The organism is Streptomyces sp. 150FB (assembly GCF_000818195.1).
GTDB lineage: Bacteria > Actinomycetota > Actinomycetes > Streptomycetales > Streptomycetaceae > Streptomyces.
The window spans coordinates 5,128,122-5,185,587 of the sequence record NZ_JTHL01000001.1; the positions used below are offsets into that span (position 1 = coordinate 5,128,122).

The 57,466-nt window shown below is 68.4% G+C and carries 47 protein-coding genes, 1 tRNA gene and 2 pseudogenes (1 of these 50 running past the window's edge); 20 read left to right on the plus strand and 30 right to left on the minus strand.

Going from position 1 to position 57,466, the window contains the following annotated elements:
* Nucleotides 1-192 precede the first annotated feature (192 nt).
* The 3 genes from QR77_RS21970 to ugpC all read right to left on the minus strand — a co-directional run bounded on the left by QR77_RS21970 (nt 193) and on the right by ugpC (nt 2,723).
* Nucleotides 193-915 (minus strand): nucleotidyltransferase family protein, encoded by a 723-nt coding sequence (locus tag QR77_RS21970; RefSeq protein ID WP_040023810.1) that lies wholly within the window; start codon nt 913-915, stop codon nt 193-195.
* 38 nt (nt 916-953) lie between these two features.
* Nucleotides 954-1,385: a hypothetical protein gene (locus QR77_RS21975; protein WP_040023813.1), complete on the minus strand. Its 432-nt coding sequence runs from the start codon at nt 1,383-1,385 to the stop codon at nt 954-956.
* 207 nt (nt 1,386-1,592) lie between these two features.
* On the minus strand, nt 1,593-2,723 hold the full coding sequence (ugpC, locus tag QR77_RS21980) for a sn-glycerol-3-phosphate ABC transporter ATP-binding protein UgpC (RefSeq protein WP_040023814.1): 1,131 nt from the start codon (nt 2,721-2,723) through the stop codon (nt 1,593-1,595).
* Between the two features lie 204 nt (nt 2,724-2,927).
* On the opposite strand from ugpC, the gene QR77_RS21985 reads away from it, so the two are divergent.
* Both QR77_RS21985 and QR77_RS48935 read left to right on the plus strand, forming a co-directional pair.
* Nucleotides 2,928-3,001 (plus strand) — tRNA-Thr (locus QR77_RS21985).
* A gap of 68 nt (nt 3,002-3,069) precedes the next feature.
* Nucleotides 3,070-3,250: pseudogene (locus tag QR77_RS48935) on the plus strand (mobilization protein); the annotation flags it as partial.
* A 335-nt stretch (nt 3,251-3,585) separates the two neighbouring features.
* Here QR77_RS48935 and QR77_RS21990 read toward each other — a convergent pair.
* The 5 genes from QR77_RS21990 to QR77_RS22010 all read right to left on the minus strand — a co-directional run bounded on the left by QR77_RS21990 (nt 3,586) and on the right by QR77_RS22010 (nt 7,095).
* A complete protein-coding gene (locus tag QR77_RS21990; RefSeq protein WP_040023815.1) occupies nt 3,586-4,167 on the minus strand; it encodes a class IV adenylate cyclase in 582 nt (193 codons plus the stop codon).
* An 8-nt stretch (nt 4,168-4,175) separates the two neighbouring features.
* Nucleotides 4,176-4,841 carry an SAM-dependent methyltransferase gene (locus QR77_RS21995; protein WP_040023816.1) on the minus strand — a complete coding sequence of 222 codons (666 nt, stop codon included), beginning with the start codon at nt 4,839-4,841 and terminating at the stop codon, nt 4,176-4,178.
* On the minus strand, nt 4,777-5,400 hold the full coding sequence (locus QR77_RS22000; RefSeq protein ID WP_173476332.1) for an AAA family ATPase: 624 nt from the start codon (nt 5,398-5,400) through the stop codon (nt 4,777-4,779). The genes QR77_RS21995 and QR77_RS22000 overlap by 65 nt, the downstream gene beginning before the upstream one ends.
* Nucleotides 5,393-6,295 carry a radical SAM protein gene (locus QR77_RS22005; RefSeq protein ID WP_040023817.1) on the minus strand — a complete coding sequence of 301 codons (903 nt, stop codon included), beginning with the start codon at nt 6,293-6,295 and terminating at the stop codon, nt 5,393-5,395. The genes QR77_RS22000 and QR77_RS22005 overlap by 8 nt, the downstream gene beginning before the upstream one ends.
* A gap of 107 nt (nt 6,296-6,402) precedes the next feature.
* A complete protein-coding gene (locus tag QR77_RS22010; RefSeq protein ID WP_040028433.1) occupies nt 6,403-7,095 on the minus strand; it encodes a haloacid dehalogenase-like hydrolase in 693 nt (230 codons plus the stop codon).
* 96 nt (nt 7,096-7,191) lie between these two features.
* On the opposite strand from QR77_RS22010, the gene QR77_RS22015 reads away from it, so the two are divergent.
* Together QR77_RS22015 and QR77_RS22020 are read left to right on the plus strand one after the other, a co-directional pair.
* Nucleotides 7,192-7,968 (plus strand): XRE family transcriptional regulator, encoded by a 777-nt coding sequence (locus tag QR77_RS22015; protein WP_173476333.1) that lies wholly within the window; start codon nt 7,192-7,194, stop codon nt 7,966-7,968.
* The gene (locus tag QR77_RS22020; protein ID WP_040023819.1) at nt 7,955-8,422 is read left to right on the plus strand and encodes an NUDIX domain-containing protein; all 468 of its coding nucleotides are present in this window, start codon (nt 7,955-7,957) and stop codon (nt 8,420-8,422) included. Before QR77_RS22015 ends, QR77_RS22020 begins: the two co-directional genes overlap by 14 nt.
* On the opposite strand, the pseudogene QR77_RS22025 reads toward QR77_RS22020, so the two are convergent.
* The 4 genes and pseudogenes from QR77_RS22025 to QR77_RS22040 all read right to left on the minus strand — a co-directional run bounded on the left by QR77_RS22025 (nt 8,410) and on the right by QR77_RS22040 (nt 16,408).
* Nucleotides 8,410-8,962, minus strand: a pseudogene (locus QR77_RS22025) (HD domain-containing protein). The gene QR77_RS22020 and the pseudogene QR77_RS22025 overlap by 13 nt on opposite strands.
* Before the next feature lie 391 nt (nt 8,963-9,353).
* The gene (locus QR77_RS22030; RefSeq protein WP_040023820.1) at nt 9,354-10,223 is read right to left on the minus strand and encodes a hypothetical protein; all 870 of its coding nucleotides are present in this window, start codon (nt 10,221-10,223) and stop codon (nt 9,354-9,356) included.
* On the minus strand, nt 10,220-15,466 hold the full coding sequence (locus tag QR77_RS43890) for a caspase family protein (RefSeq protein WP_078877002.1): 5,247 nt from the start codon (nt 15,464-15,466) through the stop codon (nt 10,220-10,222). The genes QR77_RS22030 and QR77_RS43890 overlap by 4 nt, the downstream gene beginning before the upstream one ends.
* A gap of 495 nt (nt 15,467-15,961) precedes the next feature.
* Nucleotides 15,962-16,408 carry an Lrp/AsnC family transcriptional regulator gene (locus QR77_RS22040; protein WP_040023822.1) on the minus strand — a complete coding sequence of 149 codons (447 nt, stop codon included), beginning with the start codon at nt 16,406-16,408 and terminating at the stop codon, nt 15,962-15,964.
* A gap of 143 nt (nt 16,409-16,551) precedes the next feature.
* Here QR77_RS22040 and QR77_RS22045 point away from each other — a divergent pair, with 143 nt between their 5' ends.
* The 5 genes from QR77_RS22045 to QR77_RS22065 all read left to right on the plus strand — a co-directional run bounded on the left by QR77_RS22045 (nt 16,552) and on the right by QR77_RS22065 (nt 24,575).
* Nucleotides 16,552-17,025: a rhodanese-like domain-containing protein gene (locus tag QR77_RS22045; protein WP_040023823.1), complete on the plus strand. Its 474-nt coding sequence runs from the start codon at nt 16,552-16,554 to the stop codon at nt 17,023-17,025.
* Between the two features lie 84 nt (nt 17,026-17,109).
* A complete protein-coding gene (locus QR77_RS22050) occupies nt 17,110-19,236 on the plus strand; it encodes a transglycosylase domain-containing protein (RefSeq protein ID WP_052488965.1) in 2,127 nt (708 codons plus the stop codon).
* 236 nt (nt 19,237-19,472) lie between these two features.
* Complete coding sequence (locus QR77_RS22055; protein ID WP_040023824.1) at nt 19,473-20,414, plus strand: ABC transporter ATP-binding protein; 942 nt, start codon at nt 19,473-19,475, stop codon at nt 20,412-20,414.
* The gene (locus tag QR77_RS22060; protein WP_040023826.1) at nt 20,411-21,811 is read left to right on the plus strand and encodes an ABC transporter permease; all 1,401 of its coding nucleotides are present in this window, start codon (nt 20,411-20,413) and stop codon (nt 21,809-21,811) included. The genes QR77_RS22055 and QR77_RS22060 overlap by 4 nt, the downstream gene beginning before the upstream one ends.
* A 4-nt stretch (nt 21,812-21,815) precedes the next feature.
* On the plus strand, nt 21,816-24,575 hold the full coding sequence (locus tag QR77_RS22065) for an alkaline phosphatase family protein (protein ID WP_040023827.1): 2,760 nt from the start codon (nt 21,816-21,818) through the stop codon (nt 24,573-24,575).
* A gap of 296 nt (nt 24,576-24,871) precedes the next feature.
* Here the strand turns inward: QR77_RS22065 and QR77_RS22070 are convergent, their stop codons facing one another.
* From QR77_RS22070 to QR77_RS22100, 7 genes are all read right to left on the minus strand, one after another.
* Nucleotides 24,872-25,624, minus strand: coding sequence for a VOC family protein (locus QR77_RS22070; RefSeq protein ID WP_040023828.1), 753 nt, complete (start codon nt 25,622-25,624; stop codon nt 24,872-24,874).
* Between the two features lie 134 nt (nt 25,625-25,758).
* The gene (locus tag QR77_RS22075; protein WP_040023829.1) at nt 25,759-26,685 is read right to left on the minus strand and encodes an alpha/beta hydrolase; all 927 of its coding nucleotides are present in this window, start codon (nt 26,683-26,685) and stop codon (nt 25,759-25,761) included.
* 50 nt (nt 26,686-26,735) lie between these two features.
* Nucleotides 26,736-27,203 carry a MarR family transcriptional regulator gene (locus QR77_RS22080; protein ID WP_040023831.1) on the minus strand — a complete coding sequence of 156 codons (468 nt, stop codon included), beginning with the start codon at nt 27,201-27,203 and terminating at the stop codon, nt 26,736-26,738.
* A 53-nt stretch (nt 27,204-27,256) separates the two neighbouring features.
* The gene (locus tag QR77_RS22085; protein ID WP_040023832.1) at nt 27,257-28,108 is read right to left on the minus strand and encodes an alpha/beta hydrolase; all 852 of its coding nucleotides are present in this window, start codon (nt 28,106-28,108) and stop codon (nt 27,257-27,259) included.
* Nucleotides 28,109-28,201: 93 nt separating this feature from the next.
* A complete protein-coding gene (locus tag QR77_RS22090) occupies nt 28,202-29,416 on the minus strand; it encodes an MFS transporter (RefSeq protein WP_040023834.1) in 1,215 nt (404 codons plus the stop codon).
* A 158-nt stretch (nt 29,417-29,574) separates the two neighbouring features.
* Nucleotides 29,575-30,309, minus strand: a complete 735-nt coding sequence (locus tag QR77_RS22095; RefSeq protein ID WP_040023836.1) for an SDR family oxidoreductase — start codon at nt 30,307-30,309, stop codon at nt 29,575-29,577.
* Nucleotides 30,310-30,693: 384 nt separating this feature from the next.
* Entirely contained in the window at nt 30,694-31,188 is a 495-nt protein-coding gene (locus QR77_RS22100) for a MarR family winged helix-turn-helix transcriptional regulator (RefSeq protein ID WP_052488966.1), read from the minus strand.
* Between the two features lie 123 nt (nt 31,189-31,311).
* On the opposite strand from QR77_RS22100, the gene QR77_RS43895 reads away from it, so the two are divergent.
* Nucleotides 31,312-33,522, plus strand: coding sequence for a SpoIIE family protein phosphatase (locus QR77_RS43895; RefSeq protein WP_236710766.1), 2,211 nt, complete (start codon nt 31,312-31,314; stop codon nt 33,520-33,522).
* On the opposite strand, the gene QR77_RS22110 is transcribed toward QR77_RS43895, so the two are convergent.
* Nucleotides 33,459-34,355: a helix-turn-helix transcriptional regulator gene (locus tag QR77_RS22110; protein WP_107068967.1), complete on the minus strand. Its 897-nt coding sequence runs from the start codon at nt 34,353-34,355 to the stop codon at nt 33,459-33,461. The genes QR77_RS43895 and QR77_RS22110 overlap by 64 nt on opposite strands.
* A gap of 153 nt (nt 34,356-34,508) precedes the next feature.
* Between QR77_RS22110 and QR77_RS22115 the strand changes: the two genes are divergently transcribed.
* Entirely contained in the window at nt 34,509-35,510 is a 1,002-nt protein-coding gene (locus QR77_RS22115; RefSeq protein ID WP_052489682.1) for an SDR family NAD(P)-dependent oxidoreductase, read from the plus strand.
* Between the two features lie 72 nt (nt 35,511-35,582).
* On the opposite strand, the gene QR77_RS22120 is transcribed toward QR77_RS22115, so the two are convergent.
* Entirely contained in the window at nt 35,583-36,485 is a 903-nt protein-coding gene (locus QR77_RS22120; protein WP_040023838.1) for a TIGR03619 family F420-dependent LLM class oxidoreductase, read from the minus strand.
* A gap of 284 nt (nt 36,486-36,769) precedes the next feature.
* Here QR77_RS22120 and QR77_RS22125 point away from each other — a divergent pair, with 284 nt between their 5' ends.
* On the plus strand, nt 36,770-37,930 hold the full coding sequence (locus tag QR77_RS22125) for a hypothetical protein (RefSeq protein WP_040023842.1): 1,161 nt from the start codon (nt 36,770-36,772) through the stop codon (nt 37,928-37,930).
* A 70-nt stretch (nt 37,931-38,000) separates the two neighbouring features.
* Here QR77_RS22125 and QR77_RS22130 read toward each other — a convergent pair whose 3' ends face one another.
* A complete protein-coding gene (locus QR77_RS22130; protein WP_040023843.1) occupies nt 38,001-38,873 on the minus strand; it encodes a haloalkane dehalogenase in 873 nt (290 codons plus the stop codon).
* A gap of 49 nt (nt 38,874-38,922) precedes the next feature.
* Complete coding sequence (locus tag QR77_RS22135) at nt 38,923-39,744, minus strand: NAD(P)H-binding protein (RefSeq protein WP_040023844.1); 822 nt, start codon at nt 39,742-39,744, stop codon at nt 38,923-38,925.
* A gap of 111 nt (nt 39,745-39,855) precedes the next feature.
* Between QR77_RS22135 and QR77_RS22140 the strand changes: the two genes are divergently transcribed.
* Nucleotides 39,856-40,455, plus strand: a complete 600-nt coding sequence (locus QR77_RS22140) for a TetR/AcrR family transcriptional regulator (protein WP_040023845.1) — start codon at nt 39,856-39,858, stop codon at nt 40,453-40,455.
* On the opposite strand, the gene QR77_RS22145 is transcribed toward QR77_RS22140, so the two are convergent.
* Complete coding sequence (locus tag QR77_RS22145) at nt 40,452-42,158, minus strand: hypothetical protein (protein ID WP_236710767.1); 1,707 nt, start codon at nt 42,156-42,158, stop codon at nt 40,452-40,454. The two genes, QR77_RS22140 and QR77_RS22145, sit on opposite strands and share 4 nt — an antisense overlap.
* Complete coding sequence (locus tag QR77_RS22150) at nt 42,155-43,972, minus strand: NAD(P)/FAD-dependent oxidoreductase (RefSeq protein WP_040023846.1); 1,818 nt, start codon at nt 43,970-43,972, stop codon at nt 42,155-42,157. Before QR77_RS22150 ends, QR77_RS22145 begins: the two co-directional genes overlap by 4 nt.
* A 132-nt stretch (nt 43,973-44,104) precedes the next feature.
* On the opposite strand from QR77_RS22150, the gene QR77_RS22155 reads away from it, so the two are divergent.
* The gene (locus QR77_RS22155; protein ID WP_040023847.1) at nt 44,105-44,692 is read left to right on the plus strand and encodes a TetR/AcrR family transcriptional regulator; all 588 of its coding nucleotides are present in this window, start codon (nt 44,105-44,107) and stop codon (nt 44,690-44,692) included.
* Nucleotides 44,693-44,727: 35 nt separating this feature from the next.
* Here the strand turns inward: QR77_RS22155 and QR77_RS22160 are convergent, their stop codons facing one another.
* Together QR77_RS22160 and QR77_RS22165 are read right to left on the minus strand one after the other, a co-directional pair.
* Nucleotides 44,728-45,588 (minus strand): ABC transporter permease, encoded by an 861-nt coding sequence (locus tag QR77_RS22160; protein WP_040023848.1) that lies wholly within the window; start codon nt 45,586-45,588, stop codon nt 44,728-44,730.
* A complete protein-coding gene (locus QR77_RS22165; RefSeq protein WP_040023849.1) occupies nt 45,585-46,505 on the minus strand; it encodes an ATP-binding cassette domain-containing protein in 921 nt (306 codons plus the stop codon). The genes QR77_RS22160 and QR77_RS22165 overlap by 4 nt, the downstream gene beginning before the upstream one ends.
* A 130-nt stretch (nt 46,506-46,635) precedes the next feature.
* Here QR77_RS22165 and QR77_RS22170 point away from each other — a divergent pair, with 130 nt between their 5' ends.
* The 4 genes from QR77_RS22170 to QR77_RS22185 all read left to right on the plus strand — a co-directional run bounded on the left by QR77_RS22170 (nt 46,636) and on the right by QR77_RS22185 (nt 50,395).
* Nucleotides 46,636-47,844, plus strand: a complete 1,209-nt coding sequence (locus QR77_RS22170; protein ID WP_078877006.1) for a sensor histidine kinase — start codon at nt 46,636-46,638, stop codon at nt 47,842-47,844.
* Between the two features lie 11 nt (nt 47,845-47,855).
* A complete protein-coding gene (locus tag QR77_RS22175; protein ID WP_040023851.1) occupies nt 47,856-48,542 on the plus strand; it encodes a response regulator transcription factor in 687 nt (228 codons plus the stop codon).
* A 326-nt stretch (nt 48,543-48,868) separates the two neighbouring features.
* Nucleotides 48,869-49,894: a hypothetical protein gene (locus QR77_RS48940; protein ID WP_063798065.1), complete on the plus strand. Its 1,026-nt coding sequence runs from the start codon at nt 48,869-48,871 to the stop codon at nt 49,892-49,894.
* Between the two features lie 102 nt (nt 49,895-49,996).
* On the plus strand, nt 49,997-50,395 hold the full coding sequence (locus QR77_RS22185; protein WP_040023852.1) for a DUF393 domain-containing protein: 399 nt from the start codon (nt 49,997-49,999) through the stop codon (nt 50,393-50,395).
* Here QR77_RS22185 and QR77_RS22190 read toward each other — a convergent pair.
* The 3 genes from QR77_RS22190 to QR77_RS22200 form a co-directional block, all read right to left on the minus strand.
* Nucleotides 50,384-51,544 carry an HTTM domain-containing protein gene (locus tag QR77_RS22190; RefSeq protein WP_078877008.1) on the minus strand — a complete coding sequence of 387 codons (1,161 nt, stop codon included), beginning with the start codon at nt 51,542-51,544 and terminating at the stop codon, nt 50,384-50,386. The two genes, QR77_RS22185 and QR77_RS22190, sit on opposite strands and share 12 nt — an antisense overlap.
* Nucleotides 51,534-52,088 (minus strand): DUF5819 family protein, encoded by a 555-nt coding sequence (locus tag QR77_RS22195; RefSeq protein ID WP_347359788.1) that lies wholly within the window; start codon nt 52,086-52,088, stop codon nt 51,534-51,536. The genes QR77_RS22190 and QR77_RS22195 overlap by 11 nt, the downstream gene beginning before the upstream one ends.
* Before the next feature lie 309 nt (nt 52,089-52,397).
* Entirely contained in the window at nt 52,398-53,738 is a 1,341-nt protein-coding gene (locus QR77_RS22200) for an ice-binding family protein (protein ID WP_236710769.1), read from the minus strand.
* Between the two features lie 465 nt (nt 53,739-54,203).
* On the opposite strand from QR77_RS22200, the gene QR77_RS22205 reads away from it, so the two are divergent.
* Together QR77_RS22205 and QR77_RS22210 are read left to right on the plus strand one after the other, a co-directional pair.
* Nucleotides 54,204-57,227 carry a hypothetical protein gene (locus QR77_RS22205; RefSeq protein WP_150130423.1) on the plus strand — a complete coding sequence of 1,008 codons (3,024 nt, stop codon included), beginning with the start codon at nt 54,204-54,206 and terminating at the stop codon, nt 57,225-57,227.
* 188 nt (nt 57,228-57,415) lie between these two features.
* On the plus strand, nt 57,416-57,466 hold the beginning of the coding sequence (locus tag QR77_RS22210) for a hypothetical protein (RefSeq protein ID WP_040023855.1). Its footprint extends 129 nt past the window's final position; only the first 51 of its 180 coding nucleotides appear in the window; its start codon is at nt 57,416-57,418; its stop codon lies off the right edge, out of view.

The following is a 57,466-nucleotide window of genomic DNA, read 5'->3' on the forward strand; positions in this document are numbered from 1 at the left end:
GGCGGCGACGGGGGAGGCGCGGCGACCGGCGGTGGCTCCTCGTCGGGCGGCGGAGCGCAGAACCCGATCGGTGGCCTGCTCGGCTGACGTACGGGGAGAGGGAGCGGGCCGGTCACCCTGGTGGGGTGACCGGCCCGCTCTGTCGCGCGTACACGCTGCTTTCGTGCTGGGTCCCAGGCCCGGCGGACCGGCCTACGAGCGCCCGACGCCGCCGGCCAGCTCCTTGGCGGCCTCCGTGAGGTCCTTGGCGGTGTCGATGGCGCGCCAGTACGCGCCCTGCGGCAGGGGGAACCCGGCCAGTATGCGTTCGCGCGCCAGGCGCGGGAACGTCGTACGTTCATGGTCGCCGCGGTCGGGCAGCATGCCGGCGAACGCGGCGGAGAACACGTACACCCCGGCGTTGATCAGATAAGGCGACGGCGGCGACTCGATGAAGTCGAGTACATGGCCGAACTCGTCGGTCTCGACGGCTCCCCACGGAATCCGTGGGCGGGCCAGCGCGAGCGTGGCGACAGCATCGCGCTCGGCGTGGAAGGCGGCCATCTCGCGGAGCGAGAACCGCGTCCAGATATCGCCGTTCGTGGCGTACCAGGGCTGCCCGGGGCCCGGCAGGTGCCCGGCGGCGTACTTGAGCCCGCCACCGCGCCCCAGGGGCTCTGTCTCCACCACGGTGGTGACCCGCAGCGGCAGGTCCGCCGACTCCAGCCACTCCTGGAGCACTTCGGCGAGATGACCGCACGAGATGACCACGTCGGTCACGCCCTCGGCGGCGAGCCAGGAAAGCTGATGGCCGATGATCGGGGTCCCCGTGCCGGGGATCTCGACCATCGGCTTCGGCCGGTCGTCGGTGTACGGGCGCAGCCGCGACCCCTGGCCACCCGCCAGGACCACGGCCTGCGTCGGATACGTATGCATGCCGGGAACGATAGGCGGGGCGGTCAGGGAGCTTGCGGTCAGCTCCCCGCGCTCTGCTGGGACACCCCGTACGCGAACGACGTGTCACACACGGGACGCGAGAACGACTGGGCGCGCGTGGGTCCGTAGTGCGCGACGGCCGCGCGGCCGAGGGAGCGCGCGATCGACATGCAGTGCTTGGCGAGCGACGGGCGGGCCTCGATCTCGCGCTGGAGGTGGGTCAGGGCGATCCCCGGGTCCTTCTCCTGGAGTTCCACCAGGAGCTTGTCGCGGAGAATGTCCTGCGGGGTACGGGACTTGGCCCGCACCGAGGCGGTGTCCGATGCGGTGTCCGAGGCGGTCAGTACGCGCGACTCGGAGTTGCTGGACGCCCACGGAACATTGGCGACCGCGAGGGTCCCGGAGAGCACCAGGACGACGGGCAGTACGAAGGCGAGAGTTCGGCCGATACGGCGGGCTGTGTGGGTCACGCAGGCGAGCGTAGCGGCCAGTGATGAATTGGCGACATTTAGTCACTCACTCGGGGGACGGTTCGATAGGTTTTTTCGAATTGCCTGTTGACGACACCTGACCGAAAGGACGTATATGCCGGGGTATTTGGCGGCATACGCAAACGGCCCCGCACCGGAGTGCGGGGCCGTGCGGACGAATTCACACCGCTGTGCGGTGCGGGCGCGTCAGGCGCGGTCGGTGAGACGCTCACCCGTCGAGGACGAGAAGACGTGCAGCTCGTCCGGGCGCGGCACGACGTGCAACTTGGTGCCCTTGTCCGGTACGGCACGGCCGTTGACGCGGACGACGAGTTCCTTGACCTCTTCGCCGACCTGGGCGGAGCCGTAGACGAATCCGTCGGCACCCAGCTCCTCGACGACATTGACGGTGACGGCCAGACCGGCGGGCGCGTCCTTCGTCAGCGTCTTGGCCTCGACCGACTCGGCGGCGAGGTCGAAGTGCTCGGGGCGGACGCCGACCGTGACGGTCTTGTCACCCTTCTCGGTGGCGGCGGCGAGCGCCTCACGCGAGACGGGGACGACGCTGTTGCCGAACTTCACACCACCGTCGGTGATCGGCACCTCGACCAGGTTCATGGCCGGCGAACCGATGAAGCCGGCGACGAACAGGTTCGCCGGGCGGTCGTACATGTTGCGCGGCGAGTCGACCTGCTGGAGCAGCCCGTCCTTGAGGACGGCGACGCGGTCACCCATGGTCATGGCCTCGACCTGGTCGTGGGTGACGTACACCGTGGTGATGCCGAGGCGGCGCTGGAGCGAGGCGATCTGCGTACGGGTGGAGACACGGAGCTTGGCGTCGAGGTTCGACAGCGGCTCGTCCATGAGGAACACCTGCGGCTCACGCACAATGGCGCGCCCCATCGCGACACGCTGACGCTGACCACCGGAGAGCGCCTTGGGCTTGCGGTCCAGGTACTCGCTGAGGTCGAGGATCTTGGCGGCCTCTTCGACCTTCTTGCGGATCTCCGCCTTGTTCACACCGGCGATCTTGAGCGCGAAGCCCATGTTGTCGGCGACGGACATGTGCGGGTACAGCGCGTAGTTCTGGAACACCATGGCGATGTCCCGGTCCTTCGGCGGCAGGTGCGTGACGTCACGCTCACCGATACGGATGGAACCACCGTTGACGTCCTCGAGACCCGCGAGCATGCGCAGGGAGGTCGACTTGCCACAGCCGGAAGGACCGACAAGAACGAGGAACTCGCCGTCGGCGACGTCCAGCTCGAGCTGATCCACGGCGGGCTTGGTGGAACCCGGGTAGACCCGAGTCGCCTTGTCGAACGAGACAGTAGCCATGCTGATGTGTCCCCTCACCGGCAGGAACGTGCCGGACGATCCGAGTAAAGGAATGGATCCACCGCCGAAGGCGGAAGATGGGTCTAGTCCACCTGGGTGAACTGGAGGTGACGCTACCCCGCGATCCGGGATCTGTCAGCACTCCGCCCCCACCAAAATCCGTCCAGCACCCCGCCCGAACCCGGTTACACTTCTTGCGCGCGCGCCTCCTTAGCTCAGTTGGCCAGAGCAACGCACTTGTAATGCGTAGGTCGTCGGTTCGAATCCGACAGGGGGCTCCGGGAAAGGCCAGGTCAGACGTTGTCTGATCTGGCCTTTTCGCTCGCTCGGGGAATGGTGCGGTGACCGTGTCCAGCGTTCCCAGATCCGGGCCGATGGCCGCGCCGCCCACACCCCGCCCACCGCAGCCCGCGACATCGCCAACACGGCCGCCGGCCCCGATGGCAGCACTTGCCGCACTCGTCGCCACCCTGGTCTGGGCCGCCACCCTCGCCGGACGCCGACACGAAGCCCAGGGACACGCCCACTAGACCAACGCCGCCCCTCCGATTCGGCCGGAGCGACGGGGTGCCTCGAAGGAACTGGCTGATCGTTGAGCGGGATGGGATGCCAGACCTGTTCCTGGAGTTCCCCGATGCAGGGGCCGCAGGCCTACATGGGCTCCTGGGCTCCTGCGAGCGTCACTGGACCGTTCCATGGAACGCGAGTCCGCTGCTGGTCGCAGTAGAGTCGGCGGAAGCTGGCCATCCACGCTCTCGTCGGTGGCAGCAGGGGAGTGCATACCAGCGCGGGCGAACTTGGTGATCCCGTTGATCACCTGATGTGGCAGGACCGCTTCCATCGGTACAGCGCATCCCCGCGATCAGTGGACCTGGGCAGATGCTGGCGCCGTCTTCTCTTTATCTGCGAAGAGAAGGGTGGGTTCGGCGAGGATGTCGCGGCCGGCCTCGCTCTTGTAGATCTCGTCGACGCTGCCGAACCGGGCCTCGGCGTAGTCGAGTTCGAGCAGAGCCGCTGCTTGCCGGACGGATGCCTCGTCGGGTCCTTCGATCTCGACGAACGTCGGGAGGTCGGGCCAGGTGTCGAAGTCGAAGGCGACCTTGCCCAGGCGCCACTCTTCGCGGTAGTTCTCCTGGTAGCGGACCTCGCGCATGCCGACGTTCCGGAGAATCTCGGCCATGGCGTGCAGGTCCGTGACCTCGGTCTCGATCTCGGTCGTGCCGTCGATCGAGGTCGCGTCGGTGACCTGCTTGAGCGTTAGTGTCGAGCGCGTGCCCTCGTCACGCAGGCGTACCCAGGCACCGCCGTCCAGGACGTCGTTCTCGAAGATCTTGCGGGTGAGGAGGATACGCGGGAATGCCTGGACCGCACCGAGAGCGGTGAGCCGCGTCTGAAGGTCGGCGACGTTGATGGCCAGGAACTTGGCTTCGTACTCGTGCTTCATCAGTTTTTCTACCCCTGGTGGTAGGAGGAGTCGGGTGTGTGGGCCGCGAGGAGCAGACCCATCCGGTGGGTGTGGTCCTGGAGCTGGCCGACGTGGGCCCGCTCAGTGAATTCATTCGTGCGCAGGGCCAGCAGTACATCCCAGTCACCGATGAAGTGGCCCCTCAGTTTCCCGGGCGACGTGTAGTGCTCGATCAGGTGATGGCGCTGTTTGACGGGCATCATGAACTCCGCACCGAACAGGCCACCGGGCCGCACCATCCCCTGCATACGGGTGACGAACTCCCCGAGCGGGCTGTGGTGGTTGGCACTGTAATGCCACGAGCAGCTCGTCCAGACGGCGTCGCATTGTATCGTCAGCGGCTCGCCCTCGAGGAAGTCCTCCTCTACGATCTGCACCTGGTCGTAGAGGGCCGCGAGTTTGAGACGGTCGATGAGACCCGTCGTGTGGGCGTGTTCGTCACCCGGAAGGTGGACCTGGCCGCCGTGCAGGGCGAGCGGGTCGCGCTCGATGGCGATGACGCGATAGCCGGCGGCTGCCAGCGGCAGGATGAATCTGCCGTCGCTCGCACCGATGATCGCGATGGTGGCTCCGGGCGCGGTTCGCTCCTCAACTGCGGCAAGGAACTGAGGGAAGAAGGTAAGGGTGTGTTCCCACAGGCTCTGCGTTTGCACGGCGGTGGGCTCCTTGCATGTCGGTGGCGAGGATCGTGCGACAGACTTCGCCGGGCGTGAGCCCTGTGGTGTCGACACGGTGCATCGGGAACTGGGCGTAGGCGCGGGTGATCTGCTCGGCGGCGTCCTCCGCGAGGACGTCCCAGCGGGAGACCGGTTTGTTCCGGTGAGCGAGGCGCCGCCGGCGCTCGTTCTCCGCGCAGACCAAGTAGTAGGTGGTGGGTTGCGGCACTTCGGCGGGCAGCTCGACGTCGATGCCAGCACCGAATGCGCGGTGGTTGGCGAAGCATCGGGCGAAGTAGCTCTCCACGACCACTGGATTGCCGGCGATGAGATGGCTCCGGATCTGATCGACTGCGGTCAGTAGCGCGGAGAGGTAGAAGCACATCCGCGCGTCGACGTTCGCGCGCGTGTCCATCTCCCGTCTCAGGGGTTCGTAGAGGGGCGGCATGGTCGGGACCAGGACGGCGTCGCGGGATGCCGCCAGCATCGGTGCGATGGTCGACTTGCCGGTGCCGCGAAGTCCTTCGAGGCTCTCGAACCGCGGGTGGTCAGGCACGGCCGTAGACGACATCCGGCACCGCGAGGGTGAGTTCGTCGGTGGCGGACGGCCGGTGGACGATGTGGTCGGCGGTCTTTTCGTACCAGAAAGCGTGGGAGTCCTTGCCGACGGCCTTGCAGGACATGGTGAGCGCTCCACGCGGATCCGCCTCGATTCGCTGGATCTCGACGGGCCCACCCGCAGGGGTGCAGATCTCGGGAGCGCCGTCCTCGGACAGATCCTCGTCGACGATTACTTCAACCGTCAGCTTGGCTGCCTGGAGCTCCTCGCGCAGGCGGGCGTAGGCCGTGGTGTCGGTGACCAAGAGTTCAGGATGAGCGGCGGCGTTGCCGACCGGCCGGAGGCAGTGGAGCTTCAACTGGCCTACGTCGAAGTGCTCCAGGGTGCGTGCCAGCGGCAGCACTTCGCCGATGTTGCGGGATGTGACCGTCATGGTCGCGCCCGTACAGACGCCGAGTTGCCGGGCGAGGTCGAGCGCGCTCAGCGCGCTCTGGTAGCTCCCCGCCTTGCGGGTGTGGTCGTTGGTCGAGCCAATGCCCTCCAGCGAGACCCGCAACAGGTCCAGGTGCGGAGCGATCTCGGTCAGCCGGGGCTCGATCCGGTAGCCGTTGGTGCAGATCTCGACCCGCAGACCCAGTTCCTGCTTGGCCTGCTGAACGACCTGGGCGAGGTCCCTGTAGACGAACGGCTCGCCGCCGAGCAAGGTGACGGCCTCCGCACCGTACTGGTCGTGCATGAGTGTCATGAGGCTGATCGCCTCCTCAGCGGTGAACGCGTCAGCGTGCTGAAGTCGCTTGCCGTGGAAGCAGTGCAGGCACTCGAAGTTGCAGCGGTACAGCAGTTGTAGGTACAGCATCCGGATCCTGCGGATCCCGGTGACTTCCCCGATCACGTGATCCTCCTTCGGCCAATTGCCTGGTGGGAGACCTGATGGTGGCGGAGGGCATGAGGACCGCATCACCGCGTATAGGGACGCACCCGGGACGTCCTGGGACGTTTTCAGCGTGCTGCGAAGGTGTCCAGGATCTGGAGAAGATGCGCGGTGTCTGACAGATCCGGCATTACCTCGGAGGCGCCGGCAGCAACCAGCTCCTGCGGAGTATGGATACCCGAAGCGACAGCGATGATCCCGGAGCCCGTGGCGAGAGCCGCCTCGACATCCCGTGGCGTATCCCCGACAAGCACGACGGGGGCGCCATCACGCACGCCTCGGAGACGCTGGGCACGTTCCCGAGCGACGGCCACCAGGTCCGGCCGCTGGAGAGCGTCGGCGCCATAAGCACCGACGGACAAATCCAGCAGCGGGTTGAGGCCGAAGGCCGACACCTTCACATGGGCGTTGGCCGCGATATTGCCGGTCAGCACCGACGACACCCAATCGGCCTGTGCGGACACCGCCTTGAGGATCTCCCGTACGCCGGGCAGAGCGGACCCGCGCCGCCGGAGATCCTCGAAGCGTTCCTCACCGGCGCGGGCAAGTGCGGCCTCGACAACTGACCAGTCCAGCTCGGGCAGACCATCCAAGGCGAACATGTCTCGCATGATCAGGCGATCCGTACGGCCCTCCGTCCGCGCCGGCCGTGTCGGAGCAGCACCTGCCAACGCCGCGAAGGCGGCAGCGTAGATCTCCTTGCTCACCCCTGAGTTGTCGATGAGCGTGTGGTCGATGTCCCACAGGACGATGAGCTCCATAACGCCAGCGTAGAAGCCCTCCCGCAGCGTCAACTCCAGAGGAACGTCCCACAACGTCCTTGCCTCGTAGCCTCCGGCTGGGCTTGTATGGCTTCCGTGAACGAGCGACTCCACTCCGTACTCGCCCAGCGCGGCGTCCCGCCCGAGTCGCTCGCCGAGGTCTGCGAGGTGGACCCCAAAACCGTCGGCCGCTGGCTCGGCGGGCGTTTACCTCACCCGCGGCACCGCTTCCGGGTCGCCCAACACCTGCGGGTGGAAGAGAGCTTCCTCTGGCCCACGCCGCAACCAGTCATGGGCAAACCAGGCGCAGGGCTGGACACCAAACTCGTAGGCACCTACCCGAACCGCGCTAGCGTCCCCCGCGACACCTGGATCTCGCTCCTCCAACAGGCCCGGGACGAGATCGGCGTACTCGTCTTCTCAGGAACCTTCTTCGCCCAGTCCAACCCCCACGTGGCCAAGATGCTCGCCGAGCGGGCAGCCGCCGGCGTACGGGTACGCCTGTGCTTCGGCGATTCGAACGGCCAGGCAGTCGCCATCCGGGGCCGAGAGGAAGGGATCGGCGGAGACACCCTTGCCGCCAAGATCCGCGCCTCGCTGACCTACTACCGACCTCTGCTGTCCGAGGCGGGTTGTGAAGTCCGGCTGCACGACACCACGCTCTACACCTCCCTGTTCCGCTACGACGACAACCTGCTCGCCAACCCACACATCTGGGGCCAGCCGGCCAGCGCCAACCCCGTTCTCCACCTCAAAAGGGCTGATGCCACGGGCTGGTTCGACAACTACGCTCAGAGCTTCGAAGATGTCTGGGCCAGCGCGCGGCCCTGGACGCTCAGCCAGGAGGGGACCACCGCACATGGGCAGGACTGAGTACTACAACGACCCCGAGGCCCCCAAAGCGAACACCCTCATCCCCGCCAACAACCTGCTTGTCGTCGACGCCAGCGGCGCCATCCTGCTCCAGCGCCGCCGCGACACCGGCCAGTGGGCACTGCCCGGCGGAGCCCAGGACATCGGCGAGACAGCGGCCCAGTGCGCGGTACGCGAATGCCTGGAAGAGACCGGCATCATCGCCGAGATCACCGGCTTCCTCGGCGTCTATACGAACCCGAACCACATCGTCGCCTACACCGACGGCGAGATCCGCCAGCAGTACGAGAACACCTACATCGGCCACCCGCTCGGAGGCGAGCCCACGATCAACGACGAGGCCGACGGCGTCCGCTTCATCCAGCCCACGGACCTTGACCAGTACGACATCCACCCGAGCATGCGCCAACAGATCGGCGACTACCTCGCCGGCACCTACCCCTACCTCGGCTGACCTGCCAACACCGCCTCCACCCGCTCCACGGCAGCGAAGATCTCCGGAGTAGCACGACGAATGAACCGCCCCACCAAGCTGTCAGCCCCGTAACGGCCTACGATCTCTGCGACTCGGGCCTCAACAGTCGTCTGGTGGCCATCAGGCGTGGTCGTCATGTCGCAGTAGACCAGCGCGTCCACCAACAACGGCTCGTCCAGCAACGGAAACTCTGCCTCCAGCACTTCACGCAGCGCGCGTTCCTCGGCCTCCCAGCAGCGCGAACGTGTGATTCGCAACCAGCCGCACCAGCCGCGCATCGGCACCGTGGACGTCCCTGAGGAACCGAGCACCATCCAGCGGATGGAACCTCGTCAGCGCCAGTCGCGGCGCATAGCCCACGTCGTGCAGCGCCGCAGCGGCGGCCAGAAGATCGGCATCATCTCCCAGGACCTGCCCGAGGCCGATCGCTCGGCGAGTAACACCCTGAGAATGTGCCCATCGCCGAGGAAGCGCGACGCCGAGTTCCGCCTTGCTCGTCCTCAGCGCCCAGTCCACCATTGACCTCTCGATGGTCTGGCTCCTTTCTCAAACAACGCTCACCCAATACATGAGACGCCTCTTTCAGGATGCGCTGACACATCCGGGAGGGCTGCCCGTACGAGCCATGCCGGAGTCGGAAGTCCTGCGGGCCCCGTCACCATGGCATCCGGGCCGCACAGTGGTCTCAGTCCTGGTCTCAGTCAGATGCGTTCGAGACCGTTCAGAAGGTCACTCGTCGCCCCCTACGCCGACCGCACGACGGCCAGGGGCGACGCCGCGCCTAGGTTTCAGTGCAGTCTCATTTATTCGTGCGAAATCGGACGCTCTGAGGCGGAGGTAGGCGTCAGCCCCGTACTGTCAGGCGGCATGCCGTCGCGATGGGCATCGTTTGCGCTCGCAGCGTGGCCCCTCATGAGACTTCGGAGTCGCCGTCGCGTAGCACGTCGGCTATGACCATGCCGGTCTCTCCGGCGGTGAGATATGGGCGTACATCGTGCGCTTTGGATCCGTTGTTGACCAGAACATCACGGATGCGGTCTCCAAAGGACGGCGCCAACTCCTTGGTCAGGGCGACGGCATCGCCTGCGTCGGCGATATTGATCCAGCGCTTCACCGGAGCCGGCCATCTTGCGAAACCACCGACAGGCGGAGGCGTAAGCCGCTCGAAGACGAGGTTATGGACGGCCAGCGGGGACCCGAGGGTGATCAATGTCAGGTCGGGCCAGTTCGGGTGGGCGCAAAGCGCCTCGTATGCGACCACCGTGCCCAGGGAGTGCGCGACGATCGCCTCCGTGTCCTTGGTGATGATTTGGGCCAGCCGTTCCTGTACGGCGGAGCGTACTTCCGGCTCAGTGAAGTAACGCCGTACCTGGCGGGCGCTGCCGATCATGGCGCGTTCGCTGAGGCCGGAGAAGAATGCGGAGTGGCTGAGCGCGTCCAAGGCCCGCTGGATCAGGAGGGGGGTACGCAGTCGGGTCGCGGTACCGGGACCGACAACCCGCGCCTCCTGTTCGGCCGCCGACGTCCACCACTGGAGCAGCAGGTTGCGCTCAAGGCCGTCCTGTACGTCAAAGGCATCGAGCTCAGGCTCACCAAGCCCACGGTGTCCGGCGAATCGGAACAAGTCTCCATAGAAAGCCATCGAGACCTCGTTGCGATCCAGTCCCGAATGCCCCGCCAATGCGACGCCGTCGTTCAGCGCCGGGTACCAGTCGGAGAGAAGCGTCTCCGGGCCCTTCACCTGTTGGGCGATGCCATGCACGAGAACGAAGCGGGTCATGAGATATCCAGATGGGGGGTGAGGTTGAGATGCAGCGCGATCACTCCCATATCGGTCGCTACGCATATCCGTCCGCCACCATCTATCGCGATACCACTGATGCCGCTGCCGATATCGAGTTCAGAGATCCAGGACGAGGCGGTCATGTCCCAGACTCGAATGAGTCCATAGCGGTCTGCCGCGACCAAGGTGGGTGAACCATTGACGGCTGTGGCACGGATCGCTCGGACCGTGGAGGGGAACGGCTCAAGATCGACACCGATGTCCTCTGCGCGTGAGGCATCCCAGCACCGCAGACGCCCGTCGCCTGCTCCGGAGATGACTACATCGCGCGTACCCCAACGAGTGATCTCTAAGCCGTAAGCACCCATTTTGTGGCCGCTGAGAGGATCGCCGAGTTGAATGCCGACACCCGGATCCCACAATCTCACAGTGCCGTCATTGGATGCACTGGCCACCACCGTGACGCCGCCTATGGCTCCCGACCGCAATGTATTCACTTCGTCAGTATGGCCTGACATCGGAGAGCACAGAGGGGTCTGGTTGCGTAGGTTCCAGGCTTCGAGTCTGAAATCTGTTGCAACAGAAACGATGGCAACCTCGTCGTCCTCCATTGGCAGTAGGCACGCACGCAAGGCTACCCCTGCGCGTTTCCCGAGATGGCGGCGGGAGGATAGATTCCACACTTCTGATTCCATCCAACCGCTGCGCGCAAGTATATTTGCACCATTCGAAAAAATAGCCATGGCGTCATATGTTATCGGAATTGAGGATGTAAGGTGAGCTGCCACTTGATGGCCTCCACTCAAATCGTGGGTGCGCACCACACCATCGACAGCGGTTGTGATGACATTGGCGCTGCCGTCATCGGAAGCCAGGATGTCGACCGACACCAATTCGTGGGCCCGTTCCGCAGCGCACAGCGGCTCTCCGATCGGACGTGTAGCTGCAACGTCCCAGACCCTCACATCGCGAAATGTGCCAAAAACTCCCAACGAGGTTCCGTCAACATGTACGAGCAAGGGTGCTGGAACGTAAGAGCTCTGGGATGAATACGAAACCCGTGTGTGCCCCTCCATCGGAGCCCCCAGTGGTTCGGCCGTTTCTAGATCCCATATGCGGGTGGTCCCATCGCGAGAGATCGTCACCACGACTGAAGCTCCCGCAATACGGCCAAGCATGCCAGTCATTACCACAGATGTGTGTCCGAGGAACGGCCCCCCTACCAGGTTGCGGTCCAGCACGTCGTAGATGTAGATCGTATTGCCTGCTTGTGTCGAAAGAACTACCGGCCGCACGCCGTGAAAGGCGACGCCGACGACCCGTGCAGAAGGGCTGAGGTCCTCCACGGTGAAGTGCGTACGCGGTCGGACGGGCCATGCAGTGTCGCGTCCGGATACCTCCCAGAGATATGCGTGATCCAAGGAGGTTGCCAGCAAGACCTCGATCCCATGGGCGGCGGAACGTACGGTCAGGTGAAAAATGCCACCGATATGTCCGCCCAGAGGATGGCCAACCGGAGTTCCGGATGTGACATCCCAGATCCGTACTGTGCCATCCTCGCTGCCAGTGACCAGGATGGGTGCGGCATCCAATTCTCCGAAGGCGACACAACGCACTGCGTTAGTGTGCCCCAGGAGGGGCGATACCAAGGATGTCCCCTGGAATGGATCCCATAGCCGTACAGAAGTGTCGGAGCCGCCGGTCGCGACGATGACACGGGCGCCGAAGACTCCCAAAGCGACTGCCGAGACTTCGCCGAAATGACCTTCCATGGGGATGCCGACCTGGGTGCGCGTACGCAGATCCCAGAGCCTCGCAGTCGCGTCCTGTCCCCCCGTGACGATCAGGGGTCGGCCCTGTACCTCGCGTGAGGCCATGCATCTGACAGCCCGGGTGTGACCCTCGTCCGGTTGATCCGCAGTGAGGTCCCAAATACGCGCCGTGCGGTCCTGACTGACTGTGACAGCGAGGAAGGCGCCTCCATGAGCGGTGAGAGCTGCTGCCCCGATGTATTCGACATGGCCGCGCAGTGGATGTGCCAGTTGTTGGAGTGTCCGTAGATCCCATAACCGTGCCTCATGAACACCGCTGGTCAATACGACCGGGCGCCCCTCGAACTCGCCCGTCACGGCGGAGGCGACCCCGCTCTTACTCCAGTGGACGTGCGCCGTGACCGGTTCGCCGATCTGCCTACGATCGGTAAGGTCCCATCGACTGAGCATTCCTGCCGCATCCCCGACCAGTGCTACAGCCCGGCCGTCGAGCTGCGCTACAGAAACTGCGGTCACCGCGTCGGCCGGGCCGATGAGCGGACTCCCATCGATGTACGCGTTTCCACCGTCGAATACCTCGCTCAAGTCCCAGACGTAGACGGCCTTGTCTTCACCCCCCGTAATGGCCACCGGCCGCCCATCCAGTTGACCTAAATCGGCGTCTCGGACCGTACGTTTGTGAGCAGCGAGGTCTGCACCGAGTTGCCGCCTTTCGATCAGGTCCCAGATTCGCGCCGTGCCGTCCGCGCTGGCTGTCAAGACCACGGGGCGCCCATGAACGGTGCCCACCGCGATGCTTTCAACCCGGTTGGTGTGCCCGGTAAGAGCGTGCCCGTACTCCTGACCGGCTGAGAGATCCCAAATCTTTACAGTCCCGTCGACTGCCCCGGTGAGGGCCACCGTGTAGTCGCCCAACTCTCCGATTGCAACGGCGCTCACTGATATGCCGACATGTAGGGGTTCACCGATCTGCCGCTGTGAGGCGAGGTCCCATACACGGACGGTCTCGTCAGCGCTGCCAGTCACCGCGATGGGACGACCGTCGAGTGCCCCGACCGCGACGCATCCGACAGTCTTGGTGTGGCCTTGAAGTAACCGGTGCACTCCACTGGTCGACCACCAAGCCCACCGAGCAGACCATGGAAGGGTGATCCCGAGTTCGTCGATGCGGTCAGCGAGCTCGTTTGCCTCACAGCGGCGGGCCGACAGCTGCAGATCAGCGGCCCGGTCACCCACGGCGTGATCACTCGTCAGACGGTGCGCGACTTGCTCGTAGGAGCTGCGGACCCGTCTGGCGCTATCACCTTCGATCGAGGCGAACGCCCTTAAGAGAGCGAGCGGCTCGCTGGCAAGCAGGAATCCCGGGTCCTCGATGAGGGGGGCGAGGCTCCCTGCCGCAGCTGCATGCGTGGATAGGTACTGCCGGACGTATGGGACAGCTGCGAACCAATCCGGTTTGGCTCCGGCAGTGATGGGGACGAGGGAGCGAAGTGCCTCGACGACCGACTTTTGGATCTCCTCAGGGGGCCGATCCGCCGTCGCGCGCAGGTGCTCAGCCAGTGCCTTGTGATAAAGCCGATAGACCGAACGCCGGTCATCGTCGATGACCTCTGCGATGTACGCCTCGGCGACGTCCAAGGCCCAAGAGACATCTTCCTCCGAGCAGCGCACGCCGGAGATCACCGTGCTCATCGCCGTCCAGGTCCGACCTCGAGGCAACCCCTTGCCCTCCGAAAACGCGAGGGCATTCAGCATTCGGCGGACCCGCGGCTCGTCCGGCCCGAAACGGGCAAGGTAGTCGTCGAAGGCTTCGCCGACCTCGCTCGGGAGCTGTTCCGCCCAACCGGGTTGACTGACGTCCACCGGAATCCCGTCCGACCGCAGGGTGCGCGCCGTCGTCCTGGCATAGAGATAGACGCCAGCAGCCTTCTCGGCGACGCCCCGAGCGACTGTCCGAGCGAGTTCGCGTAAGCCGCGGTATGGAGTGCGTACTTCGGCCTCCTCGCTCGCCAGCAGGACCCGAGCGACGTAGCCAGCCACGTCGTCCGCACTCGCGCGGTACTGCGGCTGATCCAAGTCCATGCAGACAAATGTGGGACCCAGGGGGCCGACCAACTCGTGGCGCGTCCCAACCAGAAGGCGCACACCCTGAATCTCTGACATGGGCCGGAGTAGTTCCCTGGTGATCCGGCGGGGCTCTCCGTGACCTCCGGCATCCGCGGCGGTGTCCGAGCCGGCTTCGTCTACCGCGTCGACAACAATGACCAGCGGCAGCCCTTGTCGCCCCCGTCTGGTGAGCTCCTGCAGGAGTGCGGCAGCACCGTCTGCTTCGACCTCAAGAGCGGTGGCGAGCCGCTCCACCACCTCTTCGAGCCGCTTGTGGCGGGCGTGCACGGCAGCCGTAACACACCCGGCAGGCACCACGGTCGTGGGGTCGACGCCAGCCAGATCGAGGCGGTCCCGGTATCGACCGTCCGACAGTGCAACGACTCTTCCCAGGACTGCGGACTTCCCGCAGCCAGGACTGCCAGTGACGACTCTGCCTCTGCCATCGCCGTCGTCAGATGTCAGCCAGGCCACCAGTTCAGACAGCACCTGCACCCGCCCGCTGAAGTACAGGCCCTGTTCCGACTCGAACTCCACACCGCGCGAGCGGGGACCGAAGTGCTCCGTGAGGTCTCTTGAGGCGACCCGGCGCTGTACCTCCAGGTCGGTTCCGATCGGCGGCAGTTCATCCGTGTACCCCCTGTTCGGCAGGAATGGAGCCAGGCCGGTGACGAGACCGCAGGCCAGCTCTGCGCGCTGGCCCAACTCATCAACCTCGAACCGCTCGTTGACCGCCTTGATTAGTTCGGTGAGGTCGAGATATCGCTGCCGCTGACCAGTGCGCCCAGTAGTCGTTTCTACGGCCTCGGTCAAAGCGGCCACGAACGCCCCGTCTTCGGCAACATCCTTCCTGCGGGCGGATGCAAGAAACCACAAGCCCGTCGAGTCGGCATCCGCGTTCCGATAGGCGATCGTCCGCAGTGCGATCGCCGAGGCCTCAGCACCTCCGGCACTGCCGGCACAGGTGTCGAGAATCAGCAGGAGGTGGCGGAGGTTGCCCCGGCACAAGATGCGCACCAGATCCTCGGTGGCCAGTGCCGTGGTCGCGAGATCTCCGTCACGTGAGTCCCAGCAGAGCAGATAGTGCCGGTCACGCTCCTCTACCGAGCCGTGGCCGGCGAAGTACACGACCACCACGTCATCACTGGTGAGAGCGGTGTCCTCCGACCAGTGCGACAACTTCTGCCGGACTTGCTCGGCTCCGTCGTAGTTGCCGAGCCCAGGCAGCACGGGTTCGTACCCAAAACAGGTGAAGAGCTCTCGCGTCGCGCGAACATCGGTAGGTACGAAGTGCAACTGCTCGTCCTCCGATAGATAGCGGTACCGACCGCTCCCCAACGCTATGAAGAATCGCCTACCCACTTGACCGCCCCACCACGAAGTTCACGAGCTTGTGGAAACTGTAGCGACGAGATTGCACGCTGCACTCGCCAAGTCGAAGACTTGTCCCACTCGTCAGCGCTGTGGCCGTGCCGACGTCCGTAGCAAAGTCCAGACGGCCGTACGGACACAGACTGTCTTTACGAGGGGCGTCGATCGCAACGGCTGACGTCATCCGAGCATGTCGCCAACTAACCTTTTTGGTCTCATTCGCCGGCGTTCACAGGCACCCGAATGCCTGTCTGCCGACCGCTTCCCGGTAGGTCAACGGGGGTCTGGATGCGTGAGGACGAGCTGATATGGCGCGCACAGTTTTGTACCAACCAGCATGCGACATGCCTCTGACCTGGGGTTCAATGAAAGTGCCGCTGAGATCGATCTTGCTGGAGTTGGCCTATCTAGTCGGCGCTTCAAGCTGACGGGACACGACGCGGGCTCTCGGCGAAGGCGTGGGAGACGGGCCGGCTGGTGGGGGTGTCAGTGGCCGACGGGGCGGCGGGGGAGTGGGGACGAGTAGACGACGCTGGTCGTTACGGAGCCCAGGCCGCCGATTCGGCCGGTGAGTTCTTCCAGGTGGCGCATGGAGCGTGCCGCGACCTTGATGATGAAGCAGTCGTCGCCTGTCACGTGGTGGGCTTCCAGGATCTCCGGCATCGCCCTGACCAGGTCGTGGAAGGGTTTGTAGTTGCCGTTCGGGTAGCGCAGCCGTACGAACGCCATGATCGTCAGCCCGACCTTGTCCGGTTCCACGACCGCCGCGTAGCCGCTGATGATCCCCGCCTCCTCCAGCCGGCGTACGCGCTCGGTGACCGCGCTGGCCGACATGGAGACGGTACGGGCGAGGTCGGCGAAGCTGGTCCGGCCGTCGCGTTGGAGGGCGTCGAGGATGCGCCAGTCGAGGGCGTCCAGGGAAATCGCGGTCATGGGCCAGAACTAGCACGGTTTCCCCGGCGGTGGTGAGTGGGGGCCGTGGATCGGGCCTTCAGAGTGCTGGTTCCGGCCCGTAGATTCTTGGTCGTTGACAGCAGCCGGACCCCGTCGCCCGGCATCAGGAAGGGACCTGTTTCATGACCGCGACCGTCTCGAACCCCGTCCTCGGCGTCGCCCCCGCGGCACCCGCCGAGGCCGCCGCCCACTTCCGCGCCTCGCTGCGCTTCCACGCCGACGTGTCCGACGTCGCCGCCGCGCTCACGGGCGGCGGCGACCCGGGGGTCGTGGTTCTCGACTCCCGTTCCACTCAGTCCTGGGACCAGGGGCACATCCCCGGCGCGGTCCACCTGCCCACCGCGCTCATCCCCGAACAGGCCGGGGACTTGCTCGACAAGTCGGTGCCCGTCGTCACCTACTGCTGGGGGCCGGGCTGCGACGGCGCCGCCCGTGCCGCCCTCGCCCTCGCCGAACTCGGCTATCAGGTCAAGGAGATGCTCGGCGGGTTCGAGTACTGGGTGCGCGAGGGCTTCGCGTACGAGACCTGGCGGGGCCCGGAGCGCCGCGACGCCGACAGTCTGACCGCTCCGGTCGCGGGCGGTTGTGGCTGTTGATTCCGCCGTCGCCCCGGCCCGGCGGGGGAGCGGCTCCATGCACCAACGCCGTTGGCGCTGATCCGAGTTCAGTAGTGTGTGCGAATGCACGATGACCAGTCGGGCCGTGTCAGTGCGCCTGCGAAGAAGCGCTTCATCGACTATCCCCGCAACAACGCCTCGGGCCTTCGGCGTTGGGTGCCGTCCTGGAAGTTGACCTGCGCTCTCGGGGTCGGCTTCGTCGGCGTCGTGCTGGGCGGTGGGGCCGTCGCGTACGCCGTGGTGGAGGTGCCTGGTCCCAGCCCCGCCTCCCAGGCCCAGAGCAACGTCTATTACTGGGCCGACGGCACCCCGATGGTCTCCACCGGGGGTGAACTCGACCGGCAGATCATCCCGATCGGGGAGATCCCCGAGGCGATGCAGAACGCGGTGGTGTCCGCCGAGAACAAGTCCTTCTACACGGACTCCGGCGTGGACCCGGAGGGCATCGCGCGTTCCCTGGTCGGTCTGGCCCAAGGCGGTCTGGCCCAAGGCGGTCTGGCCCAAGGCGGTGAGACCCAGGGCGGTGAGACCCGGGGCGGTTCCACCATCACCGAGCAGTACGTGCGGATGGCCCGTTCCGGCGACCAGGACCCGAGCCTGTCGCAGCGGGCCAAGGAGGTGCTGATCTCTGCCAAGTTGGGCAGCACGACGCCGAAGACGGACATCCTTGCCGGCTACTTGAACACCTCCTACTTCGGCCGCGGCGCCTACGGAATCGAGGCGGCGGCCCGCGCGTACTACGGCGTGGGTGCCCGGCAGTTGAACCCGAGCCAGTGCGCGTTCCTGGCGTCCCTCCTCAAGGGCCCCACGCTGTACGATCCGGCCGGCAACATGACGCTTGACCCTGCCGCCACTCCCGCCGCCAACACCGCCCGCGCGAAGTCCCGTTGGAAGTGGATCCTCGACCAGATGGCGGCGGACGGCCCCCTGAGCGCCGCGAAGCGCGCCACGTACACGCGGTTCCCCATGCCCGACCCGCCGAGCAAGCAGTCGCAACTCAGCGGCCAGATCGGTTACTTGGTCGAGCTCGCGAACGCGAACTTCCTCAGCGGCAACACCCGGGGCGTAACGGCCGACGACCTGTCCAAGGGCGGCTACGAGATCCACACCACCTTCGACAAGAAGAAGGTCGGGCAGCTTGAGCAGGCCGTCAAGGACGTCCGCGCCAAGCACATCGACCCCAAGAAGCGCCCGGACACGGACACGTACGTTCAGTTCGGCGGCGCTTCGGTGGAGCCGGGGACCGGCAGGATCGTCGCGGTCTACGGCGGGGAGGACCCCACCCGGCACCCCACCGACAACGCCGACCAGACGGGTGTCCAAGTCGGTTCCGCCTTCGAGCCGTTCGTGCTGGCGGCCGGGATGGAACACGGCGTACGGGACCCGAAGGGCGGCGAGACACAGCCCGACGCGAAGCGCACACGAGTCACCCCGGACACGAGCGGCTACAGCGCCACGAACAGGCTGAAGATCCGGAACTACGACGGGTCGGTCTGGACCGACGGGAACGGCAAGGAGTGGTTGCAGACCAACGACTCCGATGAGAACGTGCCGCAGCCGGTCACCCTGCGCAAGGCCATGCAGGACTCCCTCAACTCGCCGTTCGTCCAGCTAGGCATGGACGTCGGGATCCCCACGGTCCGCCAGGAGGCCGAGGACGCGGGCCTGCTGGCGAGTTCGCTCGCCCGGTCCGACGTGCCGTCGTTCTCGATCGGCGACTCCGACCCGAGCGCCCTGCGGATGGCCGGCGCCTACGGCACGTTCGGGGCCCACGGCCAGCAGCGCGACCCGTACTCCGTGGAGAAGGTGGTCAAGGGCGGTCAGGCGGTCTACCAACACAAGGACAAGCCGAACGGGGCGATGCCGGCGCGGGTCGCGGACGGCGTCACGGACGTCCTCAAGACCGTGGTCAAGAGCGGTACGGGTACGAACGCCCAGGTCAAGGGGGTTGAAGTGGCGGGCAAGACGGGTACGGTCGACGGCAGCAAGGCTGCCTGGTTCGTCGGGTACACGCCGCAACTGTCGACCGCCGTCGACATGTACCGGCTCGACGACAACGCCCAGGCCGGCGGCCGGAGGTTCCTGGCGATGTACGGGACGGGTGGCCAGGCCGAGACGCGCGGCGCACCGATCCCGTCGGAACTCTTCAAGAACTACATGACCGCCGCCCTGCACGGCACCCAGGGCTGATCTGCCGGAACTTACGGACGCCGTCCGCCGCTCAACTTGTCATCCGGGCGGGGGCGTCGAGGCACGTTCGGAACCCGGTTCCAGGCTGCTGAGCGGTCGGCGACCTCAGCGCCGCATCGGCTCCTCGCCCCGGCCGCCGGTGCCCATCTCCTTTCGTTCCCCGATCGTTCAACTCGTTGTCCCTGACTTGGATGTATGCCGCACCTACAGTCCCTAAGGCTTCAAGAAAGGGACTCATGGACACTCTCCCGGCAACCCGGGCGCGCGGGATCACCAAGGCTTTCGGCGACGTCGTCGCGCTCGACGGCATCGATCTGGATGTGACCCAGGGTCAGATCCACGGCTTGGTCGGACCGAACGGCGCCGGCAAGACCACATTGCTCGGCCTCCTGCTGGGTCTCGCCGTCGCCGACAGCGGGGACCTGGAGATCCTGGGTACCCAGGTCGGGCGGGCGCTCGCCGCTCCGGAGGGTGTCGCCGGTTTTGTGGACGGGCCGGGGCTCTACCCGTCCCTCACCGCTCGGCAGAACCTCGCGGCGCTGGCCGCTCTGCGCGGTCGCGAGGCGCGGACGACGGGCATTGACGAGGTGCTCGACCAGGTCGGGCTCACCGATGTCGCCGACGACCGGGCCCGCGGCTTCTCCCTCGGGATGCGACAGCGGCTCGGGCTCGCCGCCGCGCTGCTCACCAAGCCCCGGCTTCTCGTGCTCGACGAACCTTCCAACGGCCTCGACCCGGCCGGCAAGAAGCACGTCCACGGTGTGCTCGCCCGGCTCGCGGCGGAGGGGACCAGTGTGGTGCTCTCCAGCCATCGCATGGACGACCTTGAGGCGCTGTGCTCCGAGGTCACCATCCTCGCCACCGGACGGGTCGTCTTCTCCGGTCCGCTGAGCAAGCTGGCCGCCGAGAACCGCGAACTCGACTACCGGGTGCTCACCTCCGATCCGGCGGCCGCCCGCCTCGTGGCCGCCGACACCGCCGGGATCCAGGTCGTCGACGACGCCGCGGCCCGGCGCGACGCCGAGGTGCTCGTCGTACGCGCCCAAGTGCCCGCACTCGACGAGCTGGTGGTGCGCCTCGTACAGGCGGGGATCGCGTTGCGTGAGTTCGCGCCCGTGGTGTCGCCGCTGGAGGCCGCGTTCCTCGCCCTCACCGAGCAGCAGGAGACCGTCCGATGACCGCGACCGTCACCCCCGACCACCACACCCCCGACCACCACACCCCCGTCCACGACGCCCCCGGTCACGACATCGTTGTCCGCCCCGTCTCGGTGGCGCGCTGCTACCGCTTCGAGCTGGTCAAGTTCGTCTCGCAGTGGCGTATCCGCCTGGTGATCCTCGCCTGCTGGATCGCGCCGGCGCTCTTCGTCGCCGCGGTGAGTCAGCAGGACTCGCTCCCCGTCGACACCCTCTTCGGCCGCTGGATGCACGCCACGGGGTGGGCCGGCCCGCTGGTGGTGCTCGGCTTCGCCGGTACGTGGGCGCTCCCGCTGCTGACCTCGCTGGTGGCAGGCGACGCGTTCGCCTCCGAGGACCGGCTCGGTACGTGGCGCCACCTGCTCGTCGCCGTCCGGTCACCCCGGCGGATCTTCGCCGCGAAGGCGCTGGCCAGCCTCACCGTCATCCTGCTCCTCGTGGCCGGGCTGGTCTGTTCCAGCGCGGTCGGCGGAGTGGTGGCGGTCGGCAACCAGCCGCTGGTGGGCCTCGACGGGCACCTGTTGACGGCGGGCGACGCGGCGGTCAAGGTCCTGCTCGCCTGGGTCTGCGTACTCGCCCCGACGCTGGCCCTCGCCGCGATCGGACTGCTCGGCTCCGTCACGCTGGGGCGCTCCCCGATGGGGCTCCTGCTGCCCGCGCTCGTCGCGCTCGCCATGCAGCTCGTACAGATGCTGCCGCTGCCCGTGGCCGTGCGCCTCGCCCTGCCCGGGTACGCCTTCATCTCCTGGAACGGCCTGTTCACCAGCGTTCCGCAGCTCGGCCCGCTGCTGATCGGCATCGCGGTCAGCCTGGTGTGGGCCGTGGTCGCGACCGTGCTGGCCTATCTGCTGTTCGTACGGCGGGACTTCACCAACCTCACGGACGACGGCTCGCCGCGCCGCGCGATCACCGTCGGCGTCCTGCCGCTCGCCGGACTGCTCGCCGTGACCGTCGGGATCGTCGCCGGGACGACCGGGGCCACCGGCTCCGGAATCGAGCAGGCCAAGGTGCAGCGCTCGGTCGCGACGGCGTTCGCGCATCTCTATCGGCAGCAGACCGAGGAGCTCAACCGCCCCGCCGTCACCGAGACGCAGCTCAAGGCCACGGCGGCGTGCACCAAGGGCGACGTCGCTGACGGTGCCGAGGGCGCGGGCAACGACTGGCGCTGCGTCGTCTCCTGGCACCTTCCCGACGTCGCGGCCACGGGCATGGCCATCTACCAGCTCGACGTCACTCCGGACGGGCGGTTCGCAGCCGACGGCGACGGACCGAAGGAAGTGAACGGCTACTTCCTGGTGCGCACCCCGATCGGGGACGCACCGAACCCGCTGTGGCAGTTCGACGGAAATGTCGAACTGCTTGACACCACGAAGGGTTGATTCCATGCAGGTAACACGCCGCAGGCGTGTCGAGAAGCAGCGTTCAGGGCTTCTCAGCAGACGCATCGGTCGTATACCGCTGGTGACGGCAGGCGTCACCGCTGTCGCCGTCGCCGCCGCGGGCACCGCCTTCGCCCAGACGGACCAGTTCGGCACCCAGAAGGTGGGCCAGACCACCGCCAAGGGCCAGGTCATCTCCAGCGACCAGTACATCGCCCCGTACGGCGACCGGCTGGTCATCAACGACGGCAAGATCATGTCGTCCTCCGTCAGCCCGGACGGCACCCACCTCGCGGCCTCGGTCACCGACGGCGGCGGAGTGCTGTCGATCGTGGACCTGAAGACCTGGAAGACGCAGCAACTCGTTGGCAGCGGCGCGACGTCGGTGCCGCGCGTCACTGGCAACGACGTGGGCCAGGAAGGCCCCACGTACTCGCCCGACGGCAAGCAGTTGTGGCTGGGCCGGACCGACGGCTACACCAAGTTCACCGTCAACGCGGACGGCAGTGTCACCAACCCGGTGACCATCCCGATCCCGGCGGACGGCCCCAAGCACGCACTGGTCGGTGCGGCCGTGTTCTCGGCCGACGGCGCCACCGTGTACTCCGCGGTCAACGGCCAGAACCGCGTCATCGCCATCAACGCGGCGACCGGGGCCATCCAGCAGAGCTGGGCCGTGGGCAACGCCCCGCGCGGCATGGTCCAGGTCGGCGACAAGCTCTACGTCAGCAACGAGGGCGGCCGTCCGGCCAGGCCCGGCGAGACCACGATCAACTCGTACAACACCCAGGTACCCGCCGACCCGGTCACCGGCGCCACGACCACCGGCACGGTCAGCGTCATCAACCTGAAGAAGCCGGCCGCCGCTGTCGCGAGCATCACCGTCGGTCTGCACCCGACAGCGATGTACGCGAAGAAGGGCGCGGTGTTCGTCACCAACACGGCCACCAACGACGTGTCGGTCATCAAGACGGCCAACGACAAGGTCGTGCAGACCATCGCCACCCAGCCGTGGCCGGAGGCGTCGGTCGGCTACGAGCCCGACGCGGTGACGCTCACCGACGACGGCCACCTGCTGGTGACGCTCGGCCGCGCGAACGCCGTCGCCGTCTACCGGTACACGAGCCCGCAGGAGCCGGTCAGTTACGTCGGCCTGCTCCCGACGGACTACTTCCCCGCGGAGATCGCGACCGTCGGCAACCAGGTGGTGGTCTCCAACACCCGTGGTGTCGACGCCCTTCGCCCCACCACGGCGGCCGGGCACGGCACCCACGACACGACGTCGAGCCTGACGCGTTTCACGCTGCCCAGCGACAAGACCATCAAGTCCCAGACGGACAAGGTCTTTCAGCAGAACGGCTGGACCGACGGCTCGGTCAAGCTGGCCAACTCCAAGTCCAAGTCCAAGGCCCCGAAGCCGGTGCCGGTACCGGTCAAGCTCGGTGACCCCTCGACGATCAAGCACGTCTTCATGATCGTCAAGGAGAACCGGACCTACGACCAGGTCCTCGGCGACATCCCGCAGGGCAACGGCGACCCGTCGCTGACGCAGTTCGGCGAGAACGTGACGCCCAACCAGCACGCGCTGGCCGACCAGTTCGGCCTGTACGACAACACGTACGACATCGGCACGAACTCCGCCGAGGGCCACAACTGGCTGATGCAGGCCGACAACCCCGAGTACACCGAGTCCTCGGCCGGCGAGTACCTGCGCAGCTACGACACCGAGGACGACGCTCTCGGCCACCAGAAGTCCGGCTTCCTCTGGACAGGTGCGCAGGCGGCCGACAAGTCGGTCCGCGACTTCGGCGAGTTCCACCAGTTCCTGACCAAGCCGACCGGTTCGAGCTGGCAGAACCTGTACTGCGACTCCAAGAACATGAACGCGACGGGGCAGCCGTCCGCGTACTCCCTGGTCTCGTCCTCGCCGATCCCTTCGCTCAACAGCGTGTCGGTGCCCGCCTTCCCGAAGTTCGACACCAGCGTCCCGGACGTCTACCGGGAGCAGATCTGGCAGCAGGACTTCGAGAAGAACGGTCCGGCGAACCTGAACATGTTCTGGCTCTCCAGCGACCACACCGGTGGCCCCGCGAGCCCGGCCGCGCAGGTCGCCGACAACGACCTCGCTGTCGGCAAGATGGTCGACGAGATCTCGCACAGCAAGTACTGGAAGGACTCGGCGATCTTCGTCGTCGAGGACGACTCCCAGGCAGGCCTCGACCACGTCGACGGCCACCGTGCCCCGATCCAGATCATCAGCCCGTACGCCCAGCACGGCACCGTCGACAGCCACTACTACTCGCAGATCACCATGGTTCGCACGATCGAGCAGATCCTCGGGATCCACCCGATGAACCAGAAGGACAGCGCGGCCACCCCGATGACCGGGGCGTTCACCAAGAAGGCGGACCTCACGCCTTTCAACGCCCTGGCCAACCGCACCTCGCTGACCGACGGCCTGGCGACCCCGCCGTCCTGCGGTACGGACACCCCCGCGCCGCAGGACCCCAAGGCGGCGGCCGTGCCGACGGCCAAGGTCCCTGCCAACATGCGGACACTGGCCTCGCAGTGGGACACCTGGGAGTCGCAGCAGCGGCTGACCGGCCCCAACGCAGTGCCTGACTACGCCAACCCGGCGCAGATGAACCACCTGACCTGGTACGAGACGCACAACTGGGCGAAGCCGTACCCGGGCGAGAAGAAGATCTTCGCGCCCAAGGACGTGCCCGGCGGCTACATCCCGTCGGCCGAGTCCGACGGCTGATCCACGCGGATCGAGTCAGGACCGATTCAAGGAGGGGCCCCTGTCCGGCATCACCGCCGGGCAGGGGCCCCTTCCCCTTCCCGGTGCTTCCGCCAGGTCGCCGATCGGTACGGTCGGGCGCCAGGTGCACCAGGGTGTCGCCGAAGCGTTCGACGCCACCGAGGAGGCAGTGGCGCGAAGACGTCCGGTGCGTGGCCGACATGCTGCCCTCGTGGTGAGCGCGGTAGGTCCTGTCCGGCGGGTCTTCGTGGGTCAGCCCGGGGCGTCTGACGCGGCGCACGGACCGGTCGGCGTCGCTATCGCGGGGGCAGGACAGAGAACACACTGCCGTCGGGATCGGCCATCGCGATCCGGCCGGTGTCGTCTCGGCCTGCCTCGTCCCGCCCTGCCTCGTCCCGGTCGCTGTCGATTCGGGTCGCCCCCAGCGAGACGAGCCGGTCGACCTCCGCCCGCTGATCACCGCCGACCGGCGGGGCGACGTCGAAACGCAGCCGGTTCTTCCCCGGATTCGGCATCAGCGGCGGACCGCCCCACGTGATCTTCGGACCGCCGTGCGGTGAGCGGATCGCGGTCTCCTGGTCCTGGTCCCAGACCAACGGCCAGCCCAGCGCCTTGCCCCAGAAGTACCCGACCTCCTGCGAACCGTCGCACGCGAGCGCTCCGACGAAGCCGCACTCGGCAAGGAAGTTGTTGCCCGGCTCGATGACGCAGAACTCGTTGCCCTCGGGATCGGCGAGCACCACATGCCCCTCCTCCGGGCGTTGACCGACGTCGGTGTGCCGGCCGCCGAGTGCGAGCGTCGTCGCCACCGTCTGCCGCTGGTCATCGAGGGACGTGCTCGTCAGATCGAAGTGCAGCCGGTTCTGGGCGGTCTTCACCTCTTCCGTCGGGACGAAACGGAGCCGGAACCCGGTGTCGTCGCTCGGCAGGAGTGTGATGCCGTCGTGCGGATCCTCGGCCAACTCCCACTTCAGGAGGCCGGCCCAGAAGCGTGCGAGACGGAGCGGGTCGTTCGCGTCGAGGCAGAGGGCGAAGAGGTGAGAGGTCATTGCTGTACCGCGTCTCCTATCTGCCGGCCCATGGCCGCAGACAGGGCACGCCCCTCGTGCCCATGAGGAACGGACAGTAGGACGCCGGATCGGGCGACGCAACGGAAATAAAGCGGACGGCGACGGAGAAGGCGTCAGGCCGCTCTCGTGGTGGAGGTCCGGCGGTGGAGGAACTCGACCTCGGCCCGCAGGGTTTCGGAGAAGGCGGCGCCGCCCTGGTACACGTCGTAGTGCCCACCTGCGCTGCGCCGCAGTTCGGCGCCCGGCGCTCTGCGGGCGACAGCGAGGGCGGCGGGGACGGGTGCGACGCCGTCCTGCTCGGGCACGATCAGCAGGAGCGGCACCTGTACGGACGCGGCGCGTCGTACCGGCCGACGCCAGAAGAAGCCGAGCAGCGAACGCGCGGTGACACGGTCGTTCCAGGGGGTGCCGTCCTTCGGGGTCAGCAGCTCCTTCCCGTACGTCGCGCTCCGCGTGGTGTCGAGGGCGAGCCCGCCGGTTTCCGCGTGGCCGGGTACGTAGATCGGCGGCCGGCCGGCCAGGGAACCCAGGCGGTCGAGGACGGCCAGTGCGAAGAGCCGGACGCCGGCCCTGGGTTCGGACATCCGGGCCGCCGCCAGGCCGTCGGTGAGCGGCGCTTGGGCGATAGCCGCGGCCAAGCGCCGGTCGGCCATGGCGAGTTCGAGGATGTGCAGCCCGGCGAAGGAGGTCCCCCAGGCGATGATCCGGCGCGGGTCGACGAACGGCTGCTCGGCCGCCCAGCCGATGACGGTGCCGTAGTCCTCGCGCTGGCGTACCACCGACAGCCATTCGCGGGGCTGTCCGCCGGAACCCCCGGCGTTGCGGTAGTCGAGGACGACGGCGACAAAGCCCTCGTCGCGGAAGCGCTCGGCGTACGGTTCGAGCCCTCCCGCCTTGACGCCTCCGATGCCGTGGGCCATCACCACGGCGGGGCGGGGTACGTCGCTCTCGGGCCGGTAGACCCACGCTTCGATCGTGTCACCCGACGCCGTGGGAATCCGGACCGTGGCGCGTCGGGGAGAGGTGCGGTCGGGGGACATGGCGGTGATCGCCTCCCTTGTCGTCGACCCGAGGCCGTCCCGGCTCCGCTTCAGGAGGAGAGCAGCGAGAGGGCCAGTTGCCTCAGGGTCTTCTGGAGGACCAGGGCTTCCTGCTCCGACAGTCCTGCCGCGGCGTGGATCTCGTCGGGGACACGCTGTGCCGTGCCCCGCAACTGTTCTCCGGACTCGGTGAGTCGCACGATCACGGACCGTTCGTCCGTGGTGCTGCGGGTGCGCGTCACGAGCCCGGCGCTTTCCATGCGTTTCAGGAGCGGCGAAAGCGTCCCCGTATCGAGCCGGAGGAGCTGCGAAATGCGCCCGACGGGAAGTTCCCCGTTCTCCCACAACGTGATCATGACGAGGTACTGGGGATAGGTGAGCCCCGTGTCCTTGAGCGCTCTGCGGTACACGTCTCCGAAGGCGCGGGAGGCATTCTGCAGATCGAAGCAGAGATGCAGGTCGAGGCGGAGGGGGTCCGCCTCGACCTCGGAGGGCACGGGGGGCGAAATCTCAGACATACGGAAAGCGTACTACTAAGTAGCGCGCAACTTATAAGTACGATCCACCGGGCTCACTCGGCGGTCGCGTGGGCGGCCTGTTCGATCACCTTCGCGACGAGGTCCGGGTGGGAGACGGGCACGGCGTGGGAGGAGTTGACCCGCGTGACGTGCGCGTGGGCGCGCTTGGCCATGAATTCCTGTGCGGCCGGGGGAATGTTGAGGTCCTGCTCGGTGATGATGGACCAACTGGGCTTGGTCTGCCAGGCGGCGGCTGTCGCCTTCTCGTCGAGTGCGGCGGCGTTGATGGGCCGCTGGGTGGCCTCCATGAGGGCGGCCTTGTCCGCGGGTACGTCGGCGGCGAACTGGTGGTGGTACTGGTCGGCCTTGAGGTAGATGTCGGTGCCCTTGGTTCCGTCGGGCAGCGTGTAGGGCACGGGTTCCACGTTCTGGGCGAGTGTGCTGCCGGGGAACTGGCCGATCAGTTGGTTGGCGCTCTCGCCCACCGCGGGGATGAGGCCGGCTGCGTAGACGAGCGCCTTGACCCTGGGCTCGTCCACTCCGGCCTGGGTGATGGTCTCCCCGCCGTAGGAGTGGCCCACCAGGATCACGTCGCCCTTGGTGTGGTCGATGACGCTGCGCAGGTACGCGGAGTCGTCGGCCACCCCGCGCAGCGGGTCGGCGGGGGCGATGACCGGGTAACCGTCGTGCTGGAGCCGCTCGATGACGCCGTTCCAGCTCGACGCGTCGTCGAGAGCGCCGTGCTCCAGCACGATGGTCGGCTTCGGCCCCGCCCGGTGCGAGTCCGTGGCCGAAGCGGTCATGCCGAAGGTGAGGACGCCGGCGGCGGTGAGTGCGAGGGCGCCCGCACCGGCGGCCACTCCGCGACGCAGGGACCGGGAGTGCTTGAGCGAGGCGACGTTCATGAGGTGATCCTTCTCGGGTAACTGCCGGGGAAGCGGGGCCCCGTGCTCGGCTCCCATGAAGGTATGACACAACTTAGTTGTGCACAACCCATGTCATTGTTCGGTAAGAACTCCACGATCCTGCTCGGCACGTGCCTGCGAATCCGGACCTGTGGGCTTGCGGCTGTTGTTGTGGTCGAGGCGGCCCGCGGTGAGGGCGATGGCCAGGCCTACGGTGGCGAGGGCCGCTCCGACGAGTGCGGTGGAGGTCCAGCCCCAGCCCGCGGCGATGCCTGCTCCGGCCAGCCAGACGCCGCCCGCGTTGGCGAGGTTGAAGGCGGAGTGGTTGGAGGCCGCGGAGAGGGTGGGGGCGTCGGACGCGGCGCGGATGACCATGGTTTGCAGGGGGGCGGTCATGAGGAAGCCGACGGCGCCGAGGACCACGACCATGGGCAGGGCGATCCACAGGATGTGGGCGGTGAAGTAGAAGACCACCAGGGCGGCGGCCAGGCCGCCGAGGGCGGCGTACGCGGTGGGGCGGGCAGCCCGGTCGGTGAGGGGGCCGGCCGCGGCGACACCGATGGTCATGCCGACTCCGGCGAGGGCGAGGATCCACATGACGGAGGACTCGCTCAGGCCCATGACCTGGGTGGTGATGGAGGAGAGGTAGGCGTACAGGGCGAAGACCCCGGCGAAGCCGAAGACGGCGGTGGCCAGGCCCAGCAGTACCTGGGGCTTGCGCAGGGCGCGCAGTTCGCGGCGCAGGCTCTGCTGGGGCTCGACGGGCGCGTAGGGGATGAGGAGGGCGAGGGCGGCTATGGCGAGGACGCCGATGCCGGTGACGACGAGGAAGGTGGCGCGCCAGCCGAGATCCTGGCCCAGGACGGTGGCGGCGGGGACGCCGACGATGTTGGCGAACGTCAGGCCGAGGAGGACGGTGGCGATGGCGCGGCCTTCGCGGCCCTTGGGCGCGAGGCGGGCGGCGACGACGGAGCCGGCGCCGAAGAACGCTCCGTGGGGAAGTCCGGAGACGAACCGGCCGCCCAGCGCCCAGCCGAAGGTGGGCGACAGGGCGGACATCAGGTTGCCCGCGACGAAGATGCCCATCAGCAGGATGAGGAGGTGCTTGCGCGCCATGCGCACGCCGATGACGGCGAGGAGCGGCGCTCCGACGACGACGCCCAGGGCGTAGGCGGAGACGAGGTTGCCCGCGGTCGGGACGCTGGTGTGCAGGTCGTCGGCGACGTTCGGCAGCAGGCCCATGATGACGAATTCGGTGGTGCCGATACCGAAGGCGCTGATGGCGAGGGCGAGGAGTGCCAGTGGCACGGTAATGACCTTTCACGCTGGCGCGGGGTGTGGGGCTGGGGATGCGTGCCTGGCGCGGGCGGGCTTACGGGCTTCCGGGCCTGCGGGTCTGCGGCCATACGGGCCTGCGGGCTTACGCGCGGGGGAATGGCGCCGCCCGGGCCAGGCGTCGGAGCAGGTCAGCCGATGGCGGGGCGGCCGCCGGCGACCTCCAGGAGTGCGCCGGTGATGTAGCTGGCGCGGCTGGAGGCGAGGAAGGTGACGGCTGAGGCGACTTCCTCGGGTTCGGCGATGCGGCGCATGGCGGTGGTGTCGGCGACGGCCTTGAGGGTGACGGCGTCCATGGCGTCGGTGCCGGGGGTACGGGTCGGGCCGGGGGACACGGTGTTCACGCGGACTCCCTGTTCCGCGTACTCGGCAGCCCAGATCTGGGTGAGCTGTTCGAGGGCCGCCTTGGAGGCCGAGTACATGCCGGTGCCCTTGGTGGGAACGGCGGCCGCGAGGGTGCTGATGTTGACGATGGAACCGCGGCCGCGCTGGACCATGCCGGGTGCGAGGGCCTTGACCAGCAGGTAGGGGGCCTTGGTGTTGAGGCTCATGTGGAGGTCGAAGAGGTCCTCGGTCATGTCGGACGTGGGCAGGAACTTGTAGATGCCCGCGTTGTTGATGAGAACGTCGACGTCGCCTGCTTCGTAGGCCAGGCGCTTGATGTCGTCGGCGTCGGCGAGGTCGGCCCCGAGGAACCGGGCCCTGCCGCCGGCGGCTTCGATCTCGGCCACGACGGAGGCGCCCCGCTCGGCATCGCGGCCGTGGACGATGACTTCGGCGCCGTCCTGCGCCAGTTGCACGGCAACGGCCCGGCCGATGCCCGCGGTGCCGCCTGTGACGAGGGCCGTGAGTCCCGACATACCCATGGTGCGTTCCTTCTCTTCGTGGTGAGTGGTGGACCCGGGCGGTCGCACGAGGTGCCGCGCCGAAGCCATCCAGTGTCCTTCATTATTGAAGGTTCCTGTTTCGATGACGGTAACGACGGGTGCTCTCGTCGCATTCCCGGCCTGCCCGGCGACCTCTCACTAATTGAAGGACCCTACTACATGGGTGTGTCCTGTCATGAGAACGTTGGCTTCACTGAGGGTGGCTACTCCAATGGCCTGGAAGGAGGCAGGCCGGCTGACGCCGCTTCGATGGTCGCGGCGTGGAGCGGGTGCGGAGTCCCTGGGCGCGTGTGCGGGCTGCGCCGCGATGTCAGGCGCAGGACGTGGACGTGGGCGTGGACGTGGACGTGGGCGGCGCTGGGCTCAGCGCTCGGCCTTGGCGTCCACCTGCGGGGCCAGGTCGGCGACGCGGTCCAGCAGGCCGACGAGCTGGGCGTAGTCCGCCTCGGTCAGCGCTTCGCGCAGTCCGTGCTCGATGCGCTGGGAGAAGCTCTTGGCCGCGGCGGCCCGCTCCTCGCCGGAGGAGGTGAGAGACACCAGCATCACCCGGCCGTGGTCGGGGGACGCGTGGCGTTCGACCAGTCCCTTGGCCTCAAGGTTCTTCACGATGCCGGTCATGGTCTGGGAGGTGACCAGCGCCTCCTTGGACAGTTGCGTGCATGACTTCGCCGCGCCGCCCGTGAGGTAGCCGAGCACCTTGCACTGCGCCTCGGTGATGTCGAGATCGCGCACCCCGTGCGCCTTCCGGGCCACGATCGCCTGCTCGGCCCTCTTCATGTGGAAGCTGAGCATGCTGGCGGGGGCGACCGGAGCGGACCGGGCGTCAGCCGTCGCGTGACTGTTCCGCTGCTGGGCCATCGCCGGACCTGCCTCTCTCGATACCGCACTAAAGCATAACGCTTCATGATTGAAGGTTCCTGCACTCGGCTCCGACGAGAGGCCGTAAAGTGGGATAATTCGGTTGAAGCAGGGCAGTGCGACGTGGGTGAGGCAGGTGAGGGCGTGCGCGAGGACGAGGACGAGAACGGCGTCGCGGCAGCGGAGGCGGCGGCACACCTCGACCAGCTCCTGGACCGCACCGCGTACGACGTCGGCGCTCACATCGGGGCCATGTATCTCCAGGTCCCGGAGCGGCAGGTGCTCCAGATGAACACCGTGACCGGGGCACCCAGAAGGCTGGCGGCGCCCTGGACCCGGCTGGCGATGGCGACGCCGGGGCCGGTGCCCGAAGCGGTCCACTCGGGGACCCCGGTTTGGCTCCCTGACCAGCAGGAAATGGCTCGCCGCTTTCCGCGTGGCGCGCTCGCCTTTCCGTACTCCGTCGCCATGTACGTCGTCCCGCTGGTGCTCGACGGAGTCAGCCGCGGCGCTCTGATGCTGATGTGGCCCGGCAGCCGCCCGGGGCTGTCCGCCGTCGAGCAGGAGCGGATCTGTACGGCCGCCGACGAGATGGCCGAGGCGCTGCGGCGCGCCGACGCCCGGGGCCGGCCGCTGCTTCCGAGGGACGAGCCGCTCGTCATGGAGCCGCCTCCGGCCCGGCACGCCGAGCCCGCCGCCGCCCTCGCGGAACGCTTCACCGAGGGCTTCGTCGCGCTCGACCTGCGTGGCCGGGCGACCTACCTCACCGACCGGGCCGTCGAGTGGCTCGGCCGCGACCGCGTCGAGCTGCTGCACGCCGAACTCTGGGACGCGCTCCCGTGGTTGAGCGATCCGGCGTACGAGAACGCTTTTGTCGCCGCGCTCTTCAGCCGTCAGCCCACCGGGTTCGCCGCCCGCAGGCCGGACGGCGTATGGCTGTCGTTCCTGCTCTACCCGGACGCCACCGGCATCAGTGTGCGTGTCAGGCCGGGGGACGCCCCCGACAGCCGGCAGAAACCGGCCGAGGACACACTGCCCACCGTGCCTGCCCGCGCCGGCACCCTCTTCCACCTGCTGCACCTGGCCTCCGCCCTCACCGAGGCGACGGGTGTCAGCGAGGTGGCCGAGTCGCTCATGGACCAGATGCGGCCCGCTCTCAGCGCCGAGGGGCTGGCGCTCCTGGTCGCCGAGGAGGGGCGGCTGCGGGTGGTGGGCTCACGCGGTTTCCCGCCGGAGATGCCGGAGTACTTCAACGGGCTGACGATGTCGAGCCAGACCGAGGGCATCAGGACCATGGAGACCGGTGTCCCGGGCTTCCACAGCACCAACGCCGAGTTGGTGCGCGCCTTTCCCCAGCATCGGCACTACCGGGAGATGACAGCCTTCGCCTTTCTGCCGCTGACGGTCTCGGGCGGAACGTTCGGCTGCCTGGTGCTGGGGTACGACAAGCCGCGGCCCTTCCCCCCGGACGAACGCGCCGAACTCACCTCGCTGGCCGGGATGATCGCGCAGGCGATGGAGCGCGCCCGGCTCTACGACGCCAACGCCCAGGTGGCACGCGGTCTTCAGGACGGGCTGCTGCCGCGCGGCCTGCCCCGGGTGCCCGGCCTCGCGGTCGCGGCACGCTACCGCCCGGCGACGCACGCCCTGGAGGTGGGCGGCGATTTCTACGACCTGATCGACCTCGGTGCGGACGGCGCGGCGGCGGTGATCGGCGACGTCCAGGGGCACAACGTCCAGGCCGCCGCCCTGATGGGCCAGATCCGTACGACCGTGCACAGCCACGCCAGGACGGGTGCGCCGCCCGAGCAGGTCCTCGCGCGCACCAACCAGTTGCTCCTGGAGCTGAACACCTCCCTCTTCTGCAGTTGCCTCTACGCCTGCATCGACGTACCCGGGCATAGCGTCGCGCTGACCTCCGCCGGCCACCCGCCACCGATCCTGCGCCACCCCTCGGGCCGTACCGAAGTGCTCGACCTGCCGCCCGGGCTGCTTCTCGGCGTGCAGGAGGAGGCCTGCTTCGAGACGGTCGAGGCGCCCCTGCCGCCCGGCGCCCTGCTGGCCCTCTACACGGACGGTCTCGTGGAGCGGCCCGGCACCGACCTCGGGCTCTCCATCGACCTGCTGGCCGACCAGCTCGCCGAGGCGCAGGACGAGCCGCTGGACATGCTCGCCGACAGGATCGTCAAACGCGCGGAGGAGACGGTGGTGCCGCGCAGCAGTGACGACATCGCGCTGCTGCTGGTGCGGCGCGACATGGCGGGGAAGGTTCAGTCGGTGGGAGCGGGGAGCGCGGGGAGTGCGGGGAGTACGGACGGCCGCACTGCGGGCTGACGTGTCGCGAGGCCGGAATCGGTCGGGTGCGACAGCAGGGTGAGGGACTCCTCCGCCGCGCTGCCGGGTGCCGCGTGGAAGAGGACGAGGACCTGGTCCTCCGTCCCGATGACCGCGAGTTTCTCGTAACTCAGCTCCATCGGGCCCACCAGCGGATGGTGCAGGACCGCCGAACCGCTGAGCCGGGGCCGGGCGTCGTGCAGCGACCACAGGCGGCGGAAGTGTTCGCTTCGCACCGACAACTCGCCGACCAGTTCCGCCAGATACGGATCCTCCGTCTCCGGACCCGCCAGGGCGCGCAGCGCGGCGACCGATCCCGCCACGATGCCCTCCCAGTCGTCCCGGTACAGGTTTCGGACCTCGGGGTCGAGGAAGGCGGCGCGTACGGCGTTCACCCCTGGCGTGTGGCTGGGCGACAGGGCGGTGGCGAGCGGGTTGGCGAGCAGGACGTCCTGATGGCCGTCCAGTACCAGCGCGGGCAGGTCGGTACGTGACATGACCAGGCGGGCCAGGCCCGGAGCAACCGGTTCTTCACGTCGCCGGGGCGCCGGGCGGCGTACGGGCCCCGCGAGCCGTCGCAGATACGCGGAGGCGTCCGCGTCCAGCATCAGCACGCGGGCGAGCGCCTCCAGCACCTGGTCGGAGGGGTGTTGGTCGCGGCCCTGCTCCAGGCGCAGGTAGTACTGGGCGGAGATACCGGCCAGATGGGCGACTTCCTCGCGGCGCAGCCCGGGCACGCGCCGACGGTCACCGCGTGTGAGACCGACGTCCTCGGGTTGGATCAGGTCCCGCCTGGCGCGTAGGTATTCCCCCAGTTTGTTGGTCCGGCGCATGTCATCAACCGTAAACGTTCACGGCCGCGCCATCCTGTCCCTGCCACTACCAGTGACAGCGGGGATCTGGCTGCGCTCGTCCGGCGGCCGGAGACTGCCATGGACCGCCCGCCTGCCCGACAGGTCGGCGACGTCGATGAGAACAGGACCGTGATGACCGCCAGTAATTCCCGCTTCACAGATCGCTTCACAGATCGCTTGTCCGAACGCTTCACCACCCCCTTCACCCGCGAGTCCACCGCCGACGACGTCCTCGCGGGCGTCGACCTCTCCGGCAAGCGCGCCGTGGTCACCGGCGGCGCCTCCGGTATCGGCGCGGAGACAGCGCGGGCCCTGGCCGCCGCCGGGGCGGCGGTCACTCTCGCCGTACGCGATCCGGCGGCCGGTCAGCGGGTGGCCGCCGAGATCACCGCCAGGACCGGCAACGCGCGTGTGTCCGTGGCGCCGCTGGAGCTGACCGACACCGCGTCCGTCGCGGCGTTCGCCTCCGACTGGCACGGCCCGCTGCACATGCTCGTGAACAACGCCGGGGTGATGGCGCTGCCGGAGCTGCGCCGTACACCCGAGGGCTGGGAGTACCAGTTCGCCGCGAACCACCTCGGGCACTTCGGTCTTGCCCGCGGCCTGCACACCGCTCTGGCCGCCGCGGGCGGAGCACGTGTCGTCGCGGTCAGTTCCAACGCGCACCTCCGGTCGGGGATCGTCTTCGACGACATCCACTTCGAGAGGCGCGCGTACGACCCCTGGCTCGCCTACGGCCAGTCGAAGTCGGCGAATGTCCTGTTCGCCGTCGAGGCGACCGAGCGGTGGGCCGAGGACGGCATCGTCGCCAACGCCTGCATGCCGGGCGGCATCCACACCAAACTTCAGCGCCACCAGTCGGAAGACGCGATGACCGACGAGGTCAGGAAGGTGTTCGACACCTACCCGTGGCGCACCCCCGAGCAGGGGGCCGCCACGTCGGTGCTGCTCGCCGCCTCACCTCTGCTCGACGGCGTGGGCGGCCGCTACTTCCAGAACTGCGAAGAGGCGTTTCCGTACGACGCGGAGGCCGCGGCCGACTCCCTGGAACCGGCGATGGTCGCCCCGCACGCCCTCGACCCGCAGGACGCGGCCAGGTTGTGGGACGTCTCCGCCGGGATGCTCGCGAGGTGAGGCGGTGACGCCCGGGACGCCCGGGACGCGAGCGGCGGGGCGAGTGGCGGGGCGGGTGCTCCGGGCCTGCTGTCAGCCCTTGTTGACGAGGGCGAGGATGTCCGTGGCGCGGCGAAGAGCCTGGTCGACGCTTTTGTCCTCGTACATGCTGTCGACCATCACGTGGTCGATCCCCGTGCGCTCCTGAACCGTCTTGATGGCCGTGGCCACCTGCTCCGACGTCGCTCCGGGATCCATGTTGACGCGCAGCACGGTGTCGATCGCCGCCGGTTCGCGCCCGGCCTCACGCGCCAACTGGTCGATGACCGCCCGCTGTTGGATGAGACCGTCGATGTCCAGCCAACTCGGCACGACACCCAGCGGCAGCCAGCCGTCTCCCCGCTCCGCCACCCTCCGCAGGGCCCGCTCGGAGAGCGCGCCCAGGTAGACCGGCGGACGCGGCTTACGCGCCGGCTTGAGGGGCGAGTGGTGGGCGGGCACCGACAGGTGCTTGCCCTCGTACGACGCGGGATCCGTGGTCCAGATGGCGTCCAGCGCGTCGAGCAGTTCGTTCATCCGGGCGCCGCGAGTCGCGAAGTCCAGGCCGGCCGCCTCGTACTCCTCCGGCGACCAGCCGATCCCGAACCCCGGCAGCAGCCGGCCTCCGCTGATCAGGTCGATGGTCGTCAGCGACCTGGCGAGCTGAACCGGGGGATAGAGCGGGGCCACGAGGATGTGGGAGCCCAGCAGCACATGCTCGGTGGCGCTCGCCGCTATGCCCAGGAGGACGAACGGGTCGGCTGACGGGTTCAGTTCGGCGGGGATGGTGTTTCCCTGGCCGCCGTAACCGATTTTGGGGTGGACGGCGGCGAGATTGCGGTCCCCGACCCACAGACTGGCGCCGCCCGCCCGCTCTATCTCGCGCGCGAACTCGGCGGTGCGCGCCACCTCGAAGGCCTGCTTGTTGAACTGCGGCAGGCTGAATCCGACCTTCATGCGTTTTCCCTTCACAACGACTGGGACCGTTGCCGTACTCACAACAGCCTTACGTCACAACACTCGTACGTCACTGGTCCGCGCGAACGCACCAACGCGAACGCGCGAACACAGCACGCCACGCCACTTTAAGCTTCAACGTTTCTCGCGGAGTGGGGTGTTGAGCCGCGTGTCGGCGCCGGTCTGCCCCCGGCCACCTGGAGGTCTGCCCCTCCCGACCTCCCGGTGCCCTGTCGGGCCGGAATAGAGTGGGCCGCCAAAGCATGGGGAGCAGAGGGAGTATCGTGCGCGCGCAGCAAACCCGTACCGCCGCCCGGGCAGGTGAGAAGACGCGGGCCCGCCCGTCGTCGGTGCGGGGCACCACCGCGGACCGGCTCCTCACGCTCCAGCGCACCGTGGGGAACGCCGCTGTGGCCAAGGCCGTTCAGCGGGAGCGGCAGGAGCGGCAGGACCGCGCCCCGGCTGAACCGGTGATCCAGCGCGCCGTCTGGACGTTCAACGCGAGCACGAAGACGAACAACGGCCTCGGGCAGGACTCGGGTCAGTGGTTCGACGAGAACGGCCAGTCCAAGAGCTCGAAGGACCTGGGGGTCGACACGAAGAAGGCCCACCACGGCGACAAGTTCGACGAGGACACGAGCCACCACCACAGCAGCGGAAACATCAAGTTCTCCAAGAAGGGGACCATCCCCGACCAGGAGTACCCGAAACGCGAGACCGGGACCCGCCACGCGGTGGTCGAGGCCAAGCAGAAGATGGCAGCGGCGATAGCCATGCTGCGGGCGGCGCGCGACACTCCGACCGGACCGGTGCTGGCGGCTCTCAAGTCCGGGTTCCCCGCCTTCCAGACCGCGCAGCCCCAGCAGATCGGCGAACTCGTACCACGGATCACCGAGGTGCTGGAACGCGTGCAGAAGGGCCTGAACGCACAGGGCGCGGAGATCGCCCTCGTCGGGCAGGACGCGTCACCCGGCCCGGATGTGGCCGGCTGGGTCAAGCCCAGCGTGGGCGACCTCGCCACCCGCGTGAAGAACCCCAATCACCTGCGCAGCGAGAAGCTTCCGTCCACGGACACCGGGCGCTCCGGCCCGATCCACCTGACGAAGAAGGGCGAGGAGGCCTGGACCATCATCCACGAGGCCACCCACCGCTTCGCCGGAACGCTGGACTACCAGTACAGCCCGCACTCGCACGAGATCACCGAGGACCGCGCCCACGCCGGCCTGGCGCCGCTCCTGCCCCCGGCCGACGCGGCGGCACGGGAGAGCGAGATGCTCGGCAGGCGCACCGCCCGCGACTCCAAGACGTACTCGGGCCAGAGCGAGGCGGCGCACCCCAAGAAGCAGGCGAACTGGTACGCCATGGGCCGCCGGGCGCTGATGAACGCCGACTCCTACGCACAGTTCGTGCTGGCGGCGACCGGCAGCCCGATGCCCAGGAGCTGACGGACGACCGGCGGCCCGTCAGCCACCGGCCCGTCAGCCACCGGCCCGTCAGCCGGTGACCCCGCATCGGTCAGCCGCGGTCGGCCTGGCCGCGCAGTCGGTCCACCCAGGCTGACAGGGCCCGGGCGATCAACAAGGGCTGGTCCTCCGGTGTGTGGTGTCCGGCGACCGCCTCGAAGCGTTCGATCTCCAGGTCGGCGATGTTCGCCGCACACCAGTCGATGATGCCCTCGTGCATCATCGTCCCCGGCCCGGGCGCGAACGTCAGGAGCAGCTTGGGCACGCCCGTATCGGCCTTCAGCCACCGGTCGTACGCCTCGATCCTGGCCACCACGTCGGCGGGCTCGCCGCCCAGCGGCATCGAGCGGGGCCACCGCAGCAGCGGCAGTCTGCTCTCCCGCGTCGGGTACGGCTCGCGGTAGACATCGAGGTCGCGCGGGGAGAGAGGCGTGGCGCAGGAGCCGGGCAGACCCTGCTCGATGAAGGCGTTGTCGTCCAGGATCATGGCCTCCCCGACGCCGTCCGTCTTGATCGCCCGGAAGAGCTGTCGGCCGCCTTCGGGGAACTCCTCCCAGGTCATCGGCTTGACGATGGTCTCGGTGAACGCGATGCCACGGACCCGGCGCGGGTGGCGGGCCGCCCAGTCGAAGGCCAGCGCGCCGCCCCAGTCGTGCCCGACCAGGATCACGTCCTGGAGGCGGAGGGCGTCGAACCAGGCGTCGAGATAGCGGGCGTGGTCGGCGAAGGTGTAGGCGATCCCGGGTTTGCCGGACAGGCCCATGCCGATGAGGTCGGGCGCCAGCAGCCGTCCGGGGCCCATCGCCGGCATGACGTCGCGCCACAGGTACGAGGAGGTCGGGTTGCCGTGCAGGAAGACGACGGGGGCCCGGGTGCCGGACTCCCGGTGGTACATGGCCGAATCGAGGATCCGCTGTTGGGGCATGGTCAGTCCCTTCCCGGAGCGCGAGGTCCCGGAGCACGAGGCGGCCGGCTCATCGGAAGGCTGCTGCGTTTCGGGCCGCCCAGGCGGCAAAGGTGTACGGCGCCCGGCCCAGCACGCGTTGTACGTCCGGGCTGACCCGCTGCTCGTCCTCGGTCGGTGCGCCCAGGATGGACAGGGTGCCCTCGACCACGGGCAACGGCATGAACCGCGCCATCAGTTGATAGGCCTCTTCACGGGTCTGCTCGGTGAAGCGCACCGGTTCGCCCAGTACGGCCCCGATGGCCGCCGCCCGCTCGCGCGGGCTGATCGGTGCCGGACCCGTCAGGGTGTACACAGCCCCGTGATGGGTGTCCGCGCGCAGGACCTCGGCCGCCACCGCCGCCACATCCTCGGGGTCCACGAACGGCAGGCCGACGTCCCCGAAGGGCGCCGCCACCTCCCGCCCCGCGCGGATCGACTCCGCCCAGGCGAAGGCATTGCTGCTCATGCCGCCCGACCGCAGCACCGTCCAGTCGAGCCCGGAGCCCCGCACCGCCGCCTCGAACAGCAGCGGGTGCCGGTACGCGTCGGGGCGGGTGCCCGCGCCCTGCGAGGACAGCAGCACCACCTCGCGGATGCCGGCGGCCTTCGCCACGTCGAGGATGGAGCCCGGGTCCTCGCCCGCCACCAGCAGGAACAGGGCCGTCGCTCCCTCGAACGCGGTACGCAGACCGGCCGGTTCGGCCAGGTCGGCGGCCACCGCCCGTACGCCCGGCGGCACTTCGGCCTCGGTGATGTGCCGGGCCAGGGCCGTCACCGGTACGTGTGCGTCGGTCAGTATCCGTACCAGCGCCCGTCCGACGTTCCCGGTCGCACCCGTCACAACGATCATGTCGATCTCTCCCCCATGGACAGGACTCAGCCATAAGTCAGTTGGCTGACTCACTTGATGGACGAGAACCTAGCACGGTTCGAGCACGGGTCGGTCGCTATAGTTAGTCGGGTGACTGACTCAAAGAAACTCCGGCGCCCCCGGACGGACGCCACCGCCAAGCGGCGGCGTCTGGTGACAGCCACCGCCCAGGTCCTGCACGAACAGGGCGTGGAGCGCACCACCATCGCCGACATCGCGCGGGCCGCCGACGTCCCGGTGGGCAACGTCTACTACTACTTCAAGACCAAGGACGAGTTGGTCGAAGCCGCCCTCGCCGAACACACCAAGCAACTGGACGCCCTCACCGCGCGACTGGACCAGCTCCCCGACCCGCGCGAGCGCCTCAAAGGGCTGATCGGCGCGTGGATCGGTCAGCGCGACACGACGGCCCGTTACGGCTGCCCCACCGGCACCCTCGCGGTCGAGCTCGACAAACGGGCCGAAGGCGGCCTCGACCTCGCGGTGGGCCAGGTCATCCGGCACCTGCTGGACTGGGTACGGCAGCAGTACCGCCAACTGGGCCTGACGGACGCGGACGACCTCGCGCTGACGTTCATCGGCGCGTACCAGGGCATGTCGTTGCTCTCCAGCGCCCTGCGCGACCCGGAGATCATGACCCGCGAAGGGGCCCGCCTCATCCGCGAACTCGACGCCCTGGCCCAGGATTAGCCGGCGACCGGGACGGGCGTCAGCCGCAGTACCGTTCCCTCTCCGTTGGCCGACAGGAGCAGCGAGCCGTCCGGGGCCGCCGTGAGGCCCGCGTACGGGCGGGGTGAGCCGGGCATGCCGTGGGTGAACAGGGCTGGTTCGGTGCGGGGCTTCGTACCTGGTGGTGGTCCGACCGCCAGGTTCTCCGCCTCGGTCCTGATCACTCCCGTGGTGAGGGAGATCGCCAGCAGCCTGCGCCCTTCGGTGTCCACGGTGAACAGCTCGTCGTTCACGAGCGTGAGACCTTGTGGCGCGCCAAGTCCCGCTGCCACGACCGTCGTTCGGCCGTCGTCGATACGGAGCACCGCACCGAGCCGGTCGTCGCTGACGTAGCAGCGCTGCTCGGCGTCGAGGACGACGTCCACCGGGTGCTGGAGCCCTGCGGCCAGCTCGGTCACGGTGTCGTCCGCCGCGTCGATGGCCAGCACCCGGCCGCCGCCCGCCTCCGCGACGACGAGTGTGCCGTCGGCTCGCGCTGCGATGCCCAGCGGTTGGTCGAGCCCGATGGCGCGCACCTGGCTGGTCCTGCGCTCGGGGTCGTACGTGCGCACGTCGCCGTACTGCGAGGTGAGGTGCAGCAGCCCGTTGTCGGCGGTGATGCCGTGGCAGAAGGTGAGCAGATCGTGCGTGGTCACACCGCCCTGGCCGCTCTCGGCCGTCCCGTCCGCCGCAGTGGGTTCCGGATGCGCGAGACGGTAGTGGTCGGCCAGGTGCACCGTGCCGCCGAGGTCGATCGTCACCCCGAAGGGGCCGACGAGGCCGCCGCGCACGATCTCGCGGGTCCGGCCGTCGGGCGCCATCTCCGTCACCCCGCCGCTCGCGTAGCTGGAGACGAACATCCGGTTCTCCGCGTCGAACGCCGCGTTGTCCAGACCGGCGACGCCGCTGGTCACAAGCGTGCGGGAGCCGCTGCCGTGCAGGTCGATACGGGTCACCACACCGGCCACCCCGCGCGACAGGACCAGCAGCACGCCGCCCTGGTCGAAGCGGACCGCGACCGGTTCGTGCACGTCCTCGGCGACCAGCTCAGGGGCGCCGCCGTTGACCGGTATCCGCCAGACCTGGCCGGTCATCATGTGGGGGTAGTACAGGCAGCCGTCCGGGCCGACCTGCATCGCGTTGCCGAGCGCCAGCCCCTCGGTCAGCACCAACGGGTCCCGGCCGTCGGGGAACAGCTCCAGCAGACGTCCGTTCATCTTCATCTCGTTGACGAAGAGCCGGTCGCCGACGCAGGTGATCCCGTTGGGTACCTTCACCTCCTCGGAGATCAGGGTGTAGGCGCCGTCGGGACTCCGGCGCCAGACCCGGCCGGGGACCAGGTCGGCGATGTACATCGAGCCGTCCGCGCCGAAGGCGAGGTCGTCCGGCGACTGCACGGGGCCGTCCATCGGCACCACCACCTCGACCTCGCCGGTGGCGGTGTCGACGGCGCTGATCTGTCCGGCCAGGAACTGGGCCGCGTACAGCCGCCCGTCGGGTCCGAAGGACACGCCGTTCGAACCCCACAGCGGGTTGGGGCTGTTGAGCCTGCGCGCCGACCAACGGGCGCTCGTGGTGGGCTGATCGGCGTCGCTCGTACCGAAGCGGTTCGCGCTGAGGCGGTTCGTGCCGGAGCGGTTCGTACCGAGACGGTTAGCACCGGGGCGGTTCGCGTCGCCCGTCACTCGGCACCGACCACGACATCGTCCATGCCGCCTTCCTCGCGCCAGCGTTGGAGCAGCGCGTGGAAGGCGATCGGGCCGTCGCCGTACCGCTGGCCGCGCTCCCTGGGCTTGCCCTCGTTGTTGTAGTAGCCGGGGGTGCATTCGGCGTGGAACGCGTACAGGTCCGGCGCGTTCTCGCTGATCGTGGCGACCCAGCCGGCTTGGGCCTCCTCGGTCGGCTCGACGTAGCGCGCCTCGCGCTTGCGCGCCTCCCGGACGACCTCGGCGACATGGACCGCCTGTTCGTCCAGGATGTGTACGTAGTTGACGGCGCTGGCGTTCTGGAGCGGGCCGAGCTGGAAGAGGTTCGGGAAGCCGTGGCTGTAGAAGCCGTGCAGCGTCTTCGGACCGGCGCGCCACGCCTCGCCCAGGAGGCTGACGCCGTCCCTGCCGTACACCGGGAGCCGTCCGGACAGCAGCCCCGAGGCGCCGACCTCGAAACCGGTCGCGAAGATGATGCAGTCGACGGGGTATTCGACGCCGCCGACCACGACGGAGTCCTCGGTGATCCGCTCCACACCGTGGCTGTCGGCCGTGTCGACGAGCGTCACGTTGGGCCGGTTGAAGGTCTGGAGGTACGAGTCGCTGAACGTCGGCCGCTTGCACATGTACCGGTACCAGGGCTTGAGCAGCTCGGCCGTCGCGGGGTCTTCGACGACCGTCTCCACCCGGGACCGGATCTCTTCCATCTTCTGGAAGTCGGCCAGCTCGTAAAGGCGTTCGCGCTCCTCGTCCGGGATCTCCGCGTACGCCTGGGTCGGGATCAGCTTCTGCTGGAGCCGGGCGCTGCTCGTCCAGCCGTCGGACACCAGGTCCTCGTCCTCCTGGCCGCCGGTGACCAGCGCGAGGAAGTTGTCCCGGCGGCGCCGCTGCCAGCCGGGGGTCAGCGATTCGGCCAGCGCGGGATCCGTGGGGTGGTTGTCGCGCACGTCGACCGAGGAAGGGGTGCGCTGGAACACGTAGAGGTGCTCGGCATCGGCGCCGAGGTGCGGAACACACTGGATCGACGTCGCGCCGGTGCCGATGAGCGCGACCCGCTTGTCTGCGAGCTTGCTCAGCTTCCCGTCCGCGCTGCCGCCGGTGTAGTCGTAGTCCCAGCGGCTGGTGTGGAACGTATGGCCGCCGAAGGTCTCGATGCCGGGGATGCCCGGGAGCTTCGCCTGGCTGAGCGAACCGCTGGAGATGACCACATGGCGCGCCCGCATGCGGTCTCCGCGATCCGTGCTGACCAGCCACTCCAACGCCGCGTCGTCCCAGCGGAGTTCGGTCACCTGGGTCTGGAAGCAGGTGTCGCGGTAGAGGTCGAAGTGGCGTCCGATCGCGCGGGCGTGCTGCCGTATCTCCTCGCCGGGCGCGTACTTCCACTTCGGGAGGTAACCGACCTCCTCCAGCAGGGGCATGTAGATGTACGACTCGATGTCGCAGTGGATTCCCGGGTACCGGTTCCAGTACCAGGTCCCGCCGAAGTCGCTGCCCTTGTCGACCATGCGGATCGACTCGACGCCGGCCTCGCGCAGACGCGCCCCGGCGAGCAGACCGCCGAACCCGCCGCCGATGACGACGACTTCGACCCGGTCCTCCAACGGCTCGCGGTCCGCCGTGCGTTCCGCGTAGGGGTCGTCGGCGTAGTAGCCGAACTCCCCCTCGGCGCGCTGGTACTGCCCGCTGCCCTCCGGGCGGATCCGGCGTTCGCGCTCGGCGCGGTAGCGGGCGCGGAGAGCGTCCATGTCGAGGGAGCCGGCAGGGATGGGCGATGAAGCGTGGGGGGCGGACATAGGTGTCCTTGTCCTCTCCGAAGTGGGTCTCGGCCGGGCCGAGTTCGGGAGCGATCAGCTTCACAGAATCTTTCCCAGTGCGCAAGTTTGCCCAATGGGCAAATGGCGCGTTCTCGCGTATCCTCATCCGCGATGACTACCGGCCTGCGCGAACGCAAGAAGGCGGCGACCCGCCAGGCGCTGCACGCTGCCGCCGTGCAGCTCGCCGCCGAGCACGGGGTCGAGAACCTCACGGTCGAGGCCATCGCCGATGCCGCGACCGTGTCCCGGCGTACGTTCTCCAACTACTTCGCCAGCAAGGAGCAGGCGCTGCTGCACGGGGACAGGTCGCGTACCGCCCGGCTGGTCGAGCTGATCCGCGCCCGTCCCGAGCGGGAGTCCCTGAAGACGGCGCTCATCGGAGCCGCCGAGCAGTACGCGGCCGAACGCGCCGCTGATCCGTGGGACGAGAAGTACTACCGCGCCCTGCGCCTGCACCCCGCGCTGCTCCAGGAGTTGGTCGCCACCTACGCGGCCGGCGAGCAGGACCTCGCTGAAGCGATCGAGCAGCGGCTCCCCGTCACCGGCCTGGACAATCCGGTGCGGGCGCAGGTACTCGCGGCGACCTTCCTCGCCGTCCTCCGCGTGGTCGGACAGGCCGCGGTGGACGACGGAGGCGAGCAGAACTTCGTGGACCTGATCCGCCAGGCCATGAGCATTACGCGTGACGGCTTCCGCTGAGCGGTACGTTCACAGGTCCCCACCGCCACCACGTGTCACACGTCGCGGCGCCGTACGACGACCACCGCGAGCGCGACCGCGACCAGCGGCCAGAGCACGTACACGGTCCAGGACCCGGGGACCGTGGCGGTGAACGTGTGGGATCCGGGCATCGCTCCCCAGTTCTGGACCAGGCGCCTCCAAGCGGTGGACACCATCGCGTGGTTGAGGTCGGCCGACCAGCGCCTGCTGGGCGAGAAGAGCGTCGGCAGCATCAGCAGGGTGAAGGCGCTGGTCACCATGGAGGTGGCGCTGTGCCGGATCAGGACGCCGAGGCCCAGGCCGGTCAGTGCGCAGACCGGGGCCAGCAGCGCGGACGCCACCAGCGCCCTGAACACTCCGGGGTAGCCGATCGGGACCCCGGAGTTCGTCGCGTCGAGGACGGCTTGGGAGACGAAGAAGGAACCGATGGATATGACCGCCCCGACCACGGTCCAGAGCGCGGCGACGACGACGGCCTTGGCCAGGACCACCGAACCCCGGGCAGGCACGGCCACGGTGGTCGCCCGGATCAGGCCGCTGCTGTACTCGCTCACGACGGCGACGGCGCCGATGCTGCCGGCGACGAGCATCAGCGCCGTGTATCCGGCGGGCGGAAAGGCGTCGAACGGCAGGAAACCGTTGGGCCCTTGGGCGCCGGGCCCGGCGTCGGCGAGGTTCTCGTTGTACGCCAGCGCCGACACGGCGGCTGATCCGATCACGAACAGGATGGTGACCGCGATCGTCCACGGTGTGGAGCGCAGCGACCGTATCTTGATCCACTCGGCGGCGAGCAAGTCACCGAAACGGGCGGCGGCCGGAGCGGTGGCGAGTGTGGGTACGAGGGTGGCTGCGGGTGTGGGTACGGGTGTCGTCATCGCGGCTGTCCTGCCAGGTATTCGACGCTGTCGGCGGTGAGTTCCATGAACGCTTCCTCCAGTGAGGCGGGCCGGGTGGTCAGCTCGTGCAGCACGATCCGGTGGTCGAGGGCGAGCGCTCCGATCCGGTCGGCCGGTAGCCCGGTCACGGCGAGCCTCTCGGTGCCCGGTGAGCCTTCCGGCTCGACCGAGGCTCCCGCCGCGGTCAGCACCGCTGCCAGCTCGGCGGCCTGCGGTGTGCCGACCACGACCCCGATACGGGTGCCGCGCCCGGCGAACTCCCGTACGGACTCGGCGGCGATGAGCCGGCCCCGGCCGATGACAACGAGCTGATCGGCGGTGTTCTCCATCTCCGACATCAGGTGGCTGGAGAGGAAGACCGTACGGCCCTCGGCGGCCAGCCGCCGGAACAGGCGGCGCACCCACAGCACCCCCTCCGGGTCCATCCCGTTGATCGGCTCGTCGAACATCAGCACAGGCGGGTCGCCGAGCAGGGCGGTGGCGATTCCGAGCCGCTGCTTCATGCCGAGCGAGAACCCGCCGATACGGCGGTTCGCCGCCTCGGCCAGCCCCACTTCGCTCAACACCTCGGCCACCCTGCGCTGCGGGAGGCCGTTGCTGCGGGCGAGCGCGGACAGGTGGGCGGCGGCGCTGCGTCCGCCGTGCACCTGGTTGGCGTCGAGGAGGGCGCCGACGTGCCGCAGTCCGCGTCGGTGGTCGCGGAAGGGGACGCCGCTGACGGTGGCGGCGCCACCGGTGGGTGTGTCCAGGCCGAGGATCATGCGCAGGGTGGTGGTCTTGCCGGCTCCGTTGGGGCCGAGGAACCCGGTGACCTGGCCGGGCCGCACGGTGAAGGACAGATGGTCGACAGCGGTCTTGCCGCCGTAGCGTTTGGTGAGTTCGCTGACTTCGATCACAACGGCAACACTGCCGGGAGGATGCCTTACGGACATGGGGCCGTGGGCGGCAATCGCGCGGCCCGGTCAGCCCGGGGGCGTACATCCCCGGGCCGATGCCGCCCGGGCGGCGGCTGGTTACTCTCGCGGCATGGATGCCAGACCGCCGATGACGCGAACGAGGACCGCCGCCTGGGCGGGCGGTGTGCTGTACCTCCTTGTGGTGGTTCTCCTGGTGGGTGGTACGAGGCAGGTCTCGGGCACGGTCCGCGCCGTCGCGTCGCTGCTGGCCCTGAGCCTGCTCTACGGTGTGGTGCGACGGCGGCCACTGCTGGCTCTCGCCATGACACTGTTCGGGTCCACCGCCGTGGTTCTGCTCAGCCCCGACCCGTTCAACGCGAGCATGAGGGCGCCGTTTCAGGGCCGGTTCCTGGCGTACCTGGCGGTGGACCTCGTCCTGGGCCTCATCGTCGCGACCTGCACGCGGCGCGCCTCGATCGTCGCTGTCGCCGTGTCGTTCGCGCTGCAATTCGGTGTGATCGGCGGCTTCTCGACCGGGGACAACCTGGTCGTCGACCTCGTGATCTTCCTGTTGGCGCTGGCCGCTTCCTGCCTGGTCGGTCTGCTGAGCCGCGAGCGCCGCGAGCACGCGGTGGCGCTTCGTACGCAGGCGGTGGCCGAGGCGGTGACCGCCGAACGGCTGCGAATCGCGCGGGAGTTGCACGACATGGTCGCGCACAGCATCGGCATTGTCGCCATCCAGGCCGGGGTGGGGAGCAGGGTGATCGAGACGCAGCCCGAGGAGGCCCGAAAGGCACTGCGAGCCATCGAATCCACCAGCAGGGAAACTCTGTCGGGTCTTCGGCGCACCCTGGTGGCGCTCCGCCAGGCCGCCTCGGATCCGGTCTCCGGGCCGGCACCGCTCGCGCCCACGCCGGGGCTGGCGGACCTCGAACGGCTGGTGGCGGCGACCGCGGACGCGGGGGTGCGTGCCGACGTACGCACCGGCGGGGAGCGGCGCCCGCTGCCCGCCGACATCGACCTGTCAGCCTTCCGTATCGTGCAGGAGGCGCTGACGAACGTGGTGCGCCATGCGGGCACCGGGAGTTGCCGGGTGGCCATCGAGTACGGGGACGAGGAGCTGACCGTGGAGGTGGAGGACGACGGGTGCGGTGTCGCAGGCGGGAACGGCTCGGCCCATGAGTCGTCCGCCCACGGTTTCGGCATCGTCGGCATGCGGGAGCGGGCGGGGCTGCTCCACGGCCGACTCAGCGCAGGGCCGCGCCCCGAGGGCGGCTTCCGGGTCGAGGCGCGGCTGCCGCTGCCCGTACCCGTAGAGGTCCCGGGGGTGGCCCGATGACCGGTGACCCGATGACCGGCGGTCCCGTACGCGTTCTCCTCGCCGACGACCAGCCGCTCGTCCGGTCCGGACTGCGCGTGATCATGGCCGACCACCCCGACCTGGAGGTCGTCGGCGAGGCCGCCAACGGCGCCGAGGCGGTCCAACTGGTCGCGGACATCAGCCCCGACGTCGTGGTGATGGACATCCGGATGCCCGGCATGGACGGGATCGAGGCCACCCGCCTGATCACGGCCGGCCCGGCGACGACCCGCGTCCTCGTCCTGACCACCTTCGACGAGGACGACCACGTGTACGGCGCGCTGCGGGCGGGCGCGAGCGGCTTCGTGGTGAAGGACATGGCGCTGGACGACATCCTGGCCGCGATCCGCGTGGTGGCCGCCGGGGACGCGCTGATCGCGCCGGGTGTGACACGCCGCCTGATCGCGGACTTCGCCCGGCGCCCGGAGACCACTCCTGAGGGTTCCCGGCGGCGATCGCCACGGCCGGTCGAGGGCATCACCGAGCGGGAACGGGAAGTGCTGACCCTGGTCGGCCGCGGCCGGTCGAACACGGAGATCGCGGCGGATCTCTTCATCACGGTGGCCACCGCCAAGTCACACGTGTCCCGCCTCTTCACCAAACTGGGCGCGCGCGACCGGGTCCAACTCGTCATCACCGCCTACGAGTCGGGCCTGGTCACACTGCCACCCCGGTGAGCGCCGCCGGGCTCGGGGCTCGGGTGGTGAGCTTCGGGGGTCGGGCGTCGACGCGGCGGGTCTTGTGTGGCGGGTGCGTCTCTGACCTGGGGATCCGTGGATTGCGGGGTTGCCCGGGGCTCAAGCCGCGAGGTGCGAGCGCTGCTTTGACGGAGTGGTTGGGCTGGTGTTCCACCCGCCCTACCCACCCCGGTTGTTGACTTTTTGTGACCGGCTTGCCACGCAGGGTTGCGACGGTTTAGCGTGCCCCCTAGACGCAAAACAGCCCCAACCGATGCTGGAACATCGGAAGGGGCCTACCAACGAGATCGAAAGAAGCGATCCCTATGGCTGACAGCCAGTTTAATGCTGCCCCGCGCACGGCGCACGTAACTCCGTATCCGATGGCCAGGCCCGGTTACGGCAAGCGTTCGACACCCGGCCGAGTGCGCCCCACCGCGCAGGACTTCGCGCATCTTCCGGCCCGTGAGGCCGCCGTCGCCGCGTTCATCGACCGGCTTCCCGACGGTACGGACATCTCGGTCAAAGGCCTGGCCAAGGTGATGCCGTACGGGCAGTGCGCGCTGCGGACCGCTCTGAACGCCCTTCAGCGGGCCGGGCATCTGCGGCGGGGAGTCGAGCATCTGGTCCAGCCGACCGGTGCGCGGTGGGTCACCCGGACGTGGTTCTCGCGTACGGCACGTGACGGTGACTGGTGGGGCGCGTTCGTCGCCGGTGAGGTGGTGGAGGCGGGTGAGGGTGGAGGCGCGGCGCCCGGCGGCGTACCGGACGTCGAGCCCGAGGATCCGCCGGATGAGCCCGAGGACCTCGTACCCGTTCCCGTACCCGTTCCCGTACCCGTTCCCGTGTCCGTTCCGGTGGATCGCCCGGTGCGTTCCGCCGCTTTCGAGGTGCTCGCCGCCGTCGGCCGAAGGAACCCCGCCGTCTCCCTGTCGGCGAGCGACTGCGCGGCCCTGGAACCCCTGGCCGCAACGTGGTTGGAGCGGGGTGCCACCGAGGAGATCCTCCTGTGTGCCCTCACCGACGGCCTGCCCTCGCCCGTGCACCACCCCGCCGGGCTCCTCCGTAACCGGCTAGTCAGCAAGCTCCCGCCCGTCCCCGCGACCTTGGGCACCACGCGCGTCGCGCGCTCGCCGCTGCGGATCCTGGAGTGCGCCAAATGCGGTGTTCCCGGGCGGCCGGAAGCGCTGGAGGGAGGCGAGTGCGGCCCGTGCCGGGGCGAGGTCGTGCCGCCTCGGCGGCCGGGGTCGCTGCCGCCCGACAAGGTCAGCGCCCGCGCGGCCGAGGCCCGCGCCGCCGCCTTCCGATCGGTCGTCGCGGAGGGAGTCGACGCGGTGGGGGTGGCTGGATGATCCGTGCGTACAACGGCGAGGCGGCGAGGCAGCTCCGCGTGGCGGCCGGGGTGTCGGGGTGTCGGGTGAACCAATCCGCCGGGCCCGCCGCAGGATGGGGGCATGAAATCCCGACCTGTGCTCGTCTACGACGGTGACTGCGCGTTCTGCACGACTGCGGTGCACTTCATCGAGCGGCGCGTGCGCCCCCGTTGTGAGATCAGTCCGTGGCAGTTCGCGGATCTGGACGCACTGGGGACGACCCAGCAGCGCGCCGAGTACGAGCTGTTGTGGGTCACTCCGATCGGCACGATCGACGGCGGGGCCCAGGCCGTCGCGCGCCTTCTGCTGAGCGCGGGCAGGGGCTGGGCCGTGCTGGGGGCACTGCTCAGCCTGCCGCCGCTGCGGTGGGTGGCGCATGGTGTGTACCGGCTGGTGGCGAACAACCGCGAGCGTATGCCCGGCGGTACGCCGGCCTGCGCGCTGCCCGCGGCCGACCGGCGGCCACCGTCAGCTACGTGAGCCCGACGCCAGTCCGTCCGGCTGGGACTGGCGGGGTACGGACACGACCGCGCCCTCTGCCCCGGCTCCCGCTGGGGCTTCGGCCCCACCGGAGGACCACTTCCGCCACTGTGCCGCCGGATACCGGTAGAAGCGGTCCGGAAGGAACACGGCGTCGGCGACGATCATCGCGCCGGAGAAGAGTGGCAGTCCCATGAGCACCGCGATCCCGAGATGCATGCCGAGCAGCATCGTCAGCACGGGGTACTTCAACTTGCCGAAGAGGGTGAAGGGGAAGGCGACTTGGAGCAGCACCGCCAGGTAGCCGGCGACGGCGATCAGTACGGTGTGCTCGTCGGCCAGTTGGGACAGCGCGGGCCAGGGCCGGAACAGGTGCAGGTTGAGGACATAGTGCAGGGCCGTTCCGTTGCCCCAGGTGCCGCCCTGCACCTTGTACAGTCCGGCGGATCCGTAGAGGAAACAGACCTGAGCCGCGATGACGAACATCGCGCAGTTGTGCAGCACGGTCGTCAAGGTCCGGCGTGCGTCGCCGAGTTCGGCCCGAAGCTTCGGGCGGCCGGCATCCGTGGCCACCGGCTCGCCGTTCGACGGTGCCCGGCGGCGGGACCGGCGTGCGTCCAGGGACCAGCGTCTGCCACAGGCGGTGAAGAGCAGGTAGACCGCCATGAGGAGGATGAGGTTGTCGCCGCCGTCGGTCATGAAGATCGCCCTGGCGTGGAACGACGCCACCATGACGGCGAAGAGCACGGACACCAGGCGGGTCCGCCAGCCGAGCATGAACAGCGCGCATGTGACCAGCGTCATCGCGTAACAGGCCTCGAAGTAGGCCCTGTTGTCGGACAGCGTCAGGACGCTGGCCCAGCCCGTCTGCCCGAAGAGTTCCTTCGCCAGCTCCGGCGTCCACGGCGAACCGGGGCCCCAGATCTCGTCGCGGTGCGGGAACTCCCTTAGCAGGAAGCCCAGATAGAGAGCGCCGTACCCGATGCGCAGCACAGCGGCCGCGTACAACGAGACCGGCCGCTCGGTCAGGAGCGTGGCCAGGTACCTGAACCGGCCGAGCAACCACCGCGCAGAGGCTTTGAGTTGGAGGCGTCCGCAGGTGGACCGCTGACGTGTGGGCGTCGTGGCGGGGAGCTGTTCAGTTGCCATCGGAGTTCACCTTCCACCAGGGAAGCAGCCGGTTCTCGGTGGGCGTCGGCGCCCCGGACGGAGCTGGGCGGCCGGCTCCCGGGGCGCCGGGTGCGGGGACGGGGAATGTGATCACCCGTAGCTGAATGGACTCGAACGGGCGGCGGCCGTTGTGGGCCGTCATCCGGTCCACCGCGATGTTGCGGAGATACCGCTGCATCATCACGGCCCGCGCCGAGTGCGGCTCGTCGTTTCCTCCGTACTGTTCGAGGTACGACGTCCAGGCCCGGCGCAGCAGGTTCTGCGTGGTGTGACTCGGGAACACGTTGTGCCGCACCGCGGAGTTGTCCATCGCAGTCAGGTCGAACCACTCACTGACCTGGACGGACCCGTCCGGGGCGGTGTGCGCGGTTCTCGCCGAGATCTGACGGTTGACGGAGTCGGGGTCCGGGGCGAAGAGCCGCCAGTTCTGCTCGAAGAGCGGGTAGACCCAGGCCGTGATCTGTTTGTTGTACCGCTGCGAGATGGCATTGGGGGGAGCGACGTGCAGAAATACGAAACTCACATGGATCAGGGCCGTCGCCAGGCACAGGACGACGACCGAACGCACTCCCGCTCTGACCGCGCGGGTGCTCCTGGATCTACCGGTGGGCGGTTCCGCTCCCTGAGGATGCCGCCCCGGGACAGGCTCGACGCCGGTCCGCCGGTACTCCACCACGTCCGCTGATTCAATTCCGCCCGGCACCGCCCCACCCTGTCTTTCCGCTGTTGTGTGCTGATCGACGGCGGCGCGCGGCGGGGCCCATGAGGTTCTGGGAGGTCCGCCGCGCGCCGTCGTACGGGAGGCCGCAGCCTTGCGGCCCGTACGGGTTACTCAGCGCGCGGAGCGGCTGTGCTCCTCGGGCTGGTCGCCGTAGCCCTGGTTGTCGCCGTAGCCGCCGTAGCCGCCCTGGTCTCCGTGGCCACCTTGCTCGCCCTGGTCGCCCTGGTCTCCGTGGCCACCGTGCTCGCCCTGGTCGCCGCCGTATCCGCCGTGCTCGCCCTGGTCACCGTGTCCGCCGTGGCCGCCGTGCTCGCCATGGTCGCCCTGGTGGTCGTGGCCGCCGCCCTGGCCGTGGTCGTGCGGCTTTCCGGGCTTGTGGCCGTGGGGCGGCTTCCCGCCGTGCGGCGGCTTGCCACCGTTCCCACCGGTGACGTTGCCACCCGTGACGTTCCCGCCGGAGATGTTCCCGCCGGTGGTGTTGCCCATCGTGGCGTTTCCGCCGGTGGTGTTGCCCGCGATGTTGCCGGACGTGTTTCCGCCGACGGCACCGCCGGGCGCTCCGCCGATCGTGCCGCCGGTCAGGACGCCGCCGAGCACACCGCCCAGCACGCCGCCGTTGGTGGTCCCGCCCGTGGTCCCGCCGGTCAGGACGCCGCCGAGCACTCCACCGAGCACGCCGCCGGTGGTGCCGGTCGTGGTCCCCGTGGTCGTGCCGGTGGTCGTGCCGGTCGTGGTTCCTGTGGTCGTACCCGTGGTGGTGCCACCCGTTGTGGTGGTGGAGCACGTGGCCCTGCTGATGCGGTTGTTGTCCAGCGTCACGGAGCCGTTACGGGCCAGCGCCCGCCCGTCGATGCTCGCGCCGGTCGTGACGCTGATCGAGGTCAGGGCGAGGATGTTGCCCACGAAGACGGAGTTGGTGCCCAGCGTCGCCGAACTGCCGATCTCCCAGAACACGTTGCACGGCTGCGCGCCGTTGATCAGCGCCACGCGGCTCGCGGAGGCCGTCGTCAGTCCCGAACCCACCTGGAAGACCCAGACCGCGTTGGGGTTGCCACCGGCGTCCAGGGTGAGCGTGCCGGTGAGTCCGAGCGTCGAGGACGCGGTGTAGACGCCGGGTACGAGTGTGAGCCCGCCGGCGTCCGGCGGGAGGGCAGCGTCGGTGGCCTGTCCGGCGGCGTTGTTGAACGCGGCGACCAGGTCGGACTTGGCCTGGAGGGCGACGGCGTCGGCGGAGTGCTGCACGCCGTTCACGAGGCCGGGCGGGAATCCGGTGATGGACGTACCGGGGCTCACCCCGACGTCCCCGGTGATGACCGAAGGGCCGGTATTGGTGATCTCCTCGCCGGCGAGTACGGCGAAACTGTCAGCCGTACCCAAAGGAACGGGGGTGGCAATGGCGATCGCCTGGGTCGACGTCATCGCCACGATCGCCGCAGCGACCAGTGGGGCCATCACCCCAGCGATCCAGGTGGGAATCGCGCGACGCGATGGCGCGCGCGAAATAAGCGGTCTCATACGAAAGCCAGCTCCTGTAGGACGTTGCCTCGACGGGGGAAGGACTGCGGTTCGGGGGCAGGGAACAGGTGCGCCTGTCGAAGGCCTATAACGCAAATGGATACGGCCAGGAAATGAAGCATTAGAGGGAATTCGGAGAACCATTCCTAGTAGCATTGCGTGCAAATAGCATGATCTCGAAGTTCCGCCCGACGTGATCTCCGGGCTCCGGCCGGCCCGCGCGGCGGGGGCTGATGATCGTTAGGACTGTTGCCGACGCCCCGTCATTCCCGCCGCCATCAGGCCGGGCGGTCAATCGACCCTCCACCGAAGCACATTGTCGCTACTGTTCGTGTCGCTGCCTATGGCGCGACAACGTTGGAGGATCGGGTGACTGATACACCTGCTGCGGTGTTCCGCCGCATGGAAGATTCTTATCCGGCGGCGCCCGAAGGTCCGGCCAGGAGTGTCCATGAGGGCTTCTCCGTGCTGGATTTCGAAGTGCGCTTCCTGGCCCTCCTGTCGGCGGCCACCATGCGGTCCGGAGGGTCGTCGGTCGCCGCCGTCGGCCGTTCACCCGGCCTCGGCGAGTGGATCGGCATCCTGCGCGCCGCGCGGCAGCAACTGGGCGCCTGCGCCGGGCTGCCTGCCGCTCGGGTGGCACAGGCCGTCGACGAGGTGCTGAACCTCTACGACAAGGGAGTCCCCACCGCGCCCCTGGGACTGCGGGACGTCAAGCGCCTGCGTGACCACATCAGCCATGGCGGACCGCTGCCCACCGGACACGATGTGGCGGCCACGATGGACGCGCTGGTGCGGGCGATATCCGCGGCGATCACCGACTGCCTTTCCGACGCCGGTCTGAGAATCGCGGACAGCGACACCGACGCCCCCGAGCTGTGGCCCTCCTTCGTCTGGGAAGAGGAAGAGGTGTGCCTGTGGCCGTTCATGTACGTAACGGCCGACAGCGCCTGGCACATGTACTCAAATTTCAGCCGGCAGGATCGCCCCGTCTTTCTGAGTTTCGGCGCCGAGCTTGTCAGGACCAGCCCTTCCGACGAAGCGATCTCGGCCGCCCTGAACACCCTGCTGAAGGCAAGATCGAGCGGCCCGACGCTCAGAGATTTCATCAACGACGTACGCCTGGATCTCGAAGGCTTCGCCGATGAGGACTCCGATCCTCTCTACTCCGAACATGAACAGGGCTTCGAGTACTACTGGAAGAAAGCGACCGGCGAAGGATCCGGTACGGAGCCGCGCAGGGACTATTTCCGCCTCGGGCCCGACAACACCCGCGAATGGGAAGCCGAATCCGGCTGGGTTCCGTACTCCACCTATTTACGGCGGCTGGCCAACTGGCCCGTTGTCGCCACCCGTCTTCGCCAGACACTGGAAAAGACCGAAGCCCGGCTCGCCACCGAAGAACGCGAGTCCCTGGGCTGGGCGCCGGGACAGCGGGGCACCACACGTATGGCACGGGTCATTGTCTCGGACATGGACGGCAGTAACTCGCTGGACTGCTCCTTCTCCGATCTCATCGACCGCGTGGACGAGTATCTCCAGGCCAACCGGGGACAGACCCAAGTGGTCTTCATCAACGGCGAGGCCGGTATCGGGAAAACCCGCGCGATGGTCGAAGCGGCGAAATCCCGCGCCAGGACCGTCGAGCAGTCCGCGGGGGACGAGGACGTGTCCGGTCTGCCGCTGTTCCTCTATGTCCGCTCCACCGGCCAGGTGCTCGACAGCCTGCCCACCGTTGTGTCGGGTGCGGTCGCCTCCACCAGGAACCTGACCGACGCGGGGGTAAAGGCGCTGTGCAGGAACGGGCTGATGACACTCCTCATAGACGGGTTCGACGAACTGCTCGGCGGCGTCGGCTACAGCGACGCCATCGGATCCTTGCGTCCCTGGCTCAACGACCTCGGCGGACGCGGAGTGGTCGTGGTGTCGGCCCGCTCCTCGTACTACATGGGTCAGTACCGTTCAAGCGTCGCGCGCGCGAACGAGCAGGGCCTGCCGTCCGTACGGCACCGTATCGCCGAGGTGCAGCGCTGGTCGTCCGACGACGTCACCTCGTTCCTCGACGAGTACGGCGTCTCCACGGACAGCCTGACCCGACTGTCCGAGTACGACCGCGAGTTGCTGGGACTTCCGTTCTTCGCCCGGGTGTTCGTGGAGACGGTGCGGAATCCGGGCCAGGGTGATTTCTCCCGGGACGCCTCGCTGACGGAGCGGCTTCTGAGTCAGTATGTGGCGCGCGAGGAAGGGAAGTTGGGGACCGGTCAGGGGGACACGGTTCTCCTCAACCGTACGGAATTGCGGCGCACCTTCGAAGTTCTCGCCGAGTTCATGGCGGACAGCGACGAACGGGAGGCCGACATAACCGAGCTGGAAACAGCGGCGGAGTTCGCCATAGAACAGGAGCTGGCGGCGCGGCGCGGGCTGAAACAGCGGCTGCCGGTGCTGTGCGGACTGGCAGCGGCCAAGGGCGATGCGTTCACCTCCCGATTCCGCTTCCAGCACGAGCTGTTCTTCGACCAGTTCCTCGCCGGCGCAGCGAGCCATTACCTCGTCAGCGGAGAGCGCCGGCTGTTCCTGGGCATGCTGAAGCAGTCGCACTGGCGGGCTGCGACGGTGGCCGGCGTGGTGGACGCGGCGGGAGCCGCGCGTACCGCCGACGCGATCGCCGGCTTCCAGCCGAGCGCCGAAGGCATGGGACACGAGATGCGATCGACCGTCGCGGCAACGAACTTGGGGGCCCTGTGGGCCGCCATCATCCGTACCACGGGCCGGATGCCCGCCGCCGATATCGTGGATGCCGTTTTCTCGGACGAGCTGGACCTCAGCCACGTCCCGCTCGAAGGCGCACGCATGGTCGGCTGCGAGCTGTCCTCGCTGGTACTTCCCTCGGCCTCGGGCTGGCAGTTGAATCTGAAGTCCACCAAGATCAAGAAGATCGAGACACACCAGGTGCCCCCCGACCTGTCGGGGCTGCACGGTGTCCGCCACGCGGATCTCACTCAACTCCTCCTTCCCAGCGCGCTTCTGGAGCGCAAGGACCGCATCCTGGAAGCGCTGCGGAAACACGGTGCCGAGGTCGCCGACGCGGATCTCCAGGGCGAGTCGGCGCCAAGTCTCGATGTGCAGGCCGCGCATCATTTCCTGACCACCCTGGCGAGCCGCGCCGAGTACTCCGTCGTACTCCGGGGGACGGGCTACCAGCCGGACGACAACCGGCTGAAGTGGACGCAGGCCTACGGCCAGGCCGCGTGGCGAAGGTTCGTCACGGAACTCGACACGGCAGGCCTCGCCGCCATCGAACGCTTCTCCGCGAGCGGTGAGCGCAAACTCCGGCTGCGGCTGAAGTGCAACACCGCCACGATCATGGGCAACGACGGGACGAGGGCGGGAGTCGACACCTTCTGGCAGCGGCTCGAAGGGAGATAGGGGCCGCCGGGAGGCCGGGCCCCCGGGGGCCGGGGCCCGAGGGCGTGGGGCCGGGGGCGTGGGGCCGGGGCCGGGGGAGTGGGTCCCGGCGTCACCCGATTGGCGGAGACGATTTGCGGGGTGCGTAGGGGCGGGCTCTACTCGAATGGCCCGACAAAACACGCTGACTCCCTAAAGGGGATGATTCCATGTTGAAGGCGCAGTCCAGGCAGATCACCGAAGCGGAACTCGCGACCCAG

Excerpts from the sequence above, each read along its gene's own strand:
- QR77_RS22115 (WP_052489682.1), top strand. The coding sequence starts at position 34,509 with ATGACCGCCAGTAATTCCCGCTTCACAGATCGCTTCACAGATCGCTTG.
- QR77_RS22030 (WP_040023820.1), bottom strand. The coding sequence starts at position 10,223 with ATGACCCGCTTCGTTCTCGTGCATGGCATCGCCCAACAGGTGAAGGGC.
- QR77_RS21970 (WP_040023810.1), bottom strand. The coding sequence starts at position 915 with ATGCATACGTATCCGACGCAGGCCGTGGTCCTGGCGGGTGGCCAGGGG.
- QR77_RS22075 (WP_040023829.1), bottom strand. The coding sequence starts at position 26,685 with ATGTCCCCCGACCGCACCTCTCCCCGACGCGCCACGGTCCGGATTCCC.
- QR77_RS22190 (WP_078877008.1), bottom strand. The coding sequence starts at position 51,544 with ATGGCAACTGAACAGCTCCCCGCCACGACGCCCACACGTCAGCGGTCC.
- QR77_RS22010 (WP_040028433.1), bottom strand. The coding sequence starts at position 7,095 with ATGGAGCTCATCGTCCTGTGGGACATCGACCACACGCTCATCGACAAC.
- QR77_RS22040 (WP_040023822.1), bottom strand. The coding sequence starts at position 16,408 with ATGACCGCGATTTCCCTGGACGCCCTCGACTGGCGCATCCTCGACGCC.
- QR77_RS22020 (WP_040023819.1), top strand. The coding sequence starts at position 7,955 with ATGGGCAGGACTGAGTACTACAACGACCCCGAGGCCCCCAAAGCGAAC.
- QR77_RS22130 (WP_040023843.1), bottom strand. The coding sequence starts at position 38,873 with ATGCCCCAACAGCGGATCCTCGATTCGGCCATGTACCACCGGGAGTCC.
- QR77_RS22170 (WP_078877006.1), top strand. The coding sequence starts at position 46,636 with ATGGATGCCAGACCGCCGATGACGCGAACGAGGACCGCCGCCTGGGCG.
- ugpC (WP_040023814.1), bottom strand. The coding sequence starts at position 2,723 with ATGGCTACTGTCTCGTTCGACAAGGCGACTCGGGTCTACCCGGGTTCC.
- QR77_RS22085 (WP_040023832.1), bottom strand. The coding sequence starts at position 28,108 with ATGAACGTCGCCTCGCTCAAGCACTCCCGGTCCCTGCGTCGCGGAGTG.
- QR77_RS22080 (WP_040023831.1), bottom strand. The coding sequence starts at position 27,203 with ATGTCTGAGATTTCGCCCCCCGTGCCCTCCGAGGTCGAGGCGGACCCC.
- QR77_RS22175 (WP_040023851.1), top strand. The coding sequence starts at position 47,856 with ATGACCGGCGGTCCCGTACGCGTTCTCCTCGCCGACGACCAGCCGCTC.
- QR77_RS22100 (WP_052488966.1), bottom strand. The coding sequence starts at position 31,188 with ATGGCCCAGCAGCGGAACAGTCACGCGACGGCTGACGCCCGGTCCGCT.
- QR77_RS22065 (WP_040023827.1), top strand. The coding sequence starts at position 21,816 with ATGCAGGTAACACGCCGCAGGCGTGTCGAGAAGCAGCGTTCAGGGCTT.
- QR77_RS21990 (WP_040023815.1), bottom strand. The coding sequence starts at position 4,167 with ATGAAGCACGAGTACGAAGCCAAGTTCCTGGCCATCAACGTCGCCGAC.
- QR77_RS22070 (WP_040023828.1), bottom strand. The coding sequence starts at position 25,624 with ATGACCTCTCACCTCTTCGCCCTCTGCCTCGACGCGAACGACCCGCTC.
- QR77_RS22135 (WP_040023844.1), bottom strand. The coding sequence starts at position 39,744 with ATGATCGTTGTGACGGGTGCGACCGGGAACGTCGGACGGGCGCTGGTA.
- QR77_RS22060 (WP_040023826.1), top strand. The coding sequence starts at position 20,411 with ATGACCGCGACCGTCACCCCCGACCACCACACCCCCGACCACCACACC.
- QR77_RS22045 (WP_040023823.1), top strand. The coding sequence starts at position 16,552 with ATGACCGCGACCGTCTCGAACCCCGTCCTCGGCGTCGCCCCCGCGGCA.
- QR77_RS22150 (WP_040023846.1), bottom strand. The coding sequence starts at position 43,972 with ATGTCCGCCCCCCACGCTTCATCGCCCATCCCTGCCGGCTCCCTCGAC.
- QR77_RS22160 (WP_040023848.1), bottom strand. The coding sequence starts at position 45,588 with ATGACGACACCCGTACCCACACCCGCAGCCACCCTCGTACCCACACTC.
- QR77_RS22185 (WP_040023852.1), top strand. The coding sequence starts at position 49,997 with ATGAAATCCCGACCTGTGCTCGTCTACGACGGTGACTGCGCGTTCTGC.
- QR77_RS22055 (WP_040023824.1), top strand. The coding sequence starts at position 19,473 with ATGGACACTCTCCCGGCAACCCGGGCGCGCGGGATCACCAAGGCTTTC.
- QR77_RS22205 (WP_150130423.1), top strand. The coding sequence starts at position 54,204 with ATGGAAGATTCTTATCCGGCGGCGCCCGAAGGTCCGGCCAGGAGTGTC.
- QR77_RS22095 (WP_040023836.1), bottom strand. The coding sequence starts at position 30,309 with ATGGGTATGTCGGGACTCACGGCCCTCGTCACAGGCGGCACCGCGGGC.
- QR77_RS22120 (WP_040023838.1), bottom strand. The coding sequence starts at position 36,485 with ATGAAGGTCGGATTCAGCCTGCCGCAGTTCAACAAGCAGGCCTTCGAG.
- QR77_RS22155 (WP_040023847.1), top strand. The coding sequence starts at position 44,105 with ATGACTACCGGCCTGCGCGAACGCAAGAAGGCGGCGACCCGCCAGGCG.
- QR77_RS22050 (WP_052488965.1), top strand. The coding sequence starts at position 17,110 with ATGCACGATGACCAGTCGGGCCGTGTCAGTGCGCCTGCGAAGAAGCGC.
- QR77_RS22200 (WP_236710769.1), bottom strand. The coding sequence starts at position 53,738 with ATGGCCCCACTGGTCGCTGCGGCGATCGTGGCGATGACGTCGACCCAG.
- QR77_RS22110 (WP_107068967.1), bottom strand. The coding sequence starts at position 34,355 with ATGCGCCGGACCAACAAACTGGGGGAATACCTACGCGCCAGGCGGGAC.
- QR77_RS48940 (WP_063798065.1), top strand. The coding sequence starts at position 48,869 with ATGGCTGACAGCCAGTTTAATGCTGCCCCGCGCACGGCGCACGTAACT.